The organism is Cobetia sp. QF-1 (genome assembly GCF_002213105.1).
Lineage (GTDB): Bacteria > Pseudomonadota > Gammaproteobacteria > Pseudomonadales > Halomonadaceae > Cobetia > Cobetia crustatorum.
Genome location: NZ_NBVS01000007.1, coordinates 115,343 through 172,348, shown reverse-complemented (window position 1 = coordinate 172,348; position 57,006 = coordinate 115,343). Strand labels below are relative to the sequence as shown.

Annotated in this window: 52 protein-coding genes and 1 pseudogene (1 of these 53 running past the window's edge); 25 read left to right on the top strand and 28 right to left on the bottom strand. The window is 59.2% G+C overall.

What is annotated here, in order from left to right; genetic code table 11:
* The 3 genes from CFN46_RS13640 to CFN46_RS13630 form a co-directional block, all read left to right on the top strand.
* On the top strand, window positions 1-1,539 hold the 3' portion of the coding sequence (locus tag CFN46_RS13640) for a transporter (protein ID WP_088743790.1). 252 nt of this gene lie to the left of the window's left edge; 1,539 of the gene's 1,791 nt are visible here — the last part of the coding sequence; the start codon falls outside the window, past its left edge; the stop codon is at window positions 1,537-1,539.
* Window positions 1,540-2,019: 480 nt separating this feature from the next.
* On the top strand, window positions 2,020-2,712 hold the full coding sequence (locus CFN46_RS13635) for an oligogalacturonate-specific porin KdgM family protein (RefSeq protein WP_176426479.1): 693 nt from the start codon (window positions 2,020-2,022) through the stop codon (window positions 2,710-2,712).
* A 126-nt stretch (window positions 2,713-2,838) separates the two neighbouring features.
* Window positions 2,839-4,554: a transporter gene (locus tag CFN46_RS13630; protein WP_088743788.1), complete on the top strand. Its 1,716-nt coding sequence runs from the start codon at window positions 2,839-2,841 to the stop codon at window positions 4,552-4,554.
* Between the two features lie 23 nt (window positions 4,555-4,577).
* On the opposite strand, the gene CFN46_RS13625 is transcribed toward CFN46_RS13630, so the two are convergent.
* Entirely contained in the window at window positions 4,578-5,615 is a 1,038-nt protein-coding gene (locus CFN46_RS13625) for a LacI family DNA-binding transcriptional regulator (protein WP_088743787.1), read from the bottom strand.
* Window positions 5,616-5,778: 163 nt separating this feature from the next.
* On the opposite strand from CFN46_RS13625, the gene ltnD reads away from it, so the two are divergent.
* From ltnD to CFN46_RS13595, 6 genes are all read left to right on the top strand, one after another.
* Window positions 5,779-6,717 (top strand): L-threonate dehydrogenase, encoded by a 939-nt coding sequence (ltnD, locus tag CFN46_RS13620; RefSeq protein WP_088743786.1) that lies wholly within the window; start codon window positions 5,779-5,781, stop codon window positions 6,715-6,717.
* On the top strand, window positions 6,717-8,069 hold the full coding sequence (gene otnK, locus CFN46_RS13615; protein WP_088743785.1) for a 3-oxo-tetronate kinase: 1,353 nt from the start codon (window positions 6,717-6,719) through the stop codon (window positions 8,067-8,069). The genes ltnD and otnK overlap by 1 nt, the downstream gene beginning before the upstream one ends.
* Complete coding sequence (otnC, locus tag CFN46_RS13610; protein WP_088743784.1) at window positions 8,066-8,719, top strand: 3-oxo-tetronate 4-phosphate decarboxylase; 654 nt, start codon at window positions 8,066-8,068, stop codon at window positions 8,717-8,719. Before otnK ends, otnC begins: the two co-directional genes overlap by 4 nt.
* A gap of 38 nt (window positions 8,720-8,757) precedes the next feature.
* Window positions 8,758-9,570, top strand: coding sequence for a 2-oxo-tetronate isomerase (gene otnI, locus CFN46_RS13605; RefSeq protein WP_088743783.1), 813 nt, complete (start codon window positions 8,758-8,760; stop codon window positions 9,568-9,570).
* A gap of 109 nt (window positions 9,571-9,679) precedes the next feature.
* Window positions 9,680-10,675 (top strand): D-erythronate dehydrogenase, encoded by a 996-nt coding sequence (denD, locus tag CFN46_RS13600; protein ID WP_088743782.1) that lies wholly within the window; start codon window positions 9,680-9,682, stop codon window positions 10,673-10,675.
* A gap of 91 nt (window positions 10,676-10,766) precedes the next feature.
* Entirely contained in the window at window positions 10,767-12,143 is a 1,377-nt protein-coding gene (locus tag CFN46_RS13595; protein ID WP_088743781.1) for a GntP family permease, read from the top strand.
* Between the two features lie 204 nt (window positions 12,144-12,347).
* On the opposite strand, the gene dkgB is transcribed toward CFN46_RS13595, so the two are convergent.
* The 4 genes from dkgB to CFN46_RS13575 form a co-directional block, all read right to left on the bottom strand.
* The gene (gene dkgB, locus CFN46_RS13590; protein ID WP_088743780.1) at window positions 12,348-13,154 is read right to left on the bottom strand and encodes a 2,5-didehydrogluconate reductase DkgB; all 807 of its coding nucleotides are present in this window, start codon (window positions 13,152-13,154) and stop codon (window positions 12,348-12,350) included.
* A 175-nt stretch (window positions 13,155-13,329) separates the two neighbouring features.
* On the bottom strand, window positions 13,330-14,340 hold the full coding sequence (locus CFN46_RS13585) for an alcohol dehydrogenase catalytic domain-containing protein (RefSeq protein ID WP_088743779.1): 1,011 nt from the start codon (window positions 14,338-14,340) through the stop codon (window positions 13,330-13,332).
* A 73-nt stretch (window positions 14,341-14,413) separates the two neighbouring features.
* Window positions 14,414-15,328 carry a TIGR03571 family LLM class oxidoreductase gene (locus tag CFN46_RS13580; RefSeq protein WP_088743778.1) on the bottom strand — a complete coding sequence of 305 codons (915 nt, stop codon included), beginning with the start codon at window positions 15,326-15,328 and terminating at the stop codon, window positions 14,414-14,416.
* A 108-nt stretch (window positions 15,329-15,436) separates the two neighbouring features.
* The gene (locus CFN46_RS13575; RefSeq protein ID WP_088743777.1) at window positions 15,437-16,618 is read right to left on the bottom strand and encodes an MFS transporter; all 1,182 of its coding nucleotides are present in this window, start codon (window positions 16,616-16,618) and stop codon (window positions 15,437-15,439) included.
* Window positions 16,619-16,936: 318 nt separating this feature from the next.
* Here CFN46_RS13575 and CFN46_RS13570 point away from each other — a divergent pair, with 318 nt between their 5' ends.
* From CFN46_RS13570 to CFN46_RS13560, 3 genes are all read left to right on the top strand, one after another.
* Window positions 16,937-17,272, top strand: a complete 336-nt coding sequence (locus tag CFN46_RS13570; RefSeq protein WP_024953144.1) for a hypothetical protein — start codon at window positions 16,937-16,939, stop codon at window positions 17,270-17,272.
* Window positions 17,265-18,779, top strand: a complete 1,515-nt coding sequence (locus CFN46_RS13565) for a sodium:solute symporter (protein ID WP_088743776.1) — start codon at window positions 17,265-17,267, stop codon at window positions 18,777-18,779. Before CFN46_RS13570 ends, CFN46_RS13565 begins: the two co-directional genes overlap by 8 nt.
* Before the next feature lie 216 nt (window positions 18,780-18,995).
* Window positions 18,996-19,418, top strand: coding sequence for an RcnB family protein (locus CFN46_RS13560; protein ID WP_024953146.1), 423 nt, complete (start codon window positions 18,996-18,998; stop codon window positions 19,416-19,418).
* Between the two features lie 141 nt (window positions 19,419-19,559).
* Here CFN46_RS13560 and CFN46_RS13555 read toward each other — a convergent pair whose 3' ends face one another.
* Window positions 19,560-20,429, bottom strand: a complete 870-nt coding sequence (locus tag CFN46_RS13555) for a LysR substrate-binding domain-containing protein (RefSeq protein WP_176426478.1) — start codon at window positions 20,427-20,429, stop codon at window positions 19,560-19,562.
* Between the two features lie 167 nt (window positions 20,430-20,596).
* On the opposite strand from CFN46_RS13555, the gene CFN46_RS13550 reads away from it, so the two are divergent.
* Entirely contained in the window at window positions 20,597-21,535 is a 939-nt protein-coding gene (locus CFN46_RS13550; protein WP_088743774.1) for a DMT family transporter, read from the top strand.
* A 20-nt stretch (window positions 21,536-21,555) separates the two neighbouring features.
* Here the strand turns inward: CFN46_RS13550 and CFN46_RS13545 are convergent, their stop codons facing one another.
* The 12 genes from CFN46_RS13545 to CFN46_RS13490 all read right to left on the bottom strand — a co-directional run bounded on the left by CFN46_RS13545 (window position 21,556) and on the right by CFN46_RS13490 (window position 35,243).
* A complete protein-coding gene (locus CFN46_RS13545) occupies window positions 21,556-23,256 on the bottom strand; it encodes a sigma-54-dependent Fis family transcriptional regulator (protein ID WP_088743773.1) in 1,701 nt (566 codons plus the stop codon).
* A gap of 55 nt (window positions 23,257-23,311) precedes the next feature.
* Window positions 23,312-24,748 carry a hypothetical protein gene (locus tag CFN46_RS13540; RefSeq protein WP_088743772.1) on the bottom strand — a complete coding sequence of 479 codons (1,437 nt, stop codon included), beginning with the start codon at window positions 24,746-24,748 and terminating at the stop codon, window positions 23,312-23,314.
* Between the two features lie 79 nt (window positions 24,749-24,827).
* On the bottom strand, window positions 24,828-25,997 hold the full coding sequence (locus tag CFN46_RS13535; protein WP_024953246.1) for an iron-containing alcohol dehydrogenase: 1,170 nt from the start codon (window positions 25,995-25,997) through the stop codon (window positions 24,828-24,830).
* 305 nt (window positions 25,998-26,302) lie between these two features.
* The gene (locus CFN46_RS13530) at window positions 26,303-27,052 is read right to left on the bottom strand and encodes an ABC transporter permease (RefSeq protein WP_024953247.1); all 750 of its coding nucleotides are present in this window, start codon (window positions 27,050-27,052) and stop codon (window positions 26,303-26,305) included.
* A gap of 1 nt (window position 27,053) precedes the next feature.
* Window positions 27,054-27,773 (bottom strand): ABC transporter permease, encoded by a 720-nt coding sequence (locus CFN46_RS13525; protein ID WP_024953248.1) that lies wholly within the window; start codon window positions 27,771-27,773, stop codon window positions 27,054-27,056.
* Between the two features lie 92 nt (window positions 27,774-27,865).
* Window positions 27,866-28,696: a transporter substrate-binding domain-containing protein gene (locus CFN46_RS13520; protein WP_084488189.1), complete on the bottom strand. Its 831-nt coding sequence runs from the start codon at window positions 28,694-28,696 to the stop codon at window positions 27,866-27,868.
* A 132-nt stretch (window positions 28,697-28,828) separates the two neighbouring features.
* Window positions 28,829-29,695, bottom strand: a complete 867-nt coding sequence (locus tag CFN46_RS13515; RefSeq protein WP_088743771.1) for an amino acid ABC transporter ATP-binding protein — start codon at window positions 29,693-29,695, stop codon at window positions 28,829-28,831.
* Between the two features lie 7 nt (window positions 29,696-29,702).
* Window positions 29,703-30,962, bottom strand: coding sequence for a pyridoxal phosphate-dependent aminotransferase (locus CFN46_RS13510; RefSeq protein WP_088743770.1), 1,260 nt, complete (start codon window positions 30,960-30,962; stop codon window positions 29,703-29,705).
* Entirely contained in the window at window positions 30,944-31,759 is an 816-nt protein-coding gene (locus CFN46_RS13505; protein WP_024953252.1) for a class II aldolase/adducin family protein, read from the bottom strand. Before CFN46_RS13505 ends, CFN46_RS13510 begins: the two co-directional genes overlap by 19 nt.
* Window positions 31,756-32,772 (bottom strand): ABC transporter substrate-binding protein, encoded by a 1,017-nt coding sequence (locus CFN46_RS13500; RefSeq protein WP_339378992.1) that lies wholly within the window; start codon window positions 32,770-32,772, stop codon window positions 31,756-31,758. The genes CFN46_RS13505 and CFN46_RS13500 overlap by 4 nt, the downstream gene beginning before the upstream one ends.
* A 198-nt stretch (window positions 32,773-32,970) precedes the next feature.
* Window positions 32,971-34,581: a 5-guanidino-2-oxopentanoate decarboxylase gene (locus tag CFN46_RS13495; protein ID WP_088743823.1), complete on the bottom strand. Its 1,611-nt coding sequence runs from the start codon at window positions 34,579-34,581 to the stop codon at window positions 32,971-32,973.
* Window positions 34,581-35,243: an HD domain-containing protein gene (locus CFN46_RS13490; RefSeq protein WP_024953253.1), complete on the bottom strand. Its 663-nt coding sequence runs from the start codon at window positions 35,241-35,243 to the stop codon at window positions 34,581-34,583. The genes CFN46_RS13495 and CFN46_RS13490 overlap by 1 nt, the downstream gene beginning before the upstream one ends.
* 51 nt (window positions 35,244-35,294) lie before the next feature.
* Here CFN46_RS13490 and CFN46_RS17865 point away from each other — a divergent pair, with 51 nt between their 5' ends.
* Entirely contained in the window at window positions 35,295-35,369 is a 75-nt protein-coding gene (locus tag CFN46_RS17865) for a hypothetical protein (RefSeq protein ID WP_369333738.1), read from the top strand.
* An 8-nt stretch (window positions 35,370-35,377) separates the two neighbouring features.
* On the opposite strand, the pseudogene CFN46_RS13485 reads toward CFN46_RS17865, so the two are convergent.
* A pseudogene (locus tag CFN46_RS13485) lies at window positions 35,378-36,436 on the bottom strand (TauD/TfdA family dioxygenase); the annotation flags it as partial.
* Between the two features lie 128 nt (window positions 36,437-36,564).
* Here CFN46_RS13485 and CFN46_RS13480 point away from each other — a divergent pair.
* The 7 genes from CFN46_RS13480 (at window position 36,565) to CFN46_RS13450 (ending at window position 42,826) form a co-directional block, all read left to right on the top strand.
* Entirely contained in the window at window positions 36,565-37,647 is a 1,083-nt protein-coding gene (locus CFN46_RS13480) for a GlxA family transcriptional regulator (RefSeq protein ID WP_024953255.1), read from the top strand.
* 258 nt (window positions 37,648-37,905) lie between these two features.
* Window positions 37,906-38,757, top strand: coding sequence for a trimeric intracellular cation channel family protein (locus tag CFN46_RS13475; RefSeq protein ID WP_024953256.1), 852 nt, complete (start codon window positions 37,906-37,908; stop codon window positions 38,755-38,757).
* A 122-nt stretch (window positions 38,758-38,879) separates the two neighbouring features.
* Window positions 38,880-39,494, top strand: a complete 615-nt coding sequence (locus CFN46_RS13470) for a TetR/AcrR family transcriptional regulator (RefSeq protein WP_024953257.1) — start codon at window positions 38,880-38,882, stop codon at window positions 39,492-39,494.
* 221 nt (window positions 39,495-39,715) lie between these two features.
* On the top strand, window positions 39,716-40,450 hold the full coding sequence (locus tag CFN46_RS13465) for an SDR family oxidoreductase (RefSeq protein ID WP_024953258.1): 735 nt from the start codon (window positions 39,716-39,718) through the stop codon (window positions 40,448-40,450).
* 62 nt (window positions 40,451-40,512) lie between these two features.
* Window positions 40,513-40,821: an EthD family reductase gene (locus CFN46_RS13460; RefSeq protein ID WP_088743768.1), complete on the top strand. Its 309-nt coding sequence runs from the start codon at window positions 40,513-40,515 to the stop codon at window positions 40,819-40,821.
* A 245-nt stretch (window positions 40,822-41,066) separates the two neighbouring features.
* Window positions 41,067-41,957 (top strand): LysR family transcriptional regulator, encoded by an 891-nt coding sequence (locus CFN46_RS13455; protein ID WP_024953260.1) that lies wholly within the window; start codon window positions 41,067-41,069, stop codon window positions 41,955-41,957.
* 245 nt (window positions 41,958-42,202) lie between these two features.
* On the top strand, window positions 42,203-42,826 hold the full coding sequence (locus CFN46_RS13450) for an HD family hydrolase (RefSeq protein ID WP_211242485.1): 624 nt from the start codon (window positions 42,203-42,205) through the stop codon (window positions 42,824-42,826).
* 169 nt (window positions 42,827-42,995) lie between these two features.
* Here CFN46_RS13450 and CFN46_RS13445 read toward each other — a convergent pair whose 3' ends face one another.
* On the bottom strand, window positions 42,996-44,147 hold the full coding sequence (locus CFN46_RS13445) for an L-dopachrome tautomerase-related protein (RefSeq protein ID WP_217897826.1): 1,152 nt from the start codon (window positions 44,145-44,147) through the stop codon (window positions 42,996-42,998).
* 221 nt (window positions 44,148-44,368) lie between these two features.
* On the bottom strand, window positions 44,369-44,692 hold the full coding sequence (trxA, locus tag CFN46_RS13440) for a thioredoxin (protein WP_024952584.1): 324 nt from the start codon (window positions 44,690-44,692) through the stop codon (window positions 44,369-44,371).
* A 347-nt stretch (window positions 44,693-45,039) separates the two neighbouring features.
* Between trxA and CFN46_RS13435 the strand changes: the two genes are divergently transcribed.
* The 4 genes from CFN46_RS13435 to chrA all read left to right on the top strand — a co-directional run bounded on the left by CFN46_RS13435 (window position 45,040) and on the right by chrA (window position 49,488).
* Window positions 45,040-45,483 (top strand): ArsR family transcriptional regulator, encoded by a 444-nt coding sequence (locus tag CFN46_RS13435; protein ID WP_088743767.1) that lies wholly within the window; start codon window positions 45,040-45,042, stop codon window positions 45,481-45,483.
* A gap of 158 nt (window positions 45,484-45,641) precedes the next feature.
* A complete protein-coding gene (locus tag CFN46_RS13430) occupies window positions 45,642-46,691 on the top strand; it encodes an ArsJ-associated glyceraldehyde-3-phosphate dehydrogenase (RefSeq protein ID WP_088743821.1) in 1,050 nt (349 codons plus the stop codon).
* Window position 46,692: 1 nt separating this feature from the next.
* Entirely contained in the window at window positions 46,693-47,988 is a 1,296-nt protein-coding gene (arsJ, locus tag CFN46_RS13425) for an organoarsenical effux MFS transporter ArsJ (protein ID WP_088743766.1), read from the top strand.
* 225 nt (window positions 47,989-48,213) lie between these two features.
* The gene (chrA, locus tag CFN46_RS13420) at window positions 48,214-49,488 is read left to right on the top strand and encodes a chromate efflux transporter (RefSeq protein WP_339378990.1); all 1,275 of its coding nucleotides are present in this window, start codon (window positions 48,214-48,216) and stop codon (window positions 49,486-49,488) included.
* A 124-nt stretch (window positions 49,489-49,612) separates the two neighbouring features.
* Here chrA and CFN46_RS13415 read toward each other — a convergent pair whose 3' ends face one another.
* The 7 genes from CFN46_RS13415 to CFN46_RS13385 form a co-directional block, all read right to left on the bottom strand.
* Window positions 49,613-50,836: a GAK system CofD-like protein gene (locus tag CFN46_RS13415; RefSeq protein ID WP_088743765.1), complete on the bottom strand. Its 1,224-nt coding sequence runs from the start codon at window positions 50,834-50,836 to the stop codon at window positions 49,613-49,615.
* A gap of 153 nt (window positions 50,837-50,989) precedes the next feature.
* Window positions 50,990-51,724 carry an HAD family phosphatase gene (locus CFN46_RS13410; RefSeq protein ID WP_088743764.1) on the bottom strand — a complete coding sequence of 245 codons (735 nt, stop codon included), beginning with the start codon at window positions 51,722-51,724 and terminating at the stop codon, window positions 50,990-50,992.
* Window positions 51,721-52,926, bottom strand: coding sequence for an ABC transporter ATP-binding protein (locus tag CFN46_RS13405; RefSeq protein ID WP_024952591.1), 1,206 nt, complete (start codon window positions 52,924-52,926; stop codon window positions 51,721-51,723). Before CFN46_RS13405 ends, CFN46_RS13410 begins: the two co-directional genes overlap by 4 nt.
* On the bottom strand, window positions 52,926-53,867 hold the full coding sequence (locus CFN46_RS13400) for an ABC transporter permease (RefSeq protein WP_217897825.1): 942 nt from the start codon (window positions 53,865-53,867) through the stop codon (window positions 52,926-52,928). Before CFN46_RS13400 ends, CFN46_RS13405 begins: the two co-directional genes overlap by 1 nt.
* Window positions 53,851-54,702, bottom strand: coding sequence for an ABC transporter permease subunit (locus tag CFN46_RS13395; protein WP_246116481.1), 852 nt, complete (start codon window positions 54,700-54,702; stop codon window positions 53,851-53,853). The genes CFN46_RS13400 and CFN46_RS13395 overlap by 17 nt, the downstream gene beginning before the upstream one ends.
* The gene (locus CFN46_RS13390; protein WP_088743763.1) at window positions 54,699-55,541 is read right to left on the bottom strand and encodes an alkaline phosphatase family protein; all 843 of its coding nucleotides are present in this window, start codon (window positions 55,539-55,541) and stop codon (window positions 54,699-54,701) included. The genes CFN46_RS13395 and CFN46_RS13390 overlap by 4 nt, the downstream gene beginning before the upstream one ends.
* Before the next feature lie 94 nt (window positions 55,542-55,635).
* Entirely contained in the window at window positions 55,636-56,739 is a 1,104-nt protein-coding gene (locus CFN46_RS13385) for an ABC transporter substrate-binding protein (protein ID WP_254918490.1), read from the bottom strand.
* Between the last annotated feature and the right edge of the window lie 267 nt (window positions 56,740-57,006).

Here is a 57,006-nt window from a genome sequence, read left to right as displayed (position 1 = left end):
TATCTGATGAACTATCTCTATTTCGCGCCGCGCTTCCGGCAGCTTCGGGTCATTACCGTGATCCAGGCCATTCGCCAGCGTTTCGGTAGCGTCAATGAGCAGGTGTTCACCTGGTCGTCCATGCCTACCAGCATCATCAATGCGGGTATCTGGCTCAATGGCCTGGCTATCGTGACGTCGGGTCTATTCGGTTACGACATGGAAACCACCATCATCGTGACAGGACTGGTGGTGCTGTTCATGTCGGTGACAGGCGGTTCCTGGGCGGTGATTGCCTCTGATTACATGCAGATGGTCATCATCATGGCCGTCACTATTACCTGCGCCGTCGTGGCGATCATCAAGTCAGGTGGCCCGGCACATATCGTGCAGGACTTCCCGGTCGACTTCCTGATTGGCGGTGACATGAACTATCTGTCGCTGTTCGCCTTATGGGGTTTCTTCATCTTCGTGAAGCAGTTCAGCATCACCAACAACATGCTGAATTCCTATCGCTACCTGGCCGCGAAAGACTCGAAGAATGCGCGTAAGGCCGGCTTGCTGGCCTGTGTCCTGATGACGATGGGGCCTTTCATCTGGTTCATGCCGAGCTGGTTCATGGCCAGTGAAGGGATCGATCTGTTCGCGATGTATCCAGAGGCTGGCGCCAAGGCAGCGGATTTTGCCTACATGAGCTTCGTTAGCCTTTATATGCCTGCTGGCATGCTGGGGCTGCTGGTCGCAGCGATGTTTGCGGCCACCATGTCGTCGATGGATTCAGGCTTGAATCGCAACGCCGGGATCTTCGTCAAGAATTTCTACGAAGTCATCCTGCGTCCCAAGGCCTCAGAGAAAGAATTACTCCTGATGTCGCGCCTGTCTTCGACGGTCTTTGGCTTGGTGATCATTGGCTTTGCGCTCTTCATAAACTCCCTGAAGGGTCTGAGTCTCTTCGACGCCATGATGTACGTCGGTGCCTTGATTGGCTTGCCGATGACCATTCCCGGGTTGCTCGGCTTCTTCATTCGCAAGACACCGGACTGGGCCGCATGGGCGACCCTGGTCGTGGGGGGGCTGGTCTCCTATCTGGTGGGCTTCGTGATGACACCGGACTTCGTCGTCAGCACCTTCGGCCTGGATTCTGACCTGACCTCTCGTGAATGGAGTGACACCAAGGTCGCCGTGGGCATCATGGCTCACACCGTGATCACCGCCGGTTTCTTCGCGCTGACCACGCTGTTCTATCGCGGGCTGTCCGAGGAGCGTGAAGCCGAGGTGGATACCTTCTTCACTAATCGCGATACGCCTGTGATCAGTGATGACGACGAGCACCGCAGCGTGGACAACCGTCAGCGCAACATTCTCGGCTATCTGATTCTGGTCGCGGGTCTGGGCGTGATGCTGATGTTCCTGGTGCCCAATCCCTTCTGGGGTCGCATGGTCTTCGTACTGTGTGGCGGCATCGTGGTCGCGATTGGTCTGCTGCTGATCACCTCTATCGACAAGACGCTCAGCGACAAGGCGTCGACTCGCAAGAAGACGCTAGTCAGCGAAAGTTGATCATTCTCTCACCCTGACAAGGCCGAGTATCAATACGCGGACACGTAATACTCGGCAATAAATGGTTCCTACGATGCTATCCGCTATACGGAGTCAAATAATGCAGTGCAACAACATTATAACAATGAGCACTGGCGCCATCGTGCTTTCCACCACGGATAACTTTACCGATATCACGGTAAAGGATGATCTCGCCAAGATCTGGGCTGAGCGCAAGCTCGTGCTGCTACCTCCCGTGGTTTAAGCCGTTACGCGACAGGTCATGCGCTCGTATTCATTTTGCACGCCCGAGCTGTTCGGGCTGCACATGATCTCGAGTTGAATAAGACGTGTCGCAACATGAGCAGTTTTGGATCGATCTATTCTGACTCAAGCAAGTGTAGGCACTCACCGTGCATCGCTATGCCAAGCGTGCGTGACAGGAATGATGATGCCTGCAAGTCAATTGACTGACACTTTATAAAAACAATGAGGTTCGCCATGAAATACTATAACAATATCGCTCTCACCATTGCGGGTTTGATGCTTGCGACAAGTGCACAGGCCGTCACGCTGGATATTCGCCATGAATACAAGCACCACACCGACCAACATGGCACGCGTGTCAAAGTGAGTGATTCCATCGATAATTTCTATTATGGATTGGAAGCCAAATTCGCAGCGGATAAAGAAGATGATGGCTCACAATCTGCCATGGGTAATCTTGAGCGCGGTGACACTGAAATTGACTGGGGTTTCAAGTTCAATCTCGGCGAGAACTGGTATATCCAGCCGGGAATGCCGATTGCCTTTGGTGATAAAAAGAACACCATAAAACCCCAGCTGCGCATCGGCTATCGAGCCAGTAGCATTCCGCTGACGACAGCACTGCGTTATCGTCGCGAATATTCCAGTTATAGCGAAGATTCCAGCGATGATTATGAACAGAACAAGATCACTTTCACCATGTCGTACAAGGATGGAAAGAATAAATACTGGCTGGAAGCCAATTACCTGCGCAATGAAGATAAGGATATCTACAATAGTACCCGTGAGAACTACGATTATATCCTGGGCGCGGGCCGTCGTATCGGGTCTTGGTTCCCGTATATGGAGTTTGCGGATGTAAGCTCCAGTTCCAGCTCTGACACTCGGCAGCTCAAGAGCCGTGTGGGCATCAAGTACTATTACTGAGAAGCAAGGCCTAGTGGCAGTGATGCGAGGCGTTCAATGGCGCTGACCTCAGACAGATGGGGTAGCGCCGTTGTTGTACCCTCGGGATAGCCGGTAGCGATAGCACCATAGGAGAAAAGGAGTCTCATGACACAGCTGGACAAGGTGGCGCTGTTTTTCTCCATTGGGTTGATTCTGTTGACTATTGTGGTTTATCGCCGTCGTGCTGAAACGCCGGATGGCTTCATTCGTGGTAGTGGTAACGTGCCCTGGTGGATGGCAGGCAGTACTGCATTCATGACGCAGTTCTCCGCCTGGACCTTCACCGGGGCCGCCCAGAAGGCCTACGAGGATGGCTTTGCCGTGCTGGTGATCTTCTGGGGCAATGCGCTGGGCTTTCTGCTGGCGGCGCTGTATTTCGCGCCGCGTTTCCGCCGGCTGAGGGTCAGCACCTATTCCGACATCCTGGAGCTGCGTTACGGCAAGACGACGCAACTCGTGTATGTCATCAGTCAGATCTTCCTGACGCTGATGACCGCCTCCATCGGCCTCTACGGCGTCTCGCTTTTCCTGAGCGCGGTCTTCGGCTTTCCGGTGGTGAGCATCGCCGTGCTGATCGGCAGCCTCATCATCGCCATTACCCTGGTGGGCGGCGTGTGGATCGTCTCGGCCAACAACTTCATCCAGATGATGCAGCTGGCGATTCTCACGCTTGTCATCGGTGGCTTCTGCCTCACGCTGATGTGGAACGGATCGTTGAGCTTCCCTGAGTCGAACCGGGATTTCTGGATCGGCAGTTCACACAACAGCCTGCTCATCATGGGGATCTGGTCACTGGCCATGCTGGTCAAGCAGTGCATCAGCATCAACAATGCCACCTCCAGCTATCGTTTCCTCACTACGGCAGATGACGGCGAAGCGCGCAAGGCGGCAGGCCTGGCGTCGGTGCTGTTCGTGATCGGGCCCGTGACCTGGTTCCTGCCGCCCTGGTTGCTGGGGTCGGCGGGCATCGACCTGGCGGCACGTTATCCCGCGCTCGGCAATGACGCGGCCAACGTGGCCTATGTGCATTTCATCATCCACTACCTGCCGTCCGGTGTACTGGGACTGGTGATCTCCGCCATGCTGGCGGTCACCATCGCGCCCATCACCACGGCCTTCAATCGTGATGCCGGCGTGATGATGCGACTCGTGATGCCACTGCTCGAGCAGACCTCCGGCATGGCAACGCGACTGGTGAGCCTGGGGCGGATGTTCGGTGTCGTGCAGGGTGTCATCGTCGTCCTGTTCGTCATCGTCCTGAGTCGCATTGAGCTGGTGAGCCTGTTCGACATCATGATCATGTTCGGGGTGCTGCTGCAGATGCCGCTGGCACTCCCGGCCCTGATGGTGCTCTTCAGAACGGGGGCGCCTGACTGGGCCGGGTGGGGCAGTGTGCTGGTGGGGATCACGGTCACGCTTGGCAGCTATCTCTGGCTCGACATGCCGACACTGCAGCGTCTGCCCTGGCTCTCGGGCTTCCCGGAATCCCAGCTGGTCGACATCAAGCTGGCGATATCGCTGGTCATCCAGATCGTGACTGTCGTCGGCTTCCTGTTCCTCGCCCGTTATCTGTATGCGCCAAGACGCCCGTTCTCACGCGCGCGACGGCTGGCGGAATTCTTCGCCAACCTCAAGCGTCCCGTCAGTCCTCCGCCTCTAGAAAGCGTATCCCGTCGTCGAATCAGCCTGCCGTCGCGTCTGCTGTGCGTCGCGGCACTGCTGTCCGTGGCGCTGGCCAGCTTCTCCTCCACGCTGGCGGGCCTGAGTGTCTTCGTGTGTATCGCGCTGGGCCAGCTGATGATGGCGTGGGTGATGCGCTGAGCTTGTGTGTGCTCAGGGGGTGTTCAGGTACTGTCGCCGACCCGCAGCGTGAATCCCAGGTCGTGACTCTGCTCACCCGCGGGCTCGCCTTGGATGCGTGCCAGCAACTTGCGTGCGGCCACACGGCCTATCTGCTCGCGTGGCGAGATGATGGTAGTGAGCTGCGGCGTGACGTGCTCGCCGATGGGCAAGCCATTGAAGCCGGCGATGGCGATGTCATCCGGTATTCGAATCCCGAGCCGGCTGGCGGCGAGAATCGCGCCACAGGCCATGTCGTCATTGGCAAAGTGGATGGCGTCGCAGTCAGGGTGGCTCTCGCGGATGCGCTCGAGCGCCTGCGCACCGCTGGTCATCTGCTGACGCACGGGCAGGTCGAGCAGGGGAGCCTCCTCGATACCGGCGGCGGCCAGCGCCTCGCGATGCCCGGTGTAGCGCATCGCCGCGCGATAGTCGCGGTCGAGTTCGGCACCGGCAAAGTGAATGTCACGATAGCCGCGTGCCAGCAGGTGCTCGGTCATGGTGCGTCCGGCGGCGACATGATCCATTCCCACATTCAGATCCAATCCTTCCCCCAGCTCCATGATCTCCACGATCGGCTGATTCCAGTGCTCGAGTATCTGGCGCGTCGCAGCGTCATGGCGCAGACCCGTCACCACCAGGCCCGCGGCTGACCAGCCCAGGAAGGTACGAATCAGCTGCGTCTCACGGGCCAGGTCATAGTCCGTCTTGCCCAACAGCATCTGATAGCCGTGTGCCTCGAACTCATCCTGCAGGCCCTTGATAACATCGATGAACACCACATTGGACAGCGAGGGCACGATGACGGGAATCACGCGACTGGTCGCCGAGGCCAGGCTGCCGGCAATCATGTTGCGTACATAGCCGACCTTCTTGATGGCGACCTCGACCTTGAGGCGCGTCGCTTCTCGTACATTGTCCGGGCTAGTGAAATAGCGCGAGACGGTGATCGACGAGACACCGGCTTCCCGGGCTACATCATTCAGGGTCGGCTGCATGGCCCCCTTGCGGCTGCGTCGGGATGATTCTGATTGATTAGACATTTGTCGCGTTTTCTCATCTGCCGCTTGTCGTGGCTTGGAGCCTAATCTATTAATGATGTTAGCGCTAACATGATAGCGCTAACATTCATGGAAGTGCAGATCGATGTCGCTGAAAGAGGCCGCCTTGATCGTCACTCGGAACAGGTTCAGCGGGAGACGCCAGATGACAGCAGTAACGACTTCACCAGTGATTGGCCTTGTCGGCCTCGGCGCCATGGGAATGGGCAGTGCGCGCGCCATGCTGGAAGCAGGCCTGGACGTGATCGGCTGTGATATCTCGCCTGGTGCCTGTCAGGCGTTTGACGCGGCAGGGGGGCGTACGGTGGCCTCGCCGCTGGAACTGGCGGCCGAGTGTCAGGTGGTGGTGCTGGTGGTGGTGAATGCCGATCAGGTCGAGCAGGTGCTGTTCGGGGCCCAGGGCGAGGGGGGGCTGGCCGAGCGACTCGCGCCGGGTAGCCTGGTGATCCAGTGCGCCACCGTGGCGCCAAGCTTCGCGCGTGATCTCGAAACCCGCCTGAACGGCATGCAGCTGGAGCTGCTCGACGCCCCGATCAGCGGCGGCGCCGTCAAGGCACGCAGTGGTGAGCTGTCCGTGATGTCCTCCGGCAGTGACGCGGCTTACGTCAAGGCGGAACGCGTGCTGGCAGCGATGGCAGCCAATGTCTATCGGCTGGGCGACTGCGCCGGCCCGGGCTCCAGCGTCAAGCTGGTCAACCAGCATCTCGCCGGCGTGCACATCGCGGCGGCGGCTGAAGCCATGGCGCTGGGCATGAGCATGGGGATCGACCCCGACACCCTGTATGACGTCATCACCCATTCCGCGGGCAATTCCTGGATGTTCGAGAATCGCGTGCCGCACATCCTCAAGGGCGATTACACGCCGCTGTCGGCCGTCGACATCTTCGTCAAGGACCTCAACATCGTGCACAGCACCGGGCGCGAGCTGAAGCTTGCCATGCCGGTGGCGGGCAGTGCCCTGCAGCAGTTCACCGCCGCCAGTGGCGCCGGTTTCGGGCGCGAGGACGACTCGGCGATCATCAAGGTCTATCAGCGTCTCGGCAGCTTCAGCCTGCCGGCCGCCAATGATGAAGGAGCGCAGTGATGCCGATCGTACTGGGCGGAATCGCCGACGACTTCACCGGCGCGACGGATCTTGCCAACAACCTGGTACGGGCCGGCATGCGCACCGTGCAGGTGATCGGGGTCCCCCAGGACGCGCTGCAGGAAGGGGCGGCGAACGGGCTGGATCTGACTGAGGTAGATGCCGTCGTGGTCGCGCTCAAGTCGCGTAGCTGCCCGGTGGATCAGGCGATCAGTGAATCCCTCGCGGCGCTTGAATGGCTGAAAGCCCAGGGGGTTCGCCAGCTGTTCTTCAAGTACTGCTCGACGTTCGACTCCACGCCGGAGGGCAATATCGGCCCGGTCGCCGATGCGCTGCTGGAGGCGCTGGACAGCACACAGACCGCCTTCGTGCCGGCGTTCCCGATCAACGGGCGCAGTGTCTATCAGGGGCATCTGTTCGTGGGTGACCGTCTGCTCAATGACAGCGGCATGCAGCATCACCCCCTCAACCCGATGACCGATGCCGACATCGTGCGCGTGCTGTCACGCCAGACGCCCCATGGCGTGGGGCTGCTCAACCACGCCACGCTGAGTGAGGGAGCGCAGGCCGCTGGTGAGCGACTTGCCACGCTGAAGGCGCAAGGAGTGCGTCATGTGGTCTGTGACAGCCTCGACGAGCGTGATCTCGAGGTATTGGCCGAGGCGCTGGTGGAGCACGCGCTGGTTACCGGTGGCTCTGGCCTCGCGCAGGCCTTGCCTGCCCAGTACCGCCGCAAGGGCTGGCTTGCGCAGATCGATGATGCGGCGGTGCTGGCCCCGGCGCAGGGCGCCGCGATGGTGCTGTCCGGCAGTTGCTCGCGCATGACGCTCAAGCAGGTGGCGCACTTCACCCAGCAGCATGCCGCCTTCGCGCTGGACCCCGTCAAGCTCAACGCGAGCGACGCCCACTTCGAGGCGGCACTCGACTTTGCCCGTGAGCAACTGGCGGCGGCGAACCCCCGGCCATTTCTGATCTACGCCTCTGCCGAGCCGGAAAGCGTCAAGGCGGCGCAGGCGTCACTGGGCGTCAAGCAGGCCGGTGAACTCATCGAGTGCGCCCTGGCCAGTCTGGCCAGCACGCTGGTTGCGGAAGGGGTCGGGCGCCTGCTGGTGGCGGGGGGAGAAACCTCCGGCGCGGTGGTCTCGGCACTCGACATCCGTGAGCTGCGCATCGGCGGTCAGATCGACCCCGGCGTGCCCTGGACACAGGCACCGCACCCGGCCGCCGGCCCCTCGCAGCCGGAGGCGATGCTCTCGCTGACACTCAAGTCCGGCAACTTCGGCGGCGAAGACTTCTTTACTCGGGCATTCGATGTGCTGGATGCCATGAATCCTCGCGAGGAGACCGCATGAGTCAGTCACGGCACGACATCAACGTGTTGCGCGAGCAGATCGCCACCTACGGCAAGTCACTGTTCGACCGCGGCCTGACCATGGGCTCCAGCGGCAATATCAGCCAGCGGCTGGAGGATGGCGGCTGGTTGATGACACCGACCAATGCCTGTCTGGGGCGCCTGGACCCGGCGCGCATCTCACGTCTCGACGCCCAGGGCGTGTTGATCGATGGCGACGCGCCGACCAAGGAGCACTTCCTGCACCGCGCCATGTATGACGAGCGCCCGCAGTCGGGTGCCATCGTCCACTTGCATTCGACTCACTCGGTGGCGGTGTCCTGCCTGCCGGACGTGAATCCCTGCGAGTGCATTCCCCCGCTGACGGCCTATTACGTGATGCGGGTCGGCAAGCTGCCGCTGGTGCCTTACTACATGCCGGGCGACCCCGCGCTGGGCGATGCCGTGCGTGGCCTGGCCGGCAAGCATTGCGCCGTGCTGCTGGCCAATCATGGCCCGGTGGTGGCCGGCAAGACCCTGGAAGCGGCGGTCTATGCCACGGAAGAGCTTGAGGAAACCGCCAAGCTGTTCCTGCTGCTGCAGGGCAAGAATCCGCGTGGGCTGAGCCCGGAACAGGTGGCGGAACTCGAAGCCAAATTCGGGCGCCCCTGAGTGATGACCTCTTCGTCTGTGAATTCCAAGGATGTGACATGACCCGATTGGCCGCCAATCTCAGCATGCTGTTCACCGAGCATGATTTTCTCGATCGCTTCGCGGCTGCGGCCGACAGCGGTTTTCGCGGGGTCGAATATCTCTTCCCCTATGCCTATTCCCCTGAAGAACTGCGCGCAAGGCTCGATGCACACCAGCTGTCGCAGGTGCTGTTCAATCTGCCGCCGGGCGACTGGGAGGCCGGTGAGCGCGGCCTGACCTGTCTGCCGGGGCGCGAGGAGGAGTTTCGGGCCTCGGTGGCCGAGGCGATCCGCTATGCCCAGGCACTCGATTGTCCCCGCGTGCATGCCATGGCGGGACTGGTGCCACAAGGCGCGGATGATGCGACACGTGCCCGTTATACCGAGACCTACCTCAGCAACCTGCGTTACGCCGCTGCCGAGCTGGAGAAGGTCGGCAAGACACTGCTGATCGAACCGATCAACCCGCGCGACATGCCCGGCTTCTATCTAAGTGGCCAGGCGCAGGCACGCGAGATTCTCGCCCGGATCGGCGCCGCCAACCTCAAGGTGCAGTTCGATCTCTACCACTGCCAGATCGTCGAGGGTGACCTGATCCGCAATCTGGAAGCGCAGTTCGCGCACATGGGCCATGTGCAGATCGCCGGTGTACCGGACCGTCACGAGCCGGATGTGGGGGAAGTGCACTATCCGGCGCTGTTCGCCCGGCTGGAAAGCCTGGGCTACGACGGCTGGATCGGCTGTGAATACCGCCCGCGGGGTGATACGTGCGCAGGCCTGGGCTGGGGACAGGCTTTCGGGCTCAACGACGGCCAGTCCAGCACCGCCTGATCATCAGACAAGCCAGCAACAACGCCGATAACGCCAACAACCATAACAACGCCAACAACGACAATACGCCATGGGCCGTCATGCCGACGGCTGGCAAGGAGTCCACACGATGCACGTCATGATTACCGGCGCCGCCGGATTCCTCGGTCAGCGCCTGACCGAGGCCCTGATCGACAAGGGCAGCCTGAACGGCCAGCCATTGTCACGCCTGACCCTGCTGGATCAGATCGAGGCGCCACGTCCCGAGGCGGCGTCATGTCTGGCAGTCGAACCGGCCACCTCGCTGGATGTCGAGATCGTCGCCGGCGACATCGCCGATGCCGAGGTGCTTGATCGCTGCCTGGCGGGCGAGCCGCAGGTGATCTATCACCTGGCAGCCGTGGTCAGTTCGGCGGCCGAGGCGGATCTGGCACTCGGCATGCGCGTCAATTTCGACGCGACTCGCCTGCTGCTGGAAGGCTGCGCGGCACGGGGGTCGAGCGATACCCGACTGGTGATGGCCAGCTCAGTCGCCGCCTATGGTGGTGATCTCCCCGAGACACTGAGCGACATGACCGCCCTGGTGCCACAGAACTCCTACGGCACCCAGAAGGCGATGTCGGAGCTGCTGATCAATGACTACAGCCGTCGCGGGCTGGTGGATGGCTGCGTGCTGCGTCTGCCGACCATCATCGTGCGCCCGGGGCGCCCCAACGCGGCGGCCTCGAGCTTCGCCTCCTCAATCCTGCGCGAACCGCTCAATGGCGAAACCGCCATCTGCCCGGTACCGACAGAGCTTGAGATGTTCGTGATGTCGCCGCGTCGCGTGGTCGCGGCCCTGATCCAGGGCGCGGAAGTGCCGGCGGCTGATTTCGGCCTCTCGCGCTGCTTCATGCTGCCGGGCATCACCGTCAGCGTCGCCGAGATGCTCAAGGCGCTGGCAGATATCGCCGGCGAGCAGGCGCTGGCCCTCGTCAAGCATGAGCCTGACCCGCGGATCACCGCCATCGTCGGCAGTTGGCCGGCGCGCTTTGACACCCGCAAGGCGCGTTCGCTGGGCTTTGCCGGCGATGCGGATCTTGCCGACATCGTCACGGCTTACCAGCAAGAAAATACTGAAACCTGAAAAGCGCGTTTCAGTGGTATCACCTCAATAACAATGCAGTACTCACAACCTCTCAACGCCATACAACAACTAGAAACAGCAGGAGCACCCCATGACAGACGCCGCCGTCGCGGGGCCACAGGTCATCATCGGCCTGGGCATCGCCATCTTCGTAATGATCTATCTGGTACTGAAAACCCGCGTGCATGCCTTGCTGGCATTGATCATCGCGGCCTCATTGGCAGGACTGATCGGCGGCATGCCGCCCAATGACGTCATCAGTGCCATTACCACCGGTTTCGGCAAGACGCTTTCCACCATCGGTCTCGTGATCGGCTTCGGGGTCATGATGGGCCGAATATTGGAAGTGACCGGTGCCGGGCAACGCATGGCCTACGCCATCCTCAACCTGCTGGGCAAGAACAAGGAAGAGGCCGCGATGGCGCTGACGGGCTACATCGTCTCCATCCCGATCTTCTGTGATTCGGCCTACGTCATCCTCAATCCGCTGGTGCGTTCACTGGCCCGCAACAGCGGGCGTTCGGTGATCGGTCTGGGCATCGCGCTGGCGGCTGGTTTGATCATCACCCACTCCTCCGTGCCACCGACCCCGGGTCCGCTGGGCGTGGCGGGTATCTTCGGTGTCGATATCGGTCTGATGATCGGCTGGGGTCTGGTGATCACTGCGCCGGCGCTGATTGCACTGGTGATCTACGCCCGCCTGATGGGCCCGCGCATCGAGGCGATGCTGGAGGCCCAGCCGGGTGGCTTCGAAGGTAGCGTCAAGCATGACACCGACAGCATGCTGCCTGAATCGGAGCTGCCTTCCCTGCTGATGTCCTGCATGCCGATCGGCCTGCCCATCGCGCTGATCTTCCTCAACACGCTGGTCAGTGCCGTGATGGGCGATACCAGCAATGCGCTCACTAGTACCATCGCCTTCATCGGCAACCCGGTGATCGCCGTGGGGATCGGGGTGCTGGTCGCCATCTATGGCCTGATGCCGAAGACCCCCAGGCAGGAAGTCTTCGATCATCTGGAAAAGGGCGTCGAGACGGCGGGGATCATCCTGCTGGTCACCGGTGCCGGTGGTGCCTTGGGCTCGGTACTGCGCGCCAGTGGTGGCGGCGATTACATCGCCATGCAGGTCGCGGCACTGGGGCTGCAGCCGCTGTTGATTCCGTTCATCATCGCCACCCTGGTGCGCTTCATCCAGGGGAGCGGCACGGTGTCGATGATTACCGCGGCCTCCATCTCCGCGCCTATCCTGATGGGCATGCCGGACGTCAACATGGTGCTGGCTGCGCAGGCCGCCTGTATCGGCGCGATGTTCTTCAGCTACTTCAATGACAGCTATTTCTGGGTCGTCAATCGCATGCTCGGCGTCAAGAGCACCAAGCATCAGATGCTGGTGCTGACCCTGCCGACGACACTCGCTTGGGCCATTTCCATCATCACGCTGTTGCTGCTCAACGCTATCGTCGGCTGAGACAGCAAAGACAGCCTGCTCACCGCCGCGCCGCGCCCCGGTACGTAGCATATCCGCCGAGTCTGGCGGCTGGATGACTGATGGATTGCCGGGCTCGGCGATTGAAGCCTGTCTGCCAGTATCCTTGGACAGCAACGCAAAAGGCCTCCCGAGGGAGGCCTTTTCATTTCTCTGACGTGGCATCAGGCACAGGCCTGAGGGTCATCAGTCCCAGTCAGGGGCGAAGTCCGGGTTGGCGATGCGCTCACCGCGATCCAGCTCGGCGATCTTCGCCATGTCTTCACCGGTCAGTGACATGGAGAAGGCCTCGAAGTTGCTCTTGATGTTCTTCGCCTTGGTGGAGGACGGGAAGGTGACGATGTCCTGCATCTTGAGCCATGCCAAGGCGATCTGCGCCGGGCTGGCGTCATGACGTTTGGCGATGGCCTTGAGGGTGTCATCGTCCATCACCTTGCCGACTGCCAGCGGCATGAAGGCAGTGACTTCGATGCCCAGCTCGTGGCACTTGTCGATCACCTTGCGATTTTGCATGAACGGGTGGACCTCGACCTGGTTGGTGAGCAGCTCATCACGCCCCACGATGCCCACGGCACGTTCCAGCTGTTCGCAGGTGAAGTTGGACACCCCTATGTGGCGCGCCTTGCCCGCTGCCTTCAACTTGGCCAGTACCGGCAGATAATCTTCCATCGGCACTTCATCATTCGGCGACGGCCAATGGATGAGCAGCAGGTCGACGTGATCGGTCTGCAGGCGCTCCAGGCTCTCCTCGACACTCTTTTCCATGTCACCCGGCACCAGGCGGTCGTGCCAGATCTTGGTGGTGATGAAGAGCTCTTCGCGCGGCACCTTGCTGTCGGCGATGATCTGTCCGACTTCCGCTTCGTTGCCATAGAACTGGGCGGTATCGATGTGGCGATAGCCGGTTTCCAGTGCGGTATTCAGGCTGTCACGCAGCGTCTCGCCCTCGAGACGGAAGGTGCCAAAGCCGGGATTCGGTAGGGTAGTCGACATGCAAAAACTCCTGTTGAGCGCGCCCGGTGTCTGGTGCAGTGAAGGGCGCGTATCCATGTGTGTTCCCCTCATGACTGGGGCTTGATCAGCGACATGACAACCACGCGACGTTGCATCAGTCCTGTGCCACTGTCGCAACAATCGCACCCAGGCCGCGTGCCTTCTGCCTTTCAGCTCACTCGTTGGCCGTGATCACGAATTTCAGCGCTCGGCGTTCGCCACGCTTCAGCTCGGCAAGGCAGGCTGGCAGCGCCGTGAATGATTCGATGCAGGGCGCCGGCTGATTCATGGAGCCATCGGCGATCGCTTCGAGCAGACCTTCCCCCGCCGCGACCAGGCGTGCCCAGTCTTCGTCGTCACCTGCCCAGTGCAGTGCCCCGAGTGCGACTTCGTGTTGCGAGATGGCGCGATCGAAGGCCGGCGCGGCCGCCTGCTCCAGACGGTCCTGGATACAGACGATATGGCCGTTGGCTCCCAGGTGGCGGGTCATCTTGCGGGCGTGATCCCCATTGATGGTATCGATCACGGCGTAGACCGGGGCGTCCAGCTGCTCGGCGTCCGTCAGGGTCTCGTCGGCGCCCAGCGCCTTGAGGTCCGCGTGGCGCTTCTCGGAGGCGACGGCGATGACGTGGAAGTCGCGCTGTCGGGCCAGCTGGATCAGCCAGCGGCCCACGCTGCCGGAGGCACCGGTGATCAGCAGGCGTCGACCGGCCTTGACGGGCAGCTTCTCGATGGCGAGCCATGCGGTCAGCGCCGGGCAGGGGAAGGCGGCGGCGTCATTGAAGCCCAGGGTAACGGGCAGGCGCATCACGGCCCGCGCCGGGACGCGCAGACGCTTGCTGAAGGTACCCGGCCCCGCCAGGGTGGTGTGGACCGCGATGCGGTCTCCCGGGGAGACGTGGGAGACATTCGCGCCGCAGGCGATCACCTCACCCGAGGCATCGACCCCGGGAATCTGACCGGCTTGCCACAGCTCGCTGTCCATCGCCATGAACTTCCAGTCGACGGGATTGAGGCCGATGGCACGCGTTGCGACCAGTACCTCGTCATCTCCCGGTGCGCCGATGTCCACCTCTGTCTGCTCGAGCGCCTCAGGCTCTCCCGGCCCCTGCCATACCCAGGCGGGCGCTCGGGTGGTGCCGTGACGGATGTCTTGCGGGGTGGTGGTTTCCGTGGAATCTGACATGGGATCTCCTTCAAGCGTGAATGGTGAATCCTTTCCGCCATGGCGGGGACAGGTCAGTGCGACCCGTCAGCCCTCATGAAAAGTGCGGCAGTACCTCACGGCCCAGTTCCTCGAGGGTTTCCGTGAGCGGGCGGCGATTGCGACGCAGATGGAAGCCGATGTGATTCACCCCGGCATCCTGCATGGCTGACAGTTCTTCCATGAGGGCAAGGCGGCCACTCGACAACCCGAAGCGATGACGACGCACCGGGGCATGCGGGTCGTCTTCCAGATTGAGGTGGATGAAACTGACGTAGGGCTTGTCACCGGCGACCTGACGCCAGAGTGCCACGCGGCGGATGTGATCCTGTGGCGTGCCCGGGTAGGCCAGCCATCCGTCCATCTCGCGACCGATCCACTCGGGCGTCTGCTGGGAGAGCCCGGCGCTCAACAGCGGCGGACGCGTCGCGGCAGGCAGGATGGCCTGACCGTCGCTCAGGGCGTCGTCCGCCTGGCCCTTGATGACGTCCACCGCGTGGCGGAAGGCGGCACCGCGGGTGGTGAACTCCTCACCGAATAGTGGGTATTCCGCCGGTCGGTCGCCACTGGCGACACCCAGCAGCAGGCGGTCTCCGCTCAGGGCCTGCACGCTGGCGGCCGCCTTTCTCACCAGCCACGGCTGGCGCAGCGGCAGCACCGCGGCGGCGGTGCCCAGCAGCAGGTTGTCGGTGTGACTGGCCAGATAGCCCAGATAGGTGAACAGCTCGAAGACCTGACCGGCATCGCCGAAGGCGGGGTCGAACAGCGGCACGTCACGCAGCCAGGCGGCGCGGAAGCCGAGTCTGTCGACCTGGCTGATCAGCTCGGCATGGGCCCGCATGTCAGGGACGCCGAAGGGTGTGGAGGGGGCTCTGTCAGTCCGCACCCAGTCATTGTCCAGGGGCAGTTCGACGCCGAGGGTCAGGGGGCCCTGGGTGAGGCGATCCAGCGGGCGGGTCGGGGAGATCATGGTGGACTCCTTCTGAAAGAGAGTGTCGATAGGACGGTGCCCCCGAGCCAGCAGGCTGAGCTGTCGGAATCGGGGGCACGTCGTGGTGGCGGTAGGCTGCGGGGCGGATCAGGCGGTCGCGACGGAAGACGCGTGACGCTTGTCGAGGCGACCAGCCAGCAGGGTCAGCAGCAGGGCGGCGGTGACGATCAGCGCGCCGATCCAGGCGGTGTCGGTCAGTGCCATCCCGGAGACCACCTGGCCGCCGACGATGGAGCCCAGCGCGATGCCGATGTTGAAGGCCGCGATGTTGAGGCCGGAGGCCACGTCAACGGCCTGCGGCACGAAGCGTTCGGCCTGCTGCACGACGTAGACCTGCAGTCCCGGCACGTTGCCGAAGGCGAAGGCACCCCAGATCAGGATGGTGATCACGGCCGTGATCGGGTTGGCGGCAGTGAAGGTCAGCACGCCGAGGATGACGATCAGGCCACCGAAGATCAGGGTCAGGGCGCGAATCGGGCCCATGCGGTCAGCCAGCTTGCCGCCCTGGATGTTGCCGATGGCCACCGAGACACCGTAGACCAGCATGATCAGACTGATGGCGCCTTCATTGAAGCCACTGACGTCCTGCAGCAGCGGGGCCAGATAGGTGAAGGCCGTGAAGGTGCCGCCGTAGCCGAGAATGGTGATCAGGTAGACCAGCAGCAGGCGCGGATGTGTCAGCACCTTGAGCTGTTGGGCGAAGGTGGCCGGTACGTTCTTCTTGAGATTGTTGGGCACCAGGATGGCACTGCCGATCAATGCCAGCACGCCGAGCACCGAGACCACGAGGAAGGTGGCGCGCCAGCCGAAGTGCTGACCGATCCAGGTGCCCAGCGGCACGCCGGTGACCAGTGCCACGGTCAGGCCGGTGAACATGATGGCGATCGCACTGGCTTCCTTGTCCTTGCTCACCAGGCTTGTCGCGATGGTGGAGCCGATGGAGAAGAACACCCCGTGGGCGAGGCCGGTCAGGATACGCGCCGTGATCAGCGAGCCATAGCTGGGGGCCTGCCAGGCCAGCAGGTTGCCGGCGATGAACAGCGCCATCAGTCCCAGCAGCACCAGCTTGCGATTGAAGCGGCCGGTCAGGGCGGTCAGCACGGGGGCGCCGATGGCGACACCGACGGCATACAGGCTGACCAGCAGGCCAGCGGAAGGCAGAGAGACGCTCAGATCCTGAGCGATGGTGGGCACCAGTCCGACGATCACGAACTCGGTGGTCCCGATGGCAAAGGCGCTCAACGTCAGCGCCAGCAAGGCAAGAGGCATGGCAGTTCTCCATCAGCAATGGGTGGGTCTTGGATGCTGTGCAGTCTGCCGTGAGATACCTTTGTGATAAACGCACGAAATTATGAAAGACTTTTGCAGTTTTCGTAAATATGCCCGGTGTAGGCGTCATTCTTCCCCAGCGCGCGCCGTGCGTGCGTGTCACGGTCCGTCTTCCATCTCCCATCTCTGAAGCACATTTCCCTATCAGCTTGTGTCGCCATCTCGATCTCGTGTCACGTGACTCCCCAGCCGCGCTTCAAGCGGCTACACTGCGCGCCGAGATTTTTCATTCACTCCCTGTTCATATCGGAGCTTGTCTTGGCAACGCCTGACACCTCGTCGTCTTCATCTATTTCCTCCACGCCGGATGCCGGCGAGGTTGCCTCCGCGTCACGCCTGCCATGCGTCGTCGTGCCTGCCAGCTGGCGGGGCTGGAGCCTGTTGGTGATCTTCCTGCTGCTGGTCGTGATGGGTATCTGGCCGGTGATCGGCTGGGTCAATCAGCAGAGCTCGCTGTGGGGCATGCCGTCGTTGATCATCTGGAGTTACCTGATCATCTTCGCCTGCAGCGGGGCCATGCTGCTGGGCAATCGTCTGTTGCCGGATGAGGAGGATGGCGCGCCGCGCGAGGATGAGAGGGCGTCACATGAATGAGTCACTGGCCCTCACGTCCTGGCAGGGTAGCGTGCCGCTGATGATGACCCTGGGCTATATCGCGCTGGCGATGCTGATCGGGCTGGGGGCACGCGGTGGCCGACGCATGGATTCACTGGAGCAGTGGGGCGTGGCCGGCCGCTCGATGGGGCCGGTGACGCTCTATCTATTGATCGCAGCGGGCAGCGTGAGTGCCTACACCTTCATGGGTGCGCCGGGCTGGGCTTATAGCAAAGGTGTCCCCGTCTTCTATGTCGCGATTTATCTGGCCTATCTGGCGTTGGTGGCGTGGTACTTCGGCCCCAAGGTGTGGAAGTTCGGCGAGCAATTCGGCCATGTCACCCAGGCCAGCGCGATTGCGGATCGTTATCAGAGCCCCGCACTCGGCGCGCTATCGGCGCTGGTGATGTCGATCGCCTCCATTGCCTATGCAGTGCTGCAGACCATCGGCTCCGCTTACATCTTGTTGGTGATGAGCGGCGGAAGAATCCCGTTATGGGCCGGCGTGTTGCTGGTGCTCAGCGCGATTGCCGTTTACCTGTTCGTCAGTGGTCAGCGCGCGATTGGGCGCACCAATGTCTTTCAAGGGGTACTGATGTTGGTGGTGGCGTGGGTGATCGGGGTGTGGGCTGCGCATCTGGCGACAGGAGAGTGGGGATTTACCAGAGTCTTCGCTCGTGTCGCGGACAATAATCCTGAGTTTCTACGCCTGCCGGGGGCGGGTGGTGACATGAGTTTCAGCTTCTGGACGACCTCGATCATCGTCTCGATGCTGTCCTTCATGCCTCCCGTCTGGACACAGTGGATGAGTGCGTCATCAGCACGCACCATACGTCGCAGCGCCAGCTGGTTACCGACCTACTACGTGGTGATCCTGCCGCTGGTGGTGGTGGGCTTCATCGGTATCTTCAGCCTGCCGGAGCTTGAGCGTGCCGATACGGTGGTGCTGGAGTACGCGATGGCCAACATGCCGGTCTGGTTGGTGGGGCTGCTGGGAGCGGGGACGCTGGCCGCCTCGATGTCCTCCAGCGAGCCCTTCATCCATTCGGTTGCCTTGAGCCTGAGTCGTGATGTGCTGCAGCCCGGACTGGGCTTGAGTGACGGCCGTGCCGGCAAGCTGGCACGCTGGCTGATCTTCCCGGTCATGTTCCTCGTCATCGCACCATTGGCGATCCTGGAGCCGGGTAACCTGGTGATGATTCTGCTGATCGGGTTAGGCTTTGCCTCGCAGGTACTACCGGCCTTCATCGGCATGTTCTTCTGGCCGCGCGCCTCGGCTATCGGGGTAATCAGCGGTATCTGTGCAGGTTTCGTGGTCACGGTGGTGTTTACCACTATCTGGCCGCATCCGCTGGGGATTCACGCGGGCTTCTGGGGTCTGATGCTCAATCTGCCGGTATTCGTGAGCGTGTCATTGTTGACGAAGGCGGTGGAGAGGAGTGTCACACGGCGCTTCTTCATGATTGCTGCACCGTGGATGTTCACGAATACGAGTGCTCGTGACTGATCCTCTTTCGCACTGTTCATTTTTACTTCATTGCCATGCTTCTTGTTCTCTAGCTAATGAAGTCGTCACATGGCGACAACGTCAGCCAAAATGAGGAGATAATCGTCGAAACAGCGTAGACGTTTGTATTGACCAGCACCTGACGTTATGATTTTAGAACAATGTTTCCTAACGGGGCGCGCATCGCCCGGTCCATTGCCATTGAGGAGATTCATCATGCGCAAAGGCACACTCATGACACTGGTGCTGGTATCCACTCTCCTGGGGTCTTCGCTGACACTGGCGGCCCCCAATGATGAGCGCTATCAGCAGAAGTCTCATCAGAAGGACCAGAAGAAATCTCAGCAGAAGCACCAGCAGGAAAAAGGCCATCAAGCTCAAAAAGGCCACGTTCAACAGAAGCGACAGGCCAACAACGGCCATCAGAACAAGGCCAAAGCACATCCGTCACATCACTGGAAACGTGGCGACAAGGTGCCGAGTGGTTATTACAACGATAAACGTTATTGGGTCAGCGACTGGGAAGCGCGTCATCTGTCCCGCCCGCCACAAGGACATCGTTGGTTGCAGGTGGACGGTCGCTACGTGTTGGCCGCTGTTGCAGGTGGTGTGATCACGGCGATCATTCTGAACCAGTAAGGGGATGTGTATCCTGCCTCTCTGCGCCTCGCTATCAATGAAAAACGCCACCTTCGGGTGGCGTTTTTTTATGTGGATTCTGCGCTATCTTCCGCCGGGCCAGGGCGATGACAAATAGTAGGCGAGCAATAGCGGTATCGCTCAGTCATTCAGTTGCATGCGCAGCCAGGGCAGCATGATTTGCTCCGCCTGTCGGCGACGGGCTTCGGGATAGACCAGATGGAAGCCTTCACCTTGGTCGGGCAATCCGCAGAGTGCCACCAGATTTCCATTTGCCAGATCTTGGGCGGCCAGCAGCCGCGGTGTCAGCGCAATGCCTTGATCTGCAATGGCGGCATCTACGGCGAGACTGGTGTGATTGACCCAGAGCCGCTCCGCGTTGTCGATGCCCTCAAAATGCGCCGCAAAGGTATGCCAGCCCTGATGAGCATCTTCGATCAGCATGCAGTCGGTGACATCGAGTCTGTCGAGCTGCTCACCGGCTTCCTCGTGATAACGAGGGCTGCACACGGCAATGCGCTCAAGCCCGCTTAACCATAGGCAGCGAAGGCTGTTGTCGTGTTGTCCGCGCCCTTGTCTAATCGCAATGTCGACACCGTCCTGATGGAGATTGGCAAGGCTCTCGGTGGCGTGCACTCTAAGGCGCCACTCGGGATGTGCCTGGCGGAATTCGGCCAGGCGTGGTATCAGCCACTTGGCGGCAAAGGAGGGCGGAACGCTCAATGTCAGCGTGGTGTTCTTGTGACTTCCAGTCACTTCCTGAGTTGCTTGATCGATATCAGACAGTGCCCGTGCGATGCGCGAGTGAAAGCGTCGGCCGGCCATGGTGAGTGCCAGTCCACGCGGTAGACGATCGAAAAGCTTCACGCCGAGTGAGGTTTCCAGTTCACGTATTCGCTGCGCGACGGCGCTTTGCGTCAGTGACAATTCTTCTGCTGCCAGTCGAAAGTTCAGATGGCGCGCCGCAGCATCAAAGACGGGTAGTGCACCGAGTCGCAGGTGTGAGGACATGACGATACTCGTGTGACAGTGATGGATACCAGGCTGCATTTTTTCTACAGGCTACATCAAGAAAAGCCCACTTGTCGTCACGTCTGAGGCCCGTGAGGATGGCGATGTCTGCTGGCCACGACCGGCAAGATGTATCGCAAGTGTCCCGCCATTCCAAGGAGAGCATCATGCCTCGTATCCTGTCAGCGGCACATGTCGCCTTTGTGTCGCTCGGTATCATCTGGGGCAGCAACTTTCTGTTCATGAAATTGGCTGCCGAATGGATAACACCCGGGCAGGTCACGCTATTGCGCGTGGTGGTCGGTTTCGTGCCATTGGCGCTCTATGCTGGCTACAAGGGGACATTGCGCTGGAAACATCTGCGCCACTTCCATCATTTTGTCGCGATGGCACTGCTGGCGACTGCACTTTATTACCTCGCATTTGCCTATGGCAGTTCAGTGCTACTGTCGAGTGTCGCCGGCATGTTGAGTGGCGCCATCCCGCTTTTCACCTTTGGTGCGGCGGTACTTTTTCTGCGCAGTGAGCCGATTACACCGCGTTCGATAACAGCCACCTTGTTGGGCGTCGTTGGCATCGTGATGATTGCACGGCCGTGGCAAGGCGTAGAGGCGGGGGGCTCGCTATTGGGTGTCGTCGCCATGCTAGGCGGCGCATTGAGCATTGGTCTGTCGTTTGTCTATGCCAAACGGTTCGTGATGCCGCTAGCCATTCCTTCGCTGGCACTCGCGACCTATCAGACGGGGATCGCAAGCCTGTTATTGCTGTGTGTGATCGATCTCGACGGGATAAGCGCGCTGAGCCATGACACCACGGCGATGCTTGGTCTGGTCTTGGGGTTAGGGCTATTGGGTACCGGTGTCGCCTATGTCCTCTACTACTACATCGTGGGGCAGCTGGGGGCGATCAAGGCGTCTGGAGTGACCTATCTGCCGCCGGTCGTGGCCGTGGTGATGGGTGTCGTGCTGGTTGATGAGCCTATCCATGCGATGGACTTGTTCGCGATGGTGATCATTCTCTTGAGTGTGGTCTTGCTACAGTCGGCACGTCAGCGGAGTACCGTGTCACCCAGGCATTCGGAGGTTGCCTCCTCATCGGTTGAGTGACTGAGGTGCCTGGCGTTCTTTTAGCGTCGAATCGCATATTTCTGCATCTTCTTGACCAGTGTCGACTGATTGATGCCCAGTGCGCTGGCCGCCGCGCGAGTCGTACGGTGGCTATCCAATGCCCGCTTGATCAGCTGTTGTTCCAGAGCCTCGGTCTTCTCCTTGAGCGTCGTATCGCGTAAATCGTCAGTCGCTGAGGAATGAGCCTCGAGGAGTTGCCTGCTTTGCTGTTGATGTACCGCGTTGTCAGGGGAGTTATCAGGGCTTGAGGGGGCGGCTGAATGCAGCGTGCCAGATGGCCCAGCCAGGCACTCCATCGGCAGCATCTTTGGCGTGATGAGCTCATCGCAGGTCGTGACGACGAGCCGCTCGACCAGGTTGATCAATTCACGGATATTGCCAGGCCAGTCATGGCTACCGAGCAGTTCAAGCGTTTCCGGATCAAAACGGCGAACGCGGGCGTGGCGGTGACAGAAATGCGACAGATAGTGATGCAATAACGGCGTGATCTCAGCGCGGCGCTCACGTAGCGGGGGGAGGGTGATCGGTACGACGCTCAAGCGATAATAGAGGTCTTCTCGAAAGCGACCCTCGCTCACCCGCACCCGCAGATCATGATGAGATGCCGTCAATAAACGTACGTTGGTGCGTTTCAGCTCGGTACCGCCGACCGGCATGAAGCGTTGTTCCTCCACTACCTTGAGTAGCTTGGCTTGCAGTGACAGGGGAAGGTCGCCGATTTCATCAAGGAATAGCGTGCCACCATTGGCGACATCCAATAGTCCCTGCTTGCCGCGCGCGCTGGCGCCGGTGAAAGCACCGGGCGCGTAGCCGAATAACTCCGCCTCCAGCAGTCCTTCCGGCAAGGCTGCACAGTTGAGTTCGAGAAACACGCTATTGGCGCGCTCGCTGTGTTCGTGAAGATAGCGCGCCAATAGCGTCTTGCCCGTGCCGGTTTCGCCTTGAATCAGCACTTTCACATCAGTGGCCGCCACTCGCTCGGCCAGCGCGAAGCAATCGGCTGTGGCATCGCTGGTGACAAGCTCCAGTGATTGTTCATCGGTACCGGAATTGACGCTGTAGGTATCGTGCAACGAATGCAGTTGGCGTAGTTGCTCCTGGGCATGCTTGGCGCGCAGCAATTCGGTGATATCACGCACACTGGTGACGACATGGCTCAGGGTCCCGTCATCGGCCTGCATGGGCATACCACTGACCAGTATCTTGCGCCCGTCACGCAGACTCTGTACCAGTGTGACTGGCTGGCCATCGCGAATGACTTCCAGCGATACGGACTTGGAGATATAGCCGCTGCGTACCAGTTCGCGCATGTGGCGCCCCAGGACATCGCTGCCCTTGAGGCCGGTAATGCGCTCATAGGCCTGATTGATGGCCACGGTCACGCCGTGGGCATCGGTGATATAGACCCCATCATGCAAGGCATCCAGCAGGCGCTGGATTGGCACGCGGGTCAGTCGATCTTGCGCGGGCTGCATCGTGGCTGCCGTATCAGAGACAGTCGATGAAGCGCCGCGATAAGGTGGGCGTGTGCCTTCCCGTGCGAGACGTTCCTTGAGTTCACCCGCCGATTCGACATCCTGCCGCGTCAGTACGCCAATCACCTCACCCTGCGGGTCGATGACCTTGACGGCGTCGAGCGATTGTCGGTCCAGCAGCGCTAGCGCGGCTTCGAGCTTGAGATCCTGTTCCACGTTCTGCATCAATCGTTCCCCTGTCAGAAGCCCCCGCACCGTCAGGCAACGGGGGCGCATGGGGTTACGATACGTCATTGGTCGCTGACGTGGGCGGCGTCTTCTTGATAACAGAGGCGCCAGCATCTGCCTTTCCGATATCACGGCTGAACGTTTCGTCGATTTCGCCAGAGAAGAAGCGCTTGCCGTAAATCAGCAGGCACAGGGCGATGCCGATGCCGAAGGCCCAGGCGGCGCCCTTGATGACCAGCACTGCAGCAATTACGCCGGCGATACCGAGGTCACGCTGACTGCGCGCTTCCAGAATGCCCAGTCGTACGCTGACGTAGCCTTGGATCAGCAGCGTCAGTGCCAGTGCAATGCCGAGAATCGGCTGGACAAGGCTGACGATGGGTAGCAGCAGCAGGCCAGTGTTGGTCCCCCAGCGGAACGAGCCCGAGCCGCCAAACAGCGAGTTCATCGCCTGCTTGCCTTCCTTGTAGCGCTCGACCACAACAACTTGCATCGCTGCCCATAGCGGGCCGCACATGGTGACATCGGGTCCAAGCAGGCTCATCAGCGTATTGCGGCCGCCGAATATCATGTGCGCACGGTTGGCGTCGTAATCGATCTTCTCGTCTGGACGTGACTCGTCGGCTTCCTCGACTAACGCCTTGGACTGCAGTACGTCGCCAAACAGCACGATATAGGCTGCCAATACGGTAGGTAGCGCCGTCAGGAACATCGACAGCGGCGGCAGGCCTACCCCAAAGACGGTGTACTGACTGAACATGGTCACGAAGTCAGGCTGGCTAAAGCCCCACTGCACATCAGGCCATGCTGCTTCGCCGGCCAATGGTGCGACGATGATGGCCAGCAGAATGATCGGGAAGATACCGAGCTTGCCCAGCGTGCCCCATACCCGGCTTGACGATTTCAGCTTGGCGAAGTGACGCGAGAAGATGATGTAGAACGCCAGGCCCACGGCAATGCTGATCGTGATGGGATAGGTGTCAAAGCGGCCGCCTTCCTTGAAGACAACCGAAATGGCCGCCAGACCCGCGCCCATGATGATACCGGCCTTGATAGCCGAGGGAATCAGGTTGACCACCTTGCTCGCCAGCCCCGTTCGCCCGAGCACGATCGACAATATGCCGAGCATCAGCTGGAAGGCAATCAAGGCATGGACTCGCGTCTCGCCCTCCGGGAAAGTCGCGACATACGCGATCAGCAGCGGAATGGCTGGGGTGATCCAGCCGGGAATGACAGGGTCGCCCAGCAGGTGGTGGACCAGATACAGCAGCCCGTTGATCATCACGATAGCGAGCGCTGCCTCAAAGGGCATGCCCAGTAACTCAGTCATCAGCGGGATGGCGGCAAGGTCAACCGCACACATCAGTAGACCTTGCAGATAGTCGGGCAGCTCAAAGCGGTAATGCAGGAAGGGGAGTCGAACCTTGAAAGGCCCCAAGGCATAGTAGGGGCTTTCTTCTCCCGGTTGGCGGGTTTTCCACTGGCTCATGATGACGTTCCTGTTGTTATCGTTATGCAGTCGAATCGTTCATATGCGGAGTTAGGCGTATCTCCGCTGGCTGTTTTTTTCAGTAGGCAGCGCGATAGATACTCTCGATATCGGCCTGGCTCAGTTGGCGTGGGTTGTTGCGCAGCAGGCGCTCGACCTTGATGGCATCTGCGGCGAGTGACGGAATATCGTCTTCGGGAATATCGAAGTGGCGCAATCCTGCCGGAATATCGACGTCACTGCACAGTCTATGCAGGCGCTCGACCACTAATTCTGCGGCGGCCTCGTCCTTGAGATGGCGATGTTCAATGTCGAGGGCTTCGGCAATATCGCGGAAGCGCTCCACGCAGGCCAGTGCATTCCAGCGCATCACGTGGGGCAGCAGCAGAGCGTTGGTGACGCCGTGCGGCAAGTGATAGCGCCCGCCCAACGGATAGGCCAGCGCGTGTACTGCGCCGACACCGGCGTTACCGAAGGCCATGCCGGCCAATAGGCTACCTGTCGCCATATCTTCGCGGGCCTTCAGATTATTCGGATTGGCGTAGGCCTTGGGTAGCGCCTTGATGATCAAGCGCATCGCCTTGATGGCGAGCGCGTCTGTGATCGGGGTGGCGAAGTTGGAGAGGTAGGCTTCGATGGCATGCACTAGCGCATCGACACCGCTGGCTGCGGTGACATGGCGCGGGCAGCTGACCGTCAGCTCCGGCGCCACGATGGCGACATCGGGTAGCAGGTAATCATTGACGATGCCTTTCTTCATCTTGGCCACGGTGTCGGAAAGAATGCCGATGTTGGTAACCTCTGACCCGGTACCAGCGGTCGTCGGCATGGCAATCAGCGGTGCGCCCCGTACCTTCGCCTTGTTCTCTCCGAACAGACTTTCGAGATCACCGTCGTGAGTGGCATAGACGGCCACGCACTTGGCGATGTCCATCGCGCTGCCGCCGCCCACTGCGATCAGACTGTCGCTTTTCGCCTCGAGATAAATGCTCATGCAGTCTTCGACGACATGCACCTCAGGTTCGGCGCTGACTTCGCTGAAGATACGGTAGTGCGCCAGCTGCCCTTTGGCCTTGAGCGCATCCAGCTGATCGGTAATGGGTTTGAGCGTGCCGGACGCCAGCACACCGGGATCGGTGACCAACAGCGGACAGCGCATGCCAAGACGGACAATTTCTTCACTGAGGCGCTCGGAGGCTTGCTGCCCGGTAATCAGACGATTGGCAGATTTGAAGCTGGCGATGCTCATGGCAGTGTCCCGTAACAGATGATCTATGGCGGATATCGTGTAGCGTCTCTTACAGGAGTAGATAGCAAGCAGCATGCCAGTTTTCGATCTCTTTCAACCTGATGATTTCATTGATATATATTTCGTTATTCGTCGAAAGTCGCAGTATCGGCAGTCACTATTTGATTCTTTATGGAATCGTTGTTATGCGAAATTTGATTCTTTATGGAATCGGCGCCTCTAAAATCGGGATAAAAAAAGCGCCGAGCTTAATGGCTCGACGCGTCGTGATGCATTCGATAATTCGGTGCCGAATCAGTCGAGTATCAGTGCTGAACAGAATTCGCAGCTTTGCGGAAGAAGCCTCCGGTACGTCGTTGTGGTTGCATCCCCGGGAAATTCAGCTCTACCTGCCGCAAACCTGCGGTCAGGATCACGGTCAGCAACAAGTAGAGACCGGCAATCATGATCAACGGTTCGTAGGTCAGGAAGGTCTCGTCGCGAATGATATTGGCAGCCTGCAGGAGGTCCATCATCGCGATGGTGGACACCAGTGGTACTGACTTCAGGAGCAGGATCAGCTCGCCGGTCAGAGTCGGCAGGCAAAGTTGAATGGCGCGCGGTAGCCATAGGCGAGTAAAGACCTGAAATCCGGAGAGTCCGAAGGCTCGGCCTGCTTCGCGCTCACCTGGTGGCACACTGAGCAGGGCGCCACGGAGTACCTCGCCGGTATAAGCCCCTACGGAGAGGGTGAAAGTGAGCGTGGCATAGAAGAACGGATCACGCAGGATTCCCCAGAACATGCTCTCCTTGATGCCGGGCACGCCCTCAAGCAGGCGTCCGACGCCGTAATAAAAGAAGAACAGCTGGACGAGCAAAGGCGTGCCACGCATCACGACCGTGATGCCTTGTGCCAACCATGCCAGGGGGCGTGGCCCTTTGATTCTGACCAATGCCATGGCAACGGCGAGCGTGAAACCAAACACTGCCGAGACCAGCAGTAACCAGAGAGTATTGATTAAGCCTTCGAGCAAGTATTCCTGATAGAACGGGTCGGATAGCCAGCTGAAATCCATGTCAGGCCTCCTGGGTAGAAACGATGGGCTGGCCGCGGCGCACATAACGTTCGAGGCGAGCGAACAGAGCGCTGGAGGTCAGTGTCATCAGTAAATAGAGCACCCCTGCAGCGGCATAGAACAGGAAGTAGGCGCGTGTGCTGGCGGCCGCTTGCTGGATGGTGAAAAACAGCTCACTGAAGCCGATCACGCTGATGAGCGCGGTGTCCTTGATCAGAATCAGCCATAGGTTCGACATGCCTGGCAGGGCGTTGGGCATCATGGCTGGCAGAGTGATGTATCGAAAGCGTGCCAATGGTGAGAAGCCATAAGCATCGGCCGCTTCCAGCTGGCCTTTGGGGATCGCCAGAATGGCGCCACGAAACACCTCGGTCATATAGGCCCCCTGGACGAAAGCCAGTACGCCCACGGCGGTCACGAAGCCGCTGATTTCCACCTGACCGGGTAAGCCGAGCGCATTGATGAGTCCTGTCAGGGCTTGAGAGCCGGCATAGTAGAGCAGGATGATCAGCAACAGCTCAGGGACCGCACGAACAGCGGTGGAATAGGCCGTTGCCAACGCGCGTACAGGTGCCCACGGGCTTAGTCTTGCAGCGGCACCAACCAAGCCGAGTGCCAAGCCGATGGCATAGGCGGCGAAAGCGATCTGGAGTGTGGTCACGGCACCGGACAGGATCGGGCCCGCCCAGTCGGCGAGTCCTTCTTGCGATAAGGGGATCATTATCTGGAACCTTTTGGTATCAGCGTCAGGGGATGTCCAGGCGGCCATGAAGGGTAGGTATCACGACCGCCTGTGTTGATCATCGGCCTTGATTAGCCAATACAGACGTCTGTGGCGAAGTACTTGTTGGAGAGTGCGCTGCAGGTGCCGTCCTTCTGAACTTTCTGGATGGCAGCATCGACAGCTTCCTTCAACGCATCGTCATCCTGACGCAGGCCTATGCCGACGCCTTCGCCATAGGCTTTATGGTGCGGTGCGGTGGCCTTGATCTCGAAGTCCTTGGCTTCCTCGCGCCCGACCAGCTCGGCCATGGCGATTTCGTCAGCCAGAATCACGTCGAGTCGCCCTGACAACAGGTCACGATTGACCTGCTCCGCCTGGTCGTAAAGACGTACTTCAACACCGGTATCCCTTAGCGCCTGGCGGGCATAGGTCGCGTTGGTCGTTGCGCTCTGGACACCCAGTATCTTGCCGTCGAGCCCATTCGGGATATCGAGTGTCAGGTCACTGGCAGCAACGTAGGCACCTGGCGTGAAGTAGTAGGGTACGCTGAAATTGATCACCTTCTGACGCGCTGTGGTGATCGACATGGAGTTCATGATCATGTCGATGCGGCCTGCCTTGAGAGACGGAATGATGCCGCTCCAGCCGGTGGGGGTGATGGCGCAGTCGCGTGTCATGGCCGTACAGATAGCTTCGGCCAGTTCGACCTCAAAGCCGGTCCATTCGCCATCGGAAGAGGTATAGGTGAAGGGTGGATAGGGTTCTGCGGAAATTCCGACCTTGAGTGTGTCGCTCGCTTGAGCCTGGGATACGCCCAGTGTCAGGCTGGTAAACAGCAGGGCGCCCAAGGCAGTGCGCAACGCGCTGCACGTGCGTAGAGAAGGAAGTGTCCGTGAGGCATGCAAAGAAATACGTGTCATGAGGTCATCTCCTGGGATCATATTATTGTTGTCAGTCACCTTGGCAGGGGGCGCCGGGGTGCTGAGTCCATTCGTCAATCGTGTCGTGGGTCTATTCGCGCATTTCTCGTAAATCCCTTGAAGGTAATAACGTCAGGCTGCGGGAGATACGAAGCGCTGGCAGCGCTCGTGATGGGTCTGTTCGAAGACGTCAGTCGGCGTGCCAGCGATGCCCACTCGACCCTCGTCGAGGAAGATGATCTGATCAGACACTTCACGTGCAAAGGCCATTTCGTGTGTCACCATCAGCATGGTGCGTCCTTCATCCGCGAGGCTGCGAATCACGGCGAGTACCTCGCTGACGCGCTCTGGGTCGAGAGCGGATGTCGGCTCATCAAACAGCAGTACGCGGGGCTCCATCGCCAGCGCGCGGGCAATCGCGACACGCTGCTGCTGCCCCCCGGAGAGAAACGCTGGATAGGTGTCGGCGCGTTCAAGCATGCCAACGCGCGCTAGATAGTGTTCAGCGGCCTTGGTTGCGTCACGACGTGACAGACCTTTGACGCGCATCGGCGCTTCGGTGATGTTGCCGAGCACGGTCAGGTGAGGCCACAGATTGAATTGCTGAAACACCATGGTGACCTTGGCGCGCAGGCGCTGAATCTGGCGTCGATCCAGCCCGACGATATCGCCCTTGGGATTGCGGTCGAAGCGAATCCGTTCATCGGCGATCATCAGCTCGCCCTGATCGGGGCGTTCCAGCAGGTTCATGCAGCGCAACAAGGTGCTTTTACCCGAACCGCTGGCACCGATAATGGTGGTGACGGTGCCTTCTTCTACCGCCAGTGACACGTCGTGCAGTACTGCCAGGTCGCCAAAATGCTTGACAATATGTGTCGCCTCAACGGCCAGCGACGCAGATGACGATGCTTCATGAACCGGTGATACGAGAGGCCTGGAGGCCGAAGGCTGCGGTTCAGGCGCGGTAAGTGAGGAGTGTGCGGACGATGATAATGTCATAGGCGCCTCAAGGGTGGATGACCGGGATGTCAGGCGTCACTTGCTGCGTTGCTTGGCGTGTTATTGCGCTACCGTCGCTGACACTGGATGAAGCTGGGCGGACTTGCTCGGCCAGTGTTGCCAGGCGTTGGCAGGCCTCACTCAGTATCAGTGGTGACACCGTCAGGCTGAGGCGAACAAAACCGGCGCCCGAGGGGCCGAATGCCTCGCCTGACAATACCGAGACGGCATGTTCATCCAGCAATCGGTCGGCGAACTGCTGAGAACTGAGACCGGTGGCACGTATGTCGACCATCACGAACATGCCTGCTTGCGGCGTGATAACACTGACCGCGGAGCAGTCTTCCAGCGCGCGGCAGACGGCGTCGCGCCGTTCACGATAAGCCTCGCGCATGAGGCGAATATCCGCGTCACGCTCCTGACTCAGTGCCGCGATGGCGGCGTCTTGAATGAAGTCAGGGCAGCCATATAGCATGCACAGCGCCAGATTGGTCAGATGTTCGATCAAGGCTTCCGGGCCCAGCACCCAACCGACACGCCAGCCTGTCATGGCGTGGGATTTCGATAGGCTGGAAATCACCACGCTGCGTTCTGCCATGTCCGGCAGCGCGGCGGCACAGATATGCTGCCCGTCAAAGATAAGCTCGGCGTACACCTCATCCGAGATCAGCCATAAATCATGTTGTCGGCACAGATCGGCGATGGCATTCCACTGCTGCGCCTCGATCAGCGTGCCGGTGGGGTTGTGGGGGCTATTGAGCAGGATGGCACGCGTGCGTGGTGTGATGGCCGCAGCAATGTCACTGACATCCAGACGGAAGTTGTCATCACCGCGTAGCGGCACGCGTTTTATCACGGCGCCCGGTGCCTGGATGACAGCTTCATAGGTCACGTAGCACGGCTCCGGCACGATGACTTCGTCACCGGGTTCGAGCAGGCATTGGGCGACGGCATAGAGCCCGCATTGAGCGCCAGCCATCACGATCAACTGTTGCGGCGCCACGGTGATGCCTGCTGTGCGGTAGCGATCGGCGATTGCCTCACGTAGCGCATGCTTGCCTTGAACATCGGCGTAGTGAGTTGCGCCGTGGTCGAGACTGGTCTTGGCGGCATTGATGATGCTGGCGGGAGTCGTGAAGTCCGGGTCCCCCACCGATAGCACGGTGATGTCTTCACCTGCTGCACGGCGTTTCAGAGCACGTACGTGGATGTCCCATGCGCTGGCACCTTCGCCTGCGATGCGGTCGGTCAGTGTGGAGAAGCGCATGTGGCCTCCTGTGATGCGGGGGATGAAGTCATGGCAAGGGCGGGGGCGCTGATGCCCAGTCGACGTAGCTCTGCGCGCCAGGCCAGATCGATGCCTTTGGCACTGGCATTCCAGCGGTCGTATTGGCGAGCGACGTGCTCGCATAGGGTGGGCGTGGCGCGAGTGAGTATCTGCCCCGTGGCCTGTGCGGCGAGCTGTGCCTGGCAGCTGCGCTCGAGATCTCGCATGCGCAGAAAGGCGTCGCCGACGCTGGTGCCGCAGGTCAGCATGCCGTGCTGTTGTAGCACTAGCGTCATGTGGGGCCCCAGGTGAGCGACGAGCCGATCACGTTCGGCCAGCTCCAGTGCGATACCTTCATAAGGGTGGTAGCCGATGCGCTGATGGAACTGCATCGCCCACTGGTTAAGTGGCAATAGCCCTTCGTCGAGGCAAGACACGGCCACGCCGGCGACGGTATGTGCGTGTAGTACACATTCAACGTCAGGACGCGCGGCATGCACGGCGCTATGAATGGTGAAGCCGGCAGGATTGATGCCCAGCCCGGTGGGATCATCGAGTATCTCGCCACTGGCATCGACGGTGACCAGATTGTCCGGACGAACCTCCTCGAAGCGCAGGCCGAGTGCGTTGATCAGGAAGCGCTCGCCAGGCAGGCGAGCGGAGATGTGAGTCGAGATGCCGTCATCCATCCCGTCCAGTGCCATCAGGCGGTAGGCGGCGGCGAGATCGCGTCGGATGATACTTTCCTGATCGTTGTCAGCTTTGCCAGAAACAGGGGAATTTGAGGATGCACTCATAGGCTGGCTTCCATCGCCTTGAGGGCATCGCCGCCTTCACGCGTAGTCACGCCGTCGAGAAACTCAGCCACTTTCTCGGGATGCGCCTCGAGCCAGTCATGCGCCACGTCATCGGGATCGCGCTCGTTGAGGCCGTAATCGAGAATGAATGCACTTTGGTCTTCAGAGCTGAAGGTCAACTGATCCAGCAGGCGGGTCATGTTGGGATTGGCATCCGCGAAGCGCTTGGAAACGATGGTCTTGACGTCGCTGGCGCCGTTCTTGCCGCCGTAGACCCCTTGTGGGTCATCGAGGATATGGGTATCGAATTCCGGCACCATCCAATGCGGTGTCCAGCCGTAGAAGGCAATCCAGCGTTGTTCTCTCTGGGCGGAGCGGACTTCGCTCAACATCCCCGGCGTCGAGGATTCCTTGATATCCCAGTCACCCAGTTCATAGACGTTGTTGTCCACGGCAGCATTGATCTTGTCACTGACGGTGGAACCGCTCTCGATGGAGTAGAAGGTGCTGTTGAACTGGTCGGCATGTGCGACAAGGTCTTCGGCGCTGTGGATGCCGGCATCATAGACGTAACCGGGCACGGCAAACCCCATGCGGGCGCCGGTGACGTTATTGCCCAGATCGACGATGGCACCTGCTGCCATGCTGGCGTCGTAGCTATCTTGCTGGGCGGGTAGCCAAGCGGCGAGGAAGGCATCGGTGTCGCCGGTAGAGAGCGTCTTGTAACCGACGGTCGAGCTGACTTCGCTGCGTTCGACCTCATAGCCCAATGGGGCCAGAAGTTGCGCAACGATCTCGCTCTTGACCGTGACACCCGGCCAGGGCGGGACAATCAGTGTCAGATCGTCATCTTGATCAACAGCGGGGGCCGCGAGGGCTGCCGAGCTCAATAACAGAGCGCCTGTCATCAGGAGGCCACGTGCCGTGGTCAGTGATCCATTGGGAGAGGGGGGGCGGGTCTTGAGAAGAAACAGCGAGTCGTGTGGATTGCGTCTAGTGGGCTTCATCATCATTCGGCTCTCCTGGTCGGCCCCGAATCATTCCGGGGCTCATTATTAGGGGTGTTCGTCTGTAGGGTGGTCGTCAGTTGAGATATCTATCGAGTCTGGATTTTCAGTTTGGAGTCTTCGTCATCAAGCGCTGTCTGCTGACGCGTGCTCAACTGTCGTGAGTCATGCATCGCCTCTGTGCATCGCCTCTGTGCATAACCGCTATGCAGCGCCATTCATCCAGCGCAGCGCATCGACCTCGATCAGCAATGGAGAGTGCGCGTGTTGGAGCATTTCCAGCGCGTCACCCAGCGCGTCAGGTGCGCTGACGGCGGCGTAGCGGCAATGGAACGCCTCCGACAAGCTGCGGAAATCAGGCGCTTTCAAATCAACGCCGAGGTGCTCGACCTTGTCATGGGTCATGTAGCGGCGAATCTCGTCGTAGCCATCGTTGTTCCACACCACAATGGCGATGGGATGGTTCAGATCACGCGCGGTGGCAAGTTCTCCCAGCACGAATTGCAGGCCGCCATCTCCCACGATGGCCACGACTGGCAAGTCGGGGCGCGCGATACTGGCCCCCAGCGCCGCGGGTAATCCATAGCCCAGCGTGCCGAAACCGGTGGCTGCGTTGAACCAGCGACGTGGCTCGCTGCGTCTGGCGAGGAAGTTACCGGCGTAGACCGGCCCGGTGGAGTCACCGACGATGATGGCCTCCGGCACGCTGGCATCCAGGGTCTCAAACAGGGACACGTAGGGCGCGAGATCTGGCTGCTGTTCAAGATCAAGACGCTGACGCAGCCCATGGCAGATATCGGCACCTTGGCGATGGGCGGGTGTGGTGCACTCTGCTAGCGCATCCAGCGTCAGGCTCACATCTGCCACCATCGCGAGGCTCGCGAAGTGATTGCGTGCCAGCTGCTGAGAGTCGATGTCGACACGGATCAATTTGCCGGTAAAACCGAAGCCGCCATCGAAGACCTGATCGTAATCGGTTTCCCCAAGCTCGGTACCCAATGCCAGTATCACATCGGCATCGCGGGCCAGTTCACGAATCGGTGCGAACGTGGCGGTGCATCCAAGGTCGAGCGGATGATGATGCCCCAGCACACCACGTGCATTGATGGTGGTGAGGGTGGGGGCATCGAGACGCTCTACCAGCGCACGTGCTGCCTGGGGAGCGCTGGCACTGCCGCCTCCCATCAGCACCAGCGGACGCTGGGCCTCATCCAGCCAGCGGCTGGCCAGCGCCAGTGCTTGCGGTGCGGGCGCCGGCGGGAAGAAAGCCGGCACCACGGGAGGCGTGGAGTGACAGAGGTGCACGGGCATTGATGCCGCCATCACATCCAATGGGATCTCGATATGTACCGGCCCCGGGCGCGCGCCATGAAAGACGGCAAAGGCGCGGGCCATGACTTCGGGCAGTGCGGCAGGGTCGAGCAACGTATGGCTGAAGACGCTGACGCCTGCGAGTGTCTCGCGCTGGTGTGGCATCTCATGTAGCCGGCCTTGACCCCGTCCGAGACTGCTGGTGGCATTGACGCCAGAAATGACCAGCATCGGGATCGAGTCAGCCAGTGCCTGGCCCATGGCCGTGGCAATGTTGGTCATGCCCGGGCCGGTGATGATGAAGCATACGGCGGGCTTTCCGCTGGCCCGGGCATAGCCATCGGCCATGAAGCCCGCTCCCTGCTCATGGCGCGGCGTGTAGTGGCGGAGTCCTGAACCGGGAAGCTCGCGGTAGAGCTCGATGGTATGCACGCCGGGGATGCCAAAGGCGGTATCAACGCCATAGGCGCCCAGCAACTGAATCAAGTGTTGAGCGCAGGTCATCATGCGGTGATTCCCTTTTGCGTGGCAGATTCTGTGCGCGGTTGACCGTCGGGGTGCTGATCCGATTCGAGGGATCGTGCGACTTCGTCTGGCGTCACGAGATCCGGCAATCCACCGAATGGCTCGCGGGTCAATATGCGTTCGACCATGGGCACGAAATGTGACAGAGGCAAGGTGGGGTAATCAGGGTCAAAGCTGGCCTGATCCCACTCGTCGCAGAAGCGCACGGTACGCTCATATGCGGGATGCTGCACATAGTCTTCGCGTGCGTGTCGGTCCTGACCAAAGAAATGCCGGTAGTGATAGCCCTGGAAAAGTTCGTGATGGCGAATCATCCAGGTATTGAGTGAGTCGATGAAGGGCTCGAGGATCGCAGCGGCTATCTCGGCATGATTGGCGGGTGCCAGGTCATCCCCGATGTCATGCAGGAGTGCGCAGACCACCATCTCTTCATCGGCACCGGCATTCAGCGCGCGAGTGGCCGTTTGCAGGCAGTGGTCATAGCGATCGATGGGATAGCCATGATGATCGCCACGTAGTCGATCGAGATGCTCCAGCACCCGACGACAGGCATCGGATTGATAGGATCGGAAATGTGTGTCAATCAACGCCCATTCTTCATGACGACTTTCCTTGAAGTTGCGAAAGCGTGCCTGGGTCAATAGGGCTGGGGCGGACAGCGAGGTAGACGCGGGAGTGGATGACTTCAAGATGTGGCCTCCTCACATGCACGGCGACGGTCCTTCAGCAACAGACGACGGCTGGCGGTGGAGTCACGATCGACATAGCCCTGGCGCATATGCCGCACTTCCCCATCCAGCTGGAAGGCGCTGCGGCCATGCATCAGACGGTAGTTATCCATAATCAGCATCTGGCCCGGTGCGAGCTTGAGATGCAGGGTCAGTTCGTCGCTGGTGATCAGCTGGTAGAAGGCCTGACGCGCGGCGTAATAACGGCGCAAGGTGGCACTGTCGAGAAGAGGCACGCGTTCGGTGCGATTGGAAAAACGCACGCGCTTGACGCGACCTTGGCTATCAAGCTCGATCAGCGGTCCTTCGCTCTCCAGGCGCGTGGTCGTGTCGTGGTAGCGAAAACCGGGAGTGACGTGGGTCAGGCACTCGAAGGCTTGTGGGTCAACGTCACGGAGTCGCTCGGCGGCCTGGTAGCCATCCACCAGCATGTTGTCGCCGCCACTGGCAGCATTGTTCAGGCAATGCAGCCAGATATACCCCGGGATGGGATCGCGATAGGGGTTGTCCGTGTGAGGCTCGAGACCCCGCTGGGTCATGGTCAGATCATAAGCATTGGGGACCGACTTTACGTCCGCAATCCCTCCCCAGTTGGTTTTACGTACCGGGCCGATACGATGAATCAGGGCTTCCATGCCATTCTCTGTGGCGGGTACGCCGCTGACCCGAACGAAGCCGAATCGCTGAAGCTGATCAAGCATCTCCCCCAGAGCATCATCATCCTCGAGGGAGGCGGAAAATTCCGCCTCCGGCAGTTCGCCGCCGTGCTGACGCCAGGTGGAAGCGTCCCACAGGGACAAGCCTTCATGCTCGCCAACTGGCTGTGCTTCGGTGAGCAGCGCCGCCAGCGAATAGTCGCTACGGTGGCTATCGCTGAAGGAGAGGGTGAGAGTATCGCCGTTGTGCCGAGCCTCGGTGAGGCTCAGATCAAGAGGCAGTTCTGCTGCTTCGATGAGTCGCTGTCCGGTGAGAGGGTCCAGTGTCGACTCGTCCGGCGCCCGCTCACGTAGCCACAGCGCGTCCAGTTCCCACGTCTTGTCGTGACCCGTGAGGAGAAGTTGTTGCCCGTGGTTCGACAGGCTGAGAGAAAGGGTCGTACTCGGCACTTGGGTATCTCCGCGACAGGGGGAACGGCGCTGAAAGTCCGGTCCGGCAGTGATGTTTCCCTTACCTTAATCCTCTGATGTGCGTAGGGTTTGATTAAAATAGCCAAAGAGTTGATGAAAATAGCCTCATGTCAGACACAGCCTCTCACCACGGTGCTTCTTCTTCGCCTACGGGGTCCCATCATTACCCACGCCCTGATTCCCCGCCGTTACTGGCGCCGGGCGCAGCTGAGCACACACTCAATGTCTGGCTGGTCCCGCGTTTTTCGATGCTGACCCTGTTTTGTCTGCTGGAGCCTTTGCGGGTCGCCAATCGCTTTGGGCGCGATCTTTTCGCCTGGCGGTTGCTCTCTGCCGACGGTGAGGCAGTGGTCGCGAGCAATGGGGTACGCATTGACGTGGATGGCTGTCTCGGTGATCTGATTACAGACGCTGGCCATGACAGAATGGGCGCTGGCGAGAGGGACACCAAGCCGCGATTGATGGTGGTGTCGTCCTATGAAGCAGAGGTGAGCGTGGGCAGTGAGGCACGTGCCGTCTTGCGTCATCTTGCGGCGCATGGCGCCTGGTTGGGCGGGCTGGATACGGCTCCTTTCATTCTTGCGCGTGCTGGCGTCCTGGCCGGGCATCGGGTGGCCTTGCACTGGGAGAGTGTGCCAGCGTTTCGTCAGGAATTTCCGGAGCTGACCGTAAGCTCAGCGCATTATGAATGGCAGGGTGAGCGACTGACGGGATCAGGGGGGGCCGCCAGTATTGACATGATGCTGGTATGGATTGAAACACTCTATGGTCCGTCGTTGGCGGATGCGGTAGGGCGTCAGATCGTCCATCAGCGTGCACAGGACAGTACGGTGAGCCGAGATCGTCAGCAGCACTCATCCTTGCCTCGTGGCGTCGTCCGGGCATTGGCGGTGATGGAGGCCAACCTGGCGCAAGCACTGCCGATCCCGGAGGTGTGTCGATTGGCCGGCCAGTCTCAGCGCCAGCTGACCCGGCTATTCATGGCTCAATTCGGTGAGACACCTAAGCAATGCTATCTGGGCATGCGTCTTGATCATGCCCAACGAGTGCTCGCTGATAGTCGTGTCAGCGTGTCGCAAGCCGCCTTCGCAGTAGGCTTTTCGCACTTGGCGCATTTCTCGCGGGCCTATCGTCAGCGTTTTGATGAATCCCCCAGTGTGACGGCTCGGCGTGGTCTGATGGCAGATTGATATAATAGTGGCTGGCCAATGGGCTTGATAAGGCATGAGCTCTGTAGAGAGTGATCTACCTCGCTGCCGGGACTGAGGGTGCTCTTCGCTATTCCCTTGCATGACTCAGTGCTACCTTTCGCTATCACGGTTGGCATGGCCATGCCGCGTGATAACGCAATGCTGATGACATTAAAAGAAACGCTATGGGCATCGGCACTCTGTCATACACGCCATAAGAAACGTGTGCCGAGTCATATTGCAAAGAAAGGTGGTGGTATGAATTGGATAACCTGGCTGGATTTGGCCGGTGTAATGATCTTCGCGCTCACGGGCGTAGTCGTGGCTTGCCGTTCACGGATGGATCCGTTCGGCATGTTGGTACTTGGCGCTGTGACAGGGATTGGCGGCGGCACGCTACGCGACCTCGTGTTGGGTATTGGGCCGGTCTTCTGGGTTGAGCAGCCCATCTATCTATGGGTGATCCTGCTCACCGTGTTGGTCGCGACACTCGGGTTCCACTATATCCATCGTCTGACACGCATTTTCCTACCTGTTACTGATGCATTTGGGTTGGCGCTATTTACCGTAATCGGTGCCCACAAGGCGCGCATGATGGGGATGGACGGTATCGTGGCCGTCGTGATGGGCACCATGAGTGGTGTCGCTGGCGGCATGATTCGCGATGTGCTCGCACGACGAGTGCCGATGGTGCTGCGTCAGGAAATCTATGCCTCGGCATCGCTGGCGGGCGGTATCCTCTATATTGCCTTGCTGGAGCTAGGCCTGCCGCTGCGCTGGGCAACGGGCGCTGCCATCATGGCGGTGCTGATGATTCGCCTGCCAGCCATCTACTGGAACCTGACATTGCCGACCTTTGCCTGGGTCATCGTGCCACCTCCTGAAGCGTCTGCAGGTGAGGATGGCAAGGCCCATCGCTCGGCAGACAAAGAGCATGATCAAGGCGACTCGGAGTTTTCTACTACTCTTGGTGGCGCCGTCGGGATCAGCAAGATCGAGGCCTCGATGCAGCTTGATCTGCCGCCTGAGTCCCTGGTCTTGCCACGGCGTACGCCCAAGGCCCGTGTCAGAATGCTGCGCCCGGGCGAGCGCCGGCGAGGGGGAAGTTGACCCTGTGCTGTCCAGTGGCCATTTTCTAGCCGTGGAGGGTGTTTCTTACCCTCTGGTACAATAGAGCTGAAAATGGATGTCGACCGAGATTCCGGTCGGTGGAAAGACGAGGAGTCATCGAGATGGCAGGCGGACGCAAGCGCGAGTTTGACGAGCATATCGCCTTGCAAAAGGCGATGGAGGTCTTCTGGCGCAAGGGGTATACCGCAGCAACGCTGTCGGATCTTACCCAGCAGATGGGGATCAACAAGACCAGCATGTACAGTGCCTTCGGCAACAAGGCGGCACTATTCGTCAAGGCGGCACGTCACTACGTCGAGACGGAAATGCGTGCGCACTTTACGCACTTGCATACCCCCGATGTATCGCTCGGTAAGCGGCTGCGGGATTACATGGTCTCGGTGGTGAGCATGCAGTCAGCAACACCACAGCCCAAGGGCTGCTTTCTGGTGCTGTGTCAGTCGGAAGTTGCCTCAGGCGACATGCCGGAAGAGGCCAGGACGCTGCTGGAGCAAGAAGATCGCATGGCGCTTCAGATGTTTACTGCACTGTTTGAACAGGATTCTGAAGCCATCTCGCTCGGACTCGATAAGGCAGCCGCCGCCAATGCACTGACGTTGTATACGGTGCTCAAGGGCACTGCTGCAATGGCACGCTCAGGAGTGTCAGCACAGCAACTCGAAGTTGTCGTCGAGACAGCGCTGCGTGGGATTGGACTTGAGGCGACGCCATACTGAGATATCGCCTCATTGATCATCAGCATAAGGGCTCTCCATTCTCCATGGAGAGCCCTTCGCGTTTCTGGGGTACGGCCGCTAGCTCAATGCTGTGATTGTCCTGTGAAAAAGAATGCGGTGCCGAGCGTTGTCATTATATACCGATAGGTATAGTATTTATTTCATACCGATCGGTACATAATTTTTCTCAGGTACCGGACATGCATTGGCAGGAGAAAGTCATGAGCTATTCACTCAAGGGTAAGGTCGCACTGGTTACTGGCGCGAATCGTGGTATTGGCAAGTCCATCGTGGATGCCTTCTTCGCCAGCGGCGTGGCCAAGGTCTATCTGGCGGTGCGCAACCCGGAAAGCACTCAGGAACTGCAAGCTCAATACGGCGATAGAGTCGTCGCGCTGCCGGTTGATGTGACTGATGAAGCCTCCGTCAAGAGACTGGCTGAGCAAACGCGTGACGTTGAGATTCTGGTCAACAATGCTGGCGTGATGAACCTGGTGTCTCCGCTGGATGAAGGGGCAGAAGCTGCGCTGCAGCACGAATTCAACGTCAATGTCTTTGGTTTGCTGCGCACTGCGCAGGCATTCGCCGGTACACTTGAGGCCAACAAGGGTGTGCTGGTTCAGCTCAATTCCATCGCCTCCATGAAGACCTTTGGTGACATGACGACCTATTGTGCCTCTAAGGCCGCGGCTTACTCCGTGACGCAGGGGCTGCGTGAAAAGCTAGGCGAGAAGGGGGTCAGCGTCGTCAGCGTGCACCCGGGGCCGATTGCGACTGACATGGGCAAGAGCGCAGGCTTCGACGATGCACCGCAAGCAGAAGTCGTGGCTGCCAGCATCGTCAGTGCACTGGAATCCGGTGATTTCCACGCCTTCCCGGATGAAGTGGCCAAGCAGATTGAAGCGGCCTACCAGAGCTACGCCGAGAATGTCATCCTGGGTGAAATGTCGGTCTAACGGCCTGACCATCTGAGTTATGCTGTGAATCTCGAGTTGGCGTCTTCTTTGGAGAGTGTGTGATGATCAAGGTGAACGTGCTTTATCCCAATGGTCCGCAAGCGACCTTTGATTTCGATTACTACCGTAATACGCATCTGCCACTTGTTGCCGAATTATTGGGAGACGCTCTCCAGGACAAGCATGTTGAGATGGGGCTTGATGCAAGCCCCGGGGGCGAAAAAGCCCCCTATATCGCCATTGGCTCGTTGTACTTTGCGACGGTTGAGGCATTTCATGCCTCTTTAGGACCTCACGCAGAGCAGCTGATGGCAGATGTGATCAACTTCACCAACACTCAGCCTTCATTCCAGGTGAGCGAGTTGTTGTAAGCCTCTCGAATCTTCGCGGCAACATCCGACGGCCTGCCTCTTCATGATTGAAGAGGCAGGCCGTTTTGGCGTGTGGAGCTTGTCCCGCTAGATCGCGATAACAGTAAATATCCTGTGGGATTTCTGCCACTATCAGCGGCAAGTCTACTGTAGGTTTCGGGTAACAAGCTTCTAGAGCAGGATTTTGGGGCAGGTTCCTGGGGCGACGAAAAGGATGGCAGACATCAGTGCAGTGAGGAGACAGTATGCGGAGTCGCTCGGAGGATCTTGAGCTGTTGTTGGCGGTGGTCGATAGTGGTGGCTTCAGTGCCGCAGCCAATCGCCTGGATGTGCCAGTGGCCAAGGTGTCGCGTGCTATTCAGCGACTGGAGCGCCAGCTTGAAACGCCATTACTCAATCGCACCACCCGCAGTGTTGCGCTGACAGATGAAGGGCGTGGCTTCGTTGAGCGAGTGCGCGAGGGGCTGCAGCTTCTGGGAGGGGCCGAAGAGGTGCTGATACAGCAGCGGGATCAGCCCGTCGGGCGGCTGCGTGTCGATGCCGCGAGCCCCTTTGTACTTCATCAGCTAGTACCGTTGGTGGGAGAGTTCGGTCGCTGCTATCCCGGTATTTCACTGGAGCTGTCGGCGGCAGATGACATCATCAATCTGCTTGAGCAGCACACGGATGTGGCAATCAGGATCGGGGAACTAGAGGATTCGACTCTGCATGCCAGAGCACTCGGGCGCTCACCGTTACATCTGGTCGCGAGTCCCGGTTATCTGAGCGAGCATGGTGTGCCCGCAAGCGTGGCGTCATTGTCCTCACATCGCTTGCTGGGTTTCATTGCGCCAAGCCGTTTGAATTGTTGGCCATTGAAGGGGGCCGTGAATGGCTACGATGTCACTCCCTATCTCCCCACGAGTAGTGGTGAGGTGATGCGTCAGCTGTGTCTGGCCGGGCAGGGTATCGGCTTGATTTCGCGTTTCATGCTCACGAATGATCTGCGAAGCGGCGCATTGGTTGAGGTATTGCCAGGCCATGTACAGTCACCGAATGCGCGCGAGCAGATTCAGGCGGTCTATTATCGCAATAGCACACTCTCGCCTCGAATTAGTGCCTTTCTAGATTTTCTGGCCCTGCGCTTGATGCTGTAAATACCGAGAAGAGGACAGGGCCAGCAGGTACCGCTATTCACGCTCTATTCGCTTTCGGAGCCTGATGCTATCGGGCGCGGCAAGCGACTCTCTCCAAGGGCAGTACATCTTGAATTTGATCACACAGCCGAATACCTTGGCCATCAGGGAAATCAGCTTATTGAATGATCATTGAGATGATTGCCCCGGCACGCTGAACGGTTCAAGGGGCAATGGCAAATGCCTAGTGTTTGCTTGGAGATGGAATGATGCAAGCCACTGTATTGGATAAGCAGTTGAGTTTTTTAAGAGAAATAGATCGACTGAAAACAGTCGTAAGGCAATCGCCATTGCTGGACAACAGTCGGAAAGAAAACTCAGCCGAGCATTCCTGGCACTTGGCGATGTACGCCTTGCTACTGAATGAATACGCCGGTGGGTCAGTGAATACCCATCGAGTTGTACAGATGCTCCTGCTGCATGATGTTGTCGAAATAGACGCAGGCGATTTCCCGATTCATGATGAATCTTCAAGCAACTCCCAAGCTGAAGAAGAATCTGAAGCAGCCAAGCGATTGTTCGGCTTATTACCTCAGCAACAAGGCAACGAATTTCTGGCGCTATGGCGAGAATTTGAGTCTGCTGAGACAGAAGACGCGAAATTTGCCAAGGCACTGGATCGCTTTCAGCCTCTCCTCGTGAATGTCTTCACCTCCGGTGGAACTTGGAAAGAGAATGATGTTTCCCTTGAGCAGGTCTTCTCTCGGTATGGTCCTGTCATCCAACGTGGGGCGCCGCTGCTATGGGATGTGTGTGAGCAATGGGTAACTCAGCATTTTTCCGAACAAGCATCACGAGCCTCGGGCTTGCAGAAGGGCGACAAGGAATGACATCTCGCGATGCTGCCTGATGAAGGGGAGTACGCTTGCAGCAATAGGCGCTATTCCGGAGAGGCTGCTGTCTACTGCCCAGAATGCACGACAACGTAAAGCGCTCGCGCCTTTGATAGGCGCGAGCGCTTTACGTCAGATCAATGCATCTTCATACAAGTCAGTTGGTTCAATCATTCGTCGGCCATACCTTGTAGATGTGATACGGCGGCTGACCACTATCCTTGCCACCATTGAAAGGGGGTGTGCTGTCGAGCTGATTGACGGTCACGTATAGCCAGCCGTCGGCAGCCAGGCGCACACCATCGGGCCAATCCAATCGCTCATCGCGCACCAACGGCGAAAGCTTGCCATCAGGCGTCAGCACATCGAGGCCGTGCTGATTGAGGTTGGTGAAATAGTGCGTGCCGTCAGGACCGGTTTCTGCGCCGTCCGAGACGGGCTTGTCGCCCACGCGTGTAATAGCGGCAGCGATGGTGGCGTGAGAGGCGTCATCACGTAGCAATTTGGTCGGCACGCTGTACCAGCTGTTGCCCGTCATCGCGCCGAAATAGAGCGTATCACCGCCTGCTGATAGCGTGATCGGGTCCACGCCTACCTTGGCAGGCTGGCCATTGAACTGTACTGCATGGCCATCAATGCGCAAGTCGACATCCGGCTCGGCATCAAGCGAAGGATGCTGGCTGAAACGAGTGGTCTTGCCGCTATCGAGATCGACGGTGATCAATCCTGGATTGGCGATGTCGGCGAGATAGGCCATGCCGCGTGCGCGGTCTACGGCGAGATCTTGAATGAAGCTACCCTTGGGGGCGATCTTGGCTGGCAATTCCAGCTTGGTGATCAACTTGCCACTCTCGATGTCGAATCCCCACAGGCGTGTCTTGCCGAGATGGATGCCCATGTCGGTCATCCACAGGCCGCCGTGGCCATCCTGAAAGATGCCTAGCGGCGAATCGATGGTCGCGTCGCCATAGCGGCCGGCATGCGTCTGGTAAGCCGGTGATGGCCAGGCGCGGTAGCTGTTCTGACCAGTGATTTCGACTAGCTGTACGTCGTGATCACCATCCATCGGGTGAATGGTGGCGAAAATCCGCCCGCTAGGCGTGACGGCAACATTACCAGGGCGGATCTGCATGACCGCAACCGAGCGCATTTCCCCATAAGCCGGGCCCGGCTTGAGGGTAGAGGTTGTGGCGGGCAATGTAGAATGTTCCATGCCACAGCCCGTTAACAGGCCGCCGAACAGAACCAGACTGCCGAACAGAGTGAGGCTGCCCAGTAGTGCGACAGGCCGCTTAAACCCAAATGCCGCAGTATGCATCAATGCTTCCTTATATCTGGATGACTATCATGTCTGTACGAAGGGGCAGGGTAATGATTTTACAGGCGAATGCCAAAGCTCTTGAACTGATAGCCTGTTGCACGCAATGTGCCAAAATGCCATTTGAATCAATATATTAGGTTTTCTTCCAGATCGCGCGACACAAAAAACGCCCTTGCAGTCAGCGAAGGGCGTCTTTCGTTCGGGCGTTTTCTAAAGGATCAAGCGTGACGCGCGATCATGGCGTCGAAGTTTTCTTTCGGCTGAACGCCTGTCAGGGCTTCGATTTTTTCACCCGCCTTGAACAGCGCGATGGTAGGTAGGCCACGCACACCGTTCTGTGCGGCGAGATCCGGTGCATCATCGACGTTGATGGCGACGACCTTGAGCGCGTCACCTTGCTCTTCGGCGATGGACTCGACAATCGGGTCAAGCATCTTGCACGGGCCGCACCACGGCGCCCAGAACTTCACCAGCACCGGCTGTGCGCTCTCGGTGACTTCCTGGGTGTAATTGCTGTCGATAACCTGAGTGAAATTAGCCATTCATATCTCCTGTGCATCACAAGGATGCGTGATTCAGTGGAGTGCTGCCTGCACTTTATAGGCACACACTAACGCCGTAAGACTTTGGTTCGCAAGCGCGTTTCTCCTCGAGGCAGGAAACATTTGCGTGCCATTCAGGCAACAGTAATCCACCACCCTTGAATCACTATGGAAGAGGGTTCGCGTGACAGTGTCACTAGACTGACGCATAAGTGTCATTTGATATACGGTAAAACGTATATATGATATTTCATATGTCGATAGGGGTTTGCATCACAGGCTACGTCTGTTGTTGCCGAGTTCAAGCGATATCAGCCATGGATGGATGACACAGTGAGAGGTCTCCAATGACGCTAAGTAGCGCTGCACAAACAAGTGATTCGGATGCTCGCTCTCAGCCTGACGCATCACTCACACCGCTGAAGGTATTCAAGTGTCTCGCCGACGATACCCGTTTGACGCTGATGCAATTGCTGTCACAAGGCGGTGAGCTCTGTGTTTGCGAGTTGATATGGGTGTTGGAACAGCGCGAGCTGGATGTCCAGTCAACGGGCGCCTCGCTGGCCGCAATCTCACAGCCCAAGGTCTCGCGGCATCTGGCGCAATTACGTGAATGTGGCTTGTTGAGTAGCGAACGGCGTGGCCAATGGGTGTATTACCGTCTACCTGTCGACCGGCCACAATGGCTTGAGAACATTCTTTCTACGGCCTGTCAGGCCCAGCAGGTCGAGGTCTCGCGCTGGTCGACATGGCTTGACGGGATGCCCAACCGGCCTGAACGCTGTTGTTGAACGCGGCTGAGCATCTCCATCTCCATTTCCTTTGCGCCCTTGCATTGCCGTCATCTTGCTTCGCTAGTCCTATTTTCTGAACTGTCAGTGAGGAACTCTCCATGTGTCCAGCACATACCGCACCATCTTACGCCGCCTCTCTTCATGTGCCTGAGGGCATGCGTCCGCTCCGTATCGGTATCAATGGCTTTGGCCGTATTGGACGCCTCGCGCTGCGTGCCTTGTGGACGCTGAGAGAGAGAGTGTCGCTCGATATCGTGCGCATCAATGATCCGGGGGGCAATGCGATGACCTTTGCACACTTGCTGGAGTTCGATTCCGTGCATGGCCAGTGGTCACCAGGGGCGGGTATTGCCAGTGACGATGACTCGATCACGATCGACGGTGATCGTACTGCCTTCTCATCACAGCGCGAGATAACGGCAACTGACTGGTCGAAATGCGATGTGGTGATCGAGGCGTCCGGCAAGATAAAGACCACTGAACTGCTGAATGCTTATCTTGTACAGGGCGTCGGGCGTGTCGTGGTCTCTGCACCGGTGAAGGAAGAGGGCGTGCTCAACATCGTCATGGGTGTTAATGACCATCTCTATGTGGCTGGTGAGCATCGTATCGTCACTGCCGCCAGTTGCACGACCAACTGCCTCGCGCCCGTCATCAAGGTCATTCAGGCACAGTTCGGTATCCGTCACGGTTCAATGACGACGGTACACGACATCACCAATACGCAGACGATTCTCGATGCACCTCATAACGATCTGCGGCGTGCCCGTGCCTGTGGCATGAGCCTGATTCCGACCACCACCGGCTCTGCCAAGGCCATCAGTGCCATCTTCCCGGAGCTTGAAGGCCGTTTGAATGGTCACGCCATCCGCGTACCACTGGCCAATGCCTCGCTCACCGACATGGTGTTCGAGCTTCAGCGAGAAGTGACGGTAGACGAGGTCAATCAGGCCCTCAAGACTGCGGCCGAAGGTGAGTTGCGTGGCGTGCTCGGCTTCGAGACGCGCCCCCTAGTATCGATCGATTACCGTACCGACTCGCGCTCCAGCATCATCGATGCGCTCTCGACCATGGTTGTCGCGGGGACTCAGCTCAAGCTGTATGCCTGGTATGACAATGAGTGGGGCTATGCCAACCGCACCGCGGAGCTGGCCTTGAAAGTCGGCCTGGGCGATCTGACCAAAGCCGCCTCACAGGAGCGCTGAAATGCTTGCCCGCCTGCGAGAGCTGCCCCATGAGGTGCGCCAGTACCTGCTGGTGACGGGAAATTACTGGGCCTTCACGCTGACGGATGGCGCGTTGCGCATGCTGGTGGTGCTGCATTTCCACTCGCTGGGATATTCGGCGCTGGAAGTCGCGATGCTCTTTCTGTTCTATGAGGCCTTCGGAGTGGTCACCAACCTCGTCGGCGGCTGGCTGGGGGCACGCCTCGGGCTCAATCACACCATGAACGCTGGGCTTGCGTTGCAGCTTGTCGCGCTGGGGATGTTGCTGGTACCTGAGGTTTCACTCACGGTGATGTGGGTCATGATGGCGCAGGCATTGTCGGGGATCGCAAAAGACCTCAACAAGATGAGCGCCAAGAGTGCCATCAAGGTACTGGTACCGAAAGATGAGGCCATTGAGCAGCGCCAGGGAGCACTCTATCGCTGGGTCGCCTTGCTCACTGGCTCCAAGAATGCGCTCAAGGGGCTGGGCTTCTTCCTCGGCGGAGCCGCGCTGAGTGTCGTCGGTTTCCAGGGCACGGTGCTGGCCATGTGGGTCATGCTGGCAGGGGTATTGGTGCTGTCACTGCGCCATCTGACGGCGGCGCTGGGTCAGAGCACAGGCAAGCGCAAGCCAGCCTTCCGTGAGATGTTCTCGACATCACGGGCGGTGAATGTGCTGTCGGCTGCTCGCTTGTGCCTGTTCGCGGCACGTGATGTGTGGTTCGTCGTGGCACTTCCGGTGTACCTGGCGGAGGTGCACGGCTGGCATTTCTGGACGGTCGGCGTATTGATGGCTGCCTGGGTGATCGGATACGGCGGAGTACAGACCCAGGCCCCTCGTATCACCGGCCCGCTCTCGCGACGCTTGGTAGGCGACAATAGTATTCGTCATATCACGGTCATGTTGGCGGCAGGGCTGGCACTCCTGCCTGCATTGATGGCCTGCCTGTCACTGGAAGGCGGTGCGATCACTTCACGCTTGGGGGGGCTTCAGCCGCTTGATTGGCTGATTGTCGGACTGATGGCGTTCGGCGTCGTATTCGCCATCAACTCCAGTTGGCACAGCTATCTAATCGTACACTTTGCACGTAACGACGGCGTTTCGATGGATGTCGGCTTCTACTACATGGCCAATGCGATGGGGCGTTTGCTAGGCACTTTGCTGTCTGGTTGGCTGTACCAGGCATATGGCCTTGAAGCCTGTCTGTGGTGGTCAGCGGGGCTGGTGTTGGCAAGTGCTTTATTGGCATTGGGGCTGCCAAGCGATACGCAAGAGAGCACAGAGCACCAATAGATCACGTGGATACCTCTCACCCCGCAAGGTGATGAGGTCTTTCTGGCCTCATGTATTATCGATGTGAGTGTTGTTGTATGTGCCAGTCCATAGCGTCAGTCTCTTGCGCTAGGCCTCTTCGCTAATCGTCATTTTCGTGGCGTAAGCTGGCATGACAGTGATCGAGTCCTTGCTGTCACGATGACATTCGTCGTCGCATCTTTATCTTTGTTCAAGAGAAATGCCATGCCCTTCAGTGATCCCGCAAGCGATGCAACCGTGCAGTCGGCCCCTGACGAGACCATGCAGGTGCCGAAAAACGTGCGGCATCGCGAGGTGTTAGCGACCTTCCTCAAGCTGGGCCTAACCAGCTTTGGGGGTCCCATTGCGCATCTTGGTTACTTCCATGATGAGTTGGTACGTCGTCGTGGCTGGGTGAGTGACAAGGCCTACGCCGAACTAGTGGCGCTCTGCCAGTTTTTGCCGGGGCCGGCGAGCAGTCAGGTCGGCTTTGCGCTCGGCATGGTGCGCGGGAGGGGAGTGATGGGAGGGCTGTTGGCCTGGATAGGCTTTACGTTGCCGTCCGCCCTGGCTCTGCTCATGCTAGTACTGGTGGCTGGCAGTCTCGAGGGCGCGATCGCTTCGGGCGTCATTCACGGTCTCAAGCTGGTAGCCGTTGCAGTGGTCGCGCAGGCGATCTGGGGCATGGCGATCAAACTGTGCCCGGATTTACGCCGCATCTGTCTGGCGTTGCTGGCCATGCTGGGGCTCGCCGTGACCGAGACGGCGCTGATGCAGGTGGGTGTGATTGGGCTTGGGGCATTGCTGGGCATGGTGGTGTGCCGCGAATCAAACGGAGGGAGTTCTCCACGCGCATCCTCTCACGCGCAGGCACCTGATGGGCTGATATTGCCGGTATCGAGAGGGCTTGCACGGGGATGTCTGATCACGTTCTTCGTCCTGCTGGCCGGCCTGCCATTGATGGCCTCCGGTAGCCTGGTCGATATCTTCTATCGTGCTGGTGCCTTGGTGTTCGGCGGTGGGCATGTAGTGTTGCCACTGCTTGAAACCTCCACCGTCGAGACGGGCCGTATCGCAGCAGAGACCTTCCTGACCGGTTATGGGTTGGCTCAAGCAGTGCCAGGCCCGTTATTTACCTTCGCCGCTTGGCTGGGGGCCGGGATGGCGCAAGTGACGGGTGGGTCTGTCGTGGCGGGATCGACTCTCGCTCTGGTGAGCCTCTTCCTGCCGGGAATCTTGCTGTTGATTGGCGTCGCACCCTTGTGGGGACGCCTGAGTGCACGCGCAGGCGCGAGAGCGGCACTGGCAGGTGCCAATGCGGCCGTGGTCGGGGTGCTGGGGATGGCGCTTTATGATCCCTTGTGGACGACCAGCGTGCTGAACCGTCTGGACGTGGTGATTGCGCTAGCAGCTTTCATCGCACTGACACGTTTCTCGCTAGCGCCTTGGAAACTGGTGCTGGGGATGATCTTGATCGGGGTCGTGCGCGGGATGATGTAATCGGTGGCGAGTCCCCGTTCCGACACAACTCCGCCCCGAATACTCAAGTATTCGGGGCGGAGTTGTGTCTAGCCTTGCTGCTCAGAGAAGCAGGTCGCGGGTAACCCGATTGCTGATGCTCACGTTACACCAGCGACAGCAGTGCGGTGACCAGTAATTCATTGTCATAGTAGGGCGCGCTGTTTTCCGTGATCAATTTGGTATCGATCACGGTGACCCCCAATCGTTCCAGTGCTGGCACCGAGACGCCACCAGGATAATCGCCGCGCTGGCTATCGATGAGGACGATGTTGAGCAGGCCCTCCGTTGGGCAGTCGTTGGACATCAGGTTGAGGTCAGCACACAGCGTAGTGAGCAAAATGGCCACTAACTGATCCAGCGTCCTGCCGGTCTGTTCGGGGTCTGGGCAGCAGTTGGGAACATAGACCTTGGGGCACGGATTAGCGAACACCGCACGTCCCACACCGCTGGGTAGCAGATTGGCAATCACGCTGGAATAGAAGCTACCTGGCGGGAAGCAGATCAGTTCAGCAGAGTCGATCAACTGACGATTATTTGCATGCAGTTGAGGGCGCACAGGCTGATAGCTATCGCTTTCATCGTCTTCACCACTTGTTTTCGTCGCTAGTCCGATATGGGCAATCGGGCTTTCCAGTGGCGCGACCTCCTTGCCGGTGATGCGATGTTGACCCACGATCTTGCCACCATCTTCCAGTGTGGCGGCCAGATGACAGTCGGCATTGACGATGGCACGCACCGTACCGCGCACATGCACTAGCTTGGAAAACAGGAAGATGATCTGATCGAGCTGCTGATGATGATTCAAGTAGCCACCGGCAATGATCAAGTTACCGATACTGGCGCCGCGCAGATCGAAATCGGCAGGCATGGCCTCGATGAGAAAGCCTAGTTGATGACAGATGAGGGTGCGCATGGGCTCCGCCACGGCCAGGCTTAGTGGATGACGTCCCGCGGCCAGTTCGCGCAGGGTGGCATGTAGCATTTCCTGCCTTGCTTCACTGGGGAGGCGATGCGTAAACAGCCGATAGATCTCGGGATGGCCCAGTACGCTATCATCGGCCAGCGCCATCAGGCGTGAGCGCAGATCACCGATGGCCGGCATCGAGAAGGCGTCACGTAACTTGGCAGAACTGCCACCGGAATCGAAGGGGGTGACCAGATGAATGCTGTGATAGGTATAACGCGTCAAGGTACGTGCAATGCCCGTCAACGCCGAGCCGCCACTAAAGAATAGTACGCGTGGCCCGACTTCTGGTGCCTTCTGATATCGCCTGACACGTAACGGGTCCGGTACCCGTGCGATGCGGCTGACTTTGACCTCTGCCATAGTCCGGCTTCCTTTGCCTTTTCACTTTGGCATAGAGTGCCCTTTTTTGGCGTAAGCGTCGCCTTTTTAGAGATACTGTCAGGGCTGAAACGACTCATGCCGGCTGACTGATATTGAGTGGCGACGCTTGTTTCCAGTCTTTGATTTGTGAATCTATCTCGCGCGTGACTGCCAGTGCAGTGTCTGCCAGTCGCGCTCATGCGCGATGGCTGCCAGGCAAGGGTCAGGGCGCACGACGTAGGGATGATCGACAAACTCCAGCAAGGGCAGATCATTGCGTGAGTCGGAATAGCCCCAGCACGGTTGCATGCGCATGTCTGTCTGCGCTGGTAGTTGCTCAGCTTGCCAGGCCTTGAGCGCATCCAGCTTGCCGTCGCGGAAGGTGCGGATCCCCGTCGCCTGGCCGGTATAGCAATCCTTGTCGATCTCGAGTGCAGTCGCCAGTGCTGCATCAACCCCGAGGCGTTTGGCGAGCGGTGCTACCAGCTGTGCAGTCGAGGCTGAAATGATCACTACCTGATGGCCTTGAGCCTGATGCCAGGCGATACGTTCAAGTCCTTCGCTGAAAAGGCGTGGTATCAGCTCAGCCTCAATGAAGTATTCCACCTCAGCAGTGACAGCAGCGACGTTACGCCCGATCAGCGGTGACAGTAGATGCTCAAGATGGTCTTCCATATCGAGATTGCCAGCCATGTAGTCCTCCATCTGGCGTGTCCAGATGGCTCGGTATTCATCACCGTCCTTGATCCAGCCTTGTTGAATCTGCCAGTCAGTCCATAGCCCTGTGGCATCGCCATCGAGCAGGGTGTCATCGAGATCGAAAATCGCCAGCCCCGTCGTCAGAGGCATCGGCAATGATGTCGTGGTCTCACGCAGTGTATTCATCATGACGCCTGCTTGGCCGTGGGCGATGCAGCAGGAATATCGGCTAATGCCTGCACCTCATCCAAGTCGGCATAGACCTGAACGCGCAAGTGCGTGGGCAGCAACTGACGGGAACTGCGGTTGAGTACATCAATATTGAGCCGCAGCCCCTGACAGTCCACCTCGTAGCGCACGATATTGCCAAGCAGTTGGTGGCGGCGAATCACGCCTGGGCAGGCGGGGCCAGAATTGCTGGGTAGTGCCTGGGTCGGAAAATTCACCTGGCTGTCCTGCAGGCCGTAGAGGGAGGAGTCGGGCTGAAGGTAGAGCGCTTCCGGACGCAGCGCGACACGTGGACCATCACTAAGATATCCCAACAATGGCTGGGCTAGCTCACGACCAATCAGATTGTAATGCCCCATGAAGCCGGCAGCGGTGGCATCGACGGGACGGGTATATAGCGCCTCGGCGTTTCCCTGTTGTAGGATACGGCCCTGATGCATCAGGAAGATGCGGTCTGACAGTAGCAGGGCTTCTTCCTGATCGTGGGTCACGAACAGGGTGGTCAGCCCGAGACTCTTCTGAATGTCCCGAATCTGGTCACGTAGATGGCGACGAATACGTGCATCGAGTGCGGACAATGGCTCGTCCAGCAGCAGGATCTGCGGTTCTACAACCAACGCGCGTGCCAACGCTACTCGTTGACGCTGACCACCGGAGAGCTGATGAGGGAAGCGTTGCGCGTGATCGGTCAGCTCGACAAGTCGCAATATTTCGTTCACTCGGCGCTCACGCTCTTCAGGCTGCACCTTTTTCATGCGCAGACCAAAGGCCACATTGTCGACCACGCGCATATTGGGGAACAGCGCATAGTGCTGGAAGACCATCCCGATGCCACGTCGCTGAGGTGGCAGGTGCGTAATGTCATGACCATTGACGATGATCTGTCCCGCATCAACGTTGTTGAGTCCCGCAATGGCGCGTAGCAACGTGGATTTTCCACACCCGGACGGGCCGAGCAGGGTGATGAATTCGCCTCGGGCAATGTCAGCATCGATCTCGGAGAACACCCGAGTGGATCCGAAGCTTTTGGCCAGTCCACTGAGTTTCAAATAGTGCTGATCGGCAGCACGTTCCCGTAGGGCGCTGGTCAAGAGGCCGCCTTCACGTTGGGTATCATCTCGTTGAATGGCGAGAGCGGAAGACGAAGTGTCGGTCGCAAGCATTAGCGGGTCCCTCGGGAATCTGCATCAGGTGTGACGTTGTGTATGGGAGCTGTGAGATCAGTGCCTGACAGGGTGTCGTCGGCCTCATCCACAGGCTGGCCTTCTGTTGCTGGTTGGCGGTTGCCCAGCCAGGTGAGTAATAGAGTGAAGACGAACAAGGTGATCACTAGTGCGCTGGTGAAGTGCCCACTAGCCCCGCGGATATTGTTGAGATAGACCTGCAATGTCTCAAAGCGCGTGCCGACCAGCATGTTGGCAAACACGAACTCTCCCGCCAGGAAGGAGAAGGCAAGGAAGACAGCAATCTGGATGCCGATCCGAATATTGGGAAGTACGACAAGGAAGAATGCCTTGAGCGGACTGGCGCCTAATAGCTGGGCAGCCTCCATCAGTGAGGGCACATCTAGCGCACGCAGGCTATTGGCCAGTGCGCGATACATGAAGGGCAGCACGATGGTGAAGTAGGTCGGAATCAATATCCACGGCGTACCGACGATGGGTAGTGGGCCACCGGCATATAGCTGCAGCAGGCCGACGGAGGAGACGATAGGCGGTACGGCAAACGGTAACAGGATTAGTCCGTTCATCAGGTTGTCGAGCCGCGGGTAGCGGGTATGGGCGAGGAACACCACGGGTACGATCAAGATGAGCGATAGGATAAGAGCACTGACCGCGATCAGAATCGAGCGTCCAAAGGCCGCCAGAAAGCGTGGCGTCGTCCATAACTCAATAAACCATTTGATGGTCAGACCGTCCGGAGTGAGGCTTGCGCCCCAGCGTGTCGCTAGTGCATAGAACAGTGTGGCGACCAGAGGGAGGGCCAGCAATGTGAAGACACTGCCTACCACCAGAGTATACGGATTGAGGAGGCGCAGACGCGCCATCAGGCTTGGCAGGAACGGTTTACCGTGACGGTAAGGCAGTTCAGCGGGAAGTGACATGGTAGCTCCTCCGCATGAGCCATTGCTGGATAAGCGTCACGATGACCAGAATCACGACCAGAACAAGTGCGAGGGCACTGGCTAGTTCCGGCTGCAGGAACAGGTCTCCGGAGACCAGGTTGGCAATGCGGATGGTCATCAGGTTGTAGCTGGTATTCACCAGTGCATAAACGGTGGCATAGGCCCCCATCGCATTGGCGAACAGTACGGTGAGAGTGCCGGCCAATGACGGCCAGAGGACTGGCAGGCCAATATGCTTCCAGTAGGCGACACGTCCAGCCCCTAGCAGGCTGGCAGCTTCACGCCACTCACTTTGCAGTGTGCCGAAGGCTGGATAGAGCAGCAGAATCCCCAGCGGTATCTGGAACCAGGTATAGATGACGATCAGGCCCGTACGTGAGTAAAGATTGAAGTCATCGATGATGCCGATCCGCTCCAGCATCAGTGTCAGCATGCCGTTGGCGCCCATCAGGATGATGAAGGCAAACGCGAGCGGTACCCCGGCAAAATTGCTGGTCATGTTGGTAAAGGCAATCATTGCCCGCGTCAGACGCGGGCCACAGCGATGCATGCTATGGCAGGTGACTGCCGCTATCGCCAGCCCCAATACACTGGACATGAAGGAAATCTCGAGGCTGCGGCCAATGGCCTGCCGGAAGAAGGCAGAGGTCGCAATCTCATGAAAGTGTGCCAGCCCCCAACCGTCCGGTGTCTTGAATGCGCTGATCATCACCCATACCAACGGAGCAATCTGAAAGGCGCCGAAGATGATAGCGAAGGGCAGTAACCACATCACAGGGCTGGTGATCCATCGTTTCAGGCGAGGTGGCATCATGCTGCACTTCCCTTTGCCGACGGCTGAGCGTGTGCAGCAAGCAACGTGTGATTGAGCGCCTTATCGTGTTCAAGACCTAGCAGGGTGGCCACAGTGCCGCAGAGTTCTCGCTGGCGCAGCTCAATTGCCGGTGCACTGGCAAAGGCGCTACCGAACGTCCACAGCGGTACGCGTCGCTCTTCTTCCAATAAGCCAGAATGCGAGCGGTCGGCGTTCATGCCGTGATCCGCAGTGACGATGACCTGATACCCGGCTTCGAGCCATGCAGGCAAGTAGTCAGCAAGGGCGACGTCGGCATGGCGGGCGGCATTGCGATACTGCGGTGAATCGCCGCCATGGCGATGGCCGGCATCGTCAATATTCATGCTATGCACCAGCAGGAAATCCGGGTCATGACGTAGACGCAGCATTTCGGCATCGCTGAACACGTGGTCATCCGGATAATGATCCTGCCAGTAGAAGAGTCCTGCCTGAATGGCGGTATCGGGGTTGTCGAGCCAGCGATGGCGGCTGCGTTCGAAGGGCGCGGCGACATACAGCTCGCTGACCCAGTGATAGGCTGCGGCAGCGGTACGCCTCCCTTGACAGCTGGCCAGATCGAACAGACTGATGCTACGTGAGCGGCGGACCACCTGATTGTTGACGATGCCCGAGTCAACGGGCAGTTCACCGGTGAGTAGACATTCATACAACGGGCGCGACATGGCGGGCAGCTCGCAGTCCAGCGACTGATACTGTCCGCTGCCAGCCTCTACCAATGCGCTCAGGTAGCCCATGGCATGATGGCCGACGGCATGATTGAGGCCATCAAGCACGACAAGAATGACACGCTGGGACATGGTGACTCCGTAAAGCTCAAGACGGCACCGCGCAGGCGGTGCCGTCTGTCAGATGAAGCGCAGCCGGTCAGCAAGATCGCCGACTGCCTCGGTCTTACTGCTGGTGGATCAACACCTGAGACTGCCACTGGCGCGGTAGCTGGCTGGCACTGGCTTCCCAGCCGGCGAAGTCCTGTACGGGGCGAGCATTGGCGTACTGCTCATTGGGTAGCAGCTTGGCAGCGATTTCTTCCGGCAGGGTCAGGTGTTCGGCGCGGATTGGACGAGCGTAGCCTTTGGCCAGATTCAGCTGGCCGGCATCTGACAGGATGTACTCACGTGCAAGCTTCGCCGCATTTGGATGGGCCGCATGCTTGTTGATGATGGTCGCGTAGCCAGAGGTGACGGAGGCATCAGACGGGATCACGACCTCGAAATTGTCGCGGTCGATCTGATCACGATAGTTAAGTGCATTGAAGTCCCACAGCAGCGCGACTTCGACTTCCCCTTTTTCCAGATTGGCGATGGTCGGCTCGGCGAGGGACAGGCGCCCCTGACGGGCCAACTCAGCGAAGACTTCCAGGCCCGGTGTCAGGTCGGATTCCTTGCCGCCATTGGCGAAGGCTGCAGCGAGGATGGCATTATTGGCCTGAGATGCCTTGCCTACGGCACCGACGGAGACGTTGTAATCACCCTTGGCGAGGTCGGCGAAGGAGGTCGGGCGTTGGTCTTCATTGACCAGTGTCTTGTTGATCATGAAGGCGATGGTGCCGGTGTAACCCAGCATCCACTCACCATCCTTGTCCTTGGCCCAGTCAGGAATCTCATCCCAGGTGCTCGGCTTGTAGGCCTGTGTCACGCCCTGCTTGACAGCGATCGGGCCGAAGGCGAAGCCCACGTCACCGATGTCTGCTGTGGCGTTGTCGCCTTCGGCCTTGAACTTGGCAACTTCCTCGGCAGAGCTCATGTCGGTGTCGCTGTGCGCGAGAGAATACTTGGACTCAAGATCGGCCCAGGTGTCTTTCCAGTTGGCCCAGCTGTCCGGCATGCCGACGCTATCGACGCGACCTTCAGCCTGAGCAGACTTCACGAGCGCCTCTACGGCAGCAGCATCAGGCACGTCTGCAGCATTGACGGTGGCACTGCCCAGCAAGGCCGCCATGAAGGCGGAAGCCACTAGGCCGGCAGTACGGGATGAGATGTTGGTGATCGACTTCAAGGATATTTCTCCAGAATGTGGATGAGCAACCGGCGCAAGGGGAAAGTGGCGCAAGCGAGCAGAGTGAAACGTTGGGCCTACTTACAGAGTGTTACGTGATTCATTTTCTGGTCTAGTTCAGATGTAAAGGTCAGGAACGACTTTATCGACTCGTCGTGACAGTTCCGTGTCGTGAATGTGTCGATGTCGTGGCACGGCACCAGACGGATATGCAAGCATTGGGTGGTATTGCCGCACATGTCGTCTCGCTGTCATTCAAACTTCATT

What these genes read in the sequence shown, in the direction of transcription:
- CFN46_RS13635 (WP_176426479.1), top strand. Translation starts at nt 2,020, where the DNA reads ATGAAATACTATAACAATATCGCTCTCACCATTGCGGGTTTGATGCTT.
- CFN46_RS13630 (WP_088743788.1), top strand. Translation starts at nt 2,839, where the DNA reads ATGACACAGCTGGACAAGGTGGCGCTGTTTTTCTCCATTGGGTTGATT.
- CFN46_RS13625 (WP_088743787.1), bottom strand. Translation starts at nt 5,615, where the DNA reads ATGTCTAATCAATCAGAATCATCCCGACGCAGCCGCAAGGGGGCCATG.
- ltnD (WP_088743786.1), top strand. Translation starts at nt 5,779, where the DNA reads ATGACAGCAGTAACGACTTCACCAGTGATTGGCCTTGTCGGCCTCGGC.
- otnK (WP_088743785.1), top strand. Translation starts at nt 6,717, where the DNA reads ATGCCGATCGTACTGGGCGGAATCGCCGACGACTTCACCGGCGCGACG.
- otnC (WP_088743784.1), top strand. Translation starts at nt 8,066, where the DNA reads ATGAGTCAGTCACGGCACGACATCAACGTGTTGCGCGAGCAGATCGCC.
- otnI (WP_088743783.1), top strand. Translation starts at nt 8,758, where the DNA reads ATGACCCGATTGGCCGCCAATCTCAGCATGCTGTTCACCGAGCATGAT.
- denD (WP_088743782.1), top strand. Translation starts at nt 9,680, where the DNA reads ATGCACGTCATGATTACCGGCGCCGCCGGATTCCTCGGTCAGCGCCTG.
- CFN46_RS13595 (WP_088743781.1), top strand. Translation starts at nt 10,767, where the DNA reads ATGACAGACGCCGCCGTCGCGGGGCCACAGGTCATCATCGGCCTGGGC.
- dkgB (WP_088743780.1), bottom strand. Translation starts at nt 13,154, where the DNA reads ATGTCGACTACCCTACCGAATCCCGGCTTTGGCACCTTCCGTCTCGAG.
- CFN46_RS13585 (WP_088743779.1), bottom strand. Translation starts at nt 14,340, where the DNA reads ATGTCAGATTCCACGGAAACCACCACCCCGCAAGACATCCGTCACGGC.
- CFN46_RS13580 (WP_088743778.1), bottom strand. Translation starts at nt 15,328, where the DNA reads ATGATCTCCCCGACCCGCCCGCTGGATCGCCTCACCCAGGGCCCCCTG.
- CFN46_RS13575 (WP_088743777.1), bottom strand. Translation starts at nt 16,618, where the DNA reads ATGCCTCTTGCCTTGCTGGCGCTGACGTTGAGCGCCTTTGCCATCGGG.
- CFN46_RS13565 (WP_088743776.1), top strand. Translation starts at nt 17,265, where the DNA reads ATGAATGAGTCACTGGCCCTCACGTCCTGGCAGGGTAGCGTGCCGCTG.
- CFN46_RS13560 (WP_024953146.1), top strand. Translation starts at nt 18,996, where the DNA reads ATGCGCAAAGGCACACTCATGACACTGGTGCTGGTATCCACTCTCCTG.
- CFN46_RS13555 (WP_176426478.1), bottom strand. Translation starts at nt 20,429, where the DNA reads ATGTCCTCACACCTGCGACTCGGTGCACTACCCGTCTTTGATGCTGCG.
- CFN46_RS13550 (WP_088743774.1), top strand. Translation starts at nt 20,597, where the DNA reads ATGCCTCGTATCCTGTCAGCGGCACATGTCGCCTTTGTGTCGCTCGGT.
- CFN46_RS13545 (WP_088743773.1), bottom strand. Translation starts at nt 23,256, where the DNA reads ATGCAGAACGTGGAACAGGATCTCAAGCTCGAAGCCGCGCTAGCGCTG.
- CFN46_RS13540 (WP_088743772.1), bottom strand. Translation starts at nt 24,748, where the DNA reads ATGAGCCAGTGGAAAACCCGCCAACCGGGAGAAGAAAGCCCCTACTAT.
- CFN46_RS13535 (WP_024953246.1), bottom strand. Translation starts at nt 25,997, where the DNA reads ATGAGCATCGCCAGCTTCAAATCTGCCAATCGTCTGATTACCGGGCAG.
- CFN46_RS13530 (WP_024953247.1), bottom strand. Translation starts at nt 27,052, where the DNA reads ATGGATTTCAGCTGGCTATCCGACCCGTTCTATCAGGAATACTTGCTC.
- CFN46_RS13525 (WP_024953248.1), bottom strand. Translation starts at nt 27,773, where the DNA reads ATGATCCCCTTATCGCAAGAAGGACTCGCCGACTGGGCGGGCCCGATC.
- CFN46_RS13520 (WP_084488189.1), bottom strand. Translation starts at nt 28,696, where the DNA reads ATGACACGTATTTCTTTGCATGCCTCACGGACACTTCCTTCTCTACGC.
- CFN46_RS13515 (WP_088743771.1), bottom strand. Translation starts at nt 29,695, where the DNA reads ATGACATTATCATCGTCCGCACACTCCTCACTTACCGCGCCTGAACCG.
- CFN46_RS13510 (WP_088743770.1), bottom strand. Translation starts at nt 30,962, where the DNA reads ATGCGCTTCTCCACACTGACCGACCGCATCGCAGGCGAAGGTGCCAGC.
- CFN46_RS13505 (WP_024953252.1), bottom strand. Translation starts at nt 31,759, where the DNA reads ATGAGTGCATCCTCAAATTCCCCTGTTTCTGGCAAAGCTGACAACGAT.
- CFN46_RS13500 (WP_339378992.1), bottom strand. Translation starts at nt 32,772, where the DNA reads ATGATGATGAAGCCCACTAGACGCAATCCACACGACTCGCTGTTTCTT.
- CFN46_RS13495 (WP_088743823.1), bottom strand. Translation starts at nt 34,581, where the DNA reads ATGACCTGCGCTCAACACTTGATTCAGTTGCTGGGCGCCTATGGCGTT.
- CFN46_RS13480 (WP_024953255.1), top strand. Translation starts at nt 36,565, where the DNA reads ATGTCAGACACAGCCTCTCACCACGGTGCTTCTTCTTCGCCTACGGGG.
- CFN46_RS13475 (WP_024953256.1), top strand. Translation starts at nt 37,906, where the DNA reads ATGAATTGGATAACCTGGCTGGATTTGGCCGGTGTAATGATCTTCGCG.
- CFN46_RS13470 (WP_024953257.1), top strand. Translation starts at nt 38,880, where the DNA reads ATGGCAGGCGGACGCAAGCGCGAGTTTGACGAGCATATCGCCTTGCAA.
- CFN46_RS13465 (WP_024953258.1), top strand. Translation starts at nt 39,716, where the DNA reads ATGAGCTATTCACTCAAGGGTAAGGTCGCACTGGTTACTGGCGCGAAT.
- CFN46_RS13460 (WP_088743768.1), top strand. Translation starts at nt 40,513, where the DNA reads ATGATCAAGGTGAACGTGCTTTATCCCAATGGTCCGCAAGCGACCTTT.
- CFN46_RS13455 (WP_024953260.1), top strand. Translation starts at nt 41,067, where the DNA reads ATGCGGAGTCGCTCGGAGGATCTTGAGCTGTTGTTGGCGGTGGTCGAT.
- CFN46_RS13450 (WP_211242485.1), top strand. Translation starts at nt 42,203, where the DNA reads ATGATGCAAGCCACTGTATTGGATAAGCAGTTGAGTTTTTTAAGAGAA.
- CFN46_RS13445 (WP_217897826.1), bottom strand. Translation starts at nt 44,147, where the DNA reads ATGCATACTGCGGCATTTGGGTTTAAGCGGCCTGTCGCACTACTGGGC.
- trxA (WP_024952584.1), bottom strand. Translation starts at nt 44,692, where the DNA reads ATGGCTAATTTCACTCAGGTTATCGACAGCAATTACACCCAGGAAGTC.
- CFN46_RS13435 (WP_088743767.1), top strand. Translation starts at nt 45,040, where the DNA reads ATGACGCTAAGTAGCGCTGCACAAACAAGTGATTCGGATGCTCGCTCT.
- CFN46_RS13430 (WP_088743821.1), top strand. Translation starts at nt 45,642, where the DNA reads ATGCGTCCGCTCCGTATCGGTATCAATGGCTTTGGCCGTATTGGACGC.
- arsJ (WP_088743766.1), top strand. Translation starts at nt 46,693, where the DNA reads ATGCTTGCCCGCCTGCGAGAGCTGCCCCATGAGGTGCGCCAGTACCTG.
- chrA (WP_339378990.1), top strand. Translation starts at nt 48,214, where the DNA reads ATGCCCTTCAGTGATCCCGCAAGCGATGCAACCGTGCAGTCGGCCCCT.
- CFN46_RS13415 (WP_088743765.1), bottom strand. Translation starts at nt 50,836, where the DNA reads ATGGCAGAGGTCAAAGTCAGCCGCATCGCACGGGTACCGGACCCGTTA.
- CFN46_RS13410 (WP_088743764.1), bottom strand. Translation starts at nt 51,724, where the DNA reads ATGATGAATACACTGCGTGAGACCACGACATCATTGCCGATGCCTCTG.
- CFN46_RS13405 (WP_024952591.1), bottom strand. Translation starts at nt 52,926, where the DNA reads ATGCTTGCGACCGACACTTCGTCTTCCGCTCTCGCCATTCAACGAGAT.
- CFN46_RS13400 (WP_217897825.1), bottom strand. Translation starts at nt 53,867, where the DNA reads ATGTCACTTCCCGCTGAACTGCCTTACCGTCACGGTAAACCGTTCCTG.
- CFN46_RS13395 (WP_246116481.1), bottom strand. Translation starts at nt 54,702, where the DNA reads ATGATGCCACCTCGCCTGAAACGATGGATCACCAGCCCTGTGATGTGG.
- CFN46_RS13390 (WP_088743763.1), bottom strand. Translation starts at nt 55,541, where the DNA reads ATGTCCCAGCGTGTCATTCTTGTCGTGCTTGATGGCCTCAATCATGCC.